Consider the following 53,930-nt stretch of genomic DNA (forward strand, 5'->3'; position numbering starts at 1 on the left):
CGACGAGGTTCGGATGACGCCAGCCGGCACGATTCTCGGCAACCCGAACGGCGATGTCACCGTGGTCGAGTTCTTCGACTACAACTGCGGCTATTGCCGGCACGCCCTGCCGGATATGGAGGCGCTGATCGTGTCCGATCCGAAGCTGCGTTTCGTCCTGAAGGAGATCCCCGTGCTCGGCGATCCGTCGGTCCGCGCCAGCCGGGTCAGCCTCGCCTTCCGGCACGTGAAGCCGGATCTCTACGGCAAGTTCCACGAGACGCTGCTCGGCCGGAAGGGCGTCGCGGACGAGGACAGCGCGCTCGCCGTCGCCGAAGACCTCGGCGTTTCGGAAGCCGAGATGCGGGCGGCGATGGCGCTGCCGGAGGTGCAAGGGGTCATCGACGACAACAACCGCCTGTCGGCGATGCTGAAGATCAACGGCACCCCCTCCTACGTCGTCGGCGACGAAGTGGTGCCGGGCGCGGTCGGGCGAGAGGCGCTGGCCGAGAAGATCGAGAACGTCAGGCGCTGCGCCAGGGCGAGTTGCTGACGCCTCCCCAATCCTAAGCTTTGCGAAAGACGGGCGCACGGTCTATAGGGCTGCGCAACGCCCGCCGTCCCTGCGCAATGCGCTTTGGTTTCGACGCGCCCGGCGACGCGATGTTCGGAAGGAACGGAATGTCCACGCAGGAAAACAGCTTCGATCGCGGTCTTGTCCGCGAGCTTGCCGATATTCTGAACGATACGGACCTTACCGAAATCGAAGTCGAACAAGGCGAACTGCGAATCCGGGTTTCCCGGAAGAAGGAGGCGCCGGCGATGATGGCCGCGCCCGCCTATCAGGTCGCGCCGCAAGCCGTCCCGATGCCCGTCGCTGCCGCCGCGCCGGCAGCTGCCGCCGTCCCTGCGCCCGCCTCCGGGCCCGAGCCGGGCAGCGTTCCCTCGCCGATGGTCGGTACCGTCTATCTCTCGCCGAGCCCGGACGCGAAACCCTTCATCGAACTCGGCCAGAGCGTTGCCGAAGGCGAGACGCTGCTGATCATCGAAGCCATGAAGACCATGAACCAGATTCCGGCGCCGCGTGCCGGCAAGATCGTGCGGATCTGCGTGAACAACGCGCAGCCCGTGGAATACGGCGAAGCGCTCGTCGTGATCGGCTGAGGTCGTCGCGATGTTTAAGAAGGTCCTCATCGCCAACCGGGGCGAGATCGCGCTGCGCGTACTTCGCGCCTGCAAGGAACTCGGCATTCCGACGGTGGCGATCCATTCCACCGCCGACAATTCCGCCATGCATGTGCGCCTCGCGGACGAGAGCGTCTGCATCGGTCCGCCGCCGTCGCGCGACAGCTATCTGAATATCCCGCAGATCCTCGCCGCCTGCGAGATCACCGGGGCCGACGCCGTGCATCCCGGCTACGGCTTCCTGTCGGAGAACGCCCGCTTCGCCGACATCCTCGACGCGCACAAGATCACTTTCATCGGCCCGACGGCCGAGCACATCCGCGTCATGGGCGACAAGATCGAGGCCAAGCGGACCGCCAGGAACCTCGGCATCCCGGTCGTGCCTGGCTCGGCCGGCGCGGTGACAGACGAGGCGGAAGCGGCGCATATCGCCGCCGAGATCGGTTACCCGGTGATCATCAAGGCATCCGCCGGCGGCGGCGGGCGTGGCATGAAGGTGGCGAAGAGCGCCGCCGAACTGGCCGTGGCGGTCGCGACCGCGCGCTCCGAAGCCGGCGCGGCCTTCGGCGACGATGCCGTCTATATCGAGAAATATCTCGAAAAGCCGCGGCACATCGAGGTGCAGGTGTTCGGCGATGGAGCCGGCAACGCGATCCATCTCGGCGAGCGCGACTGCTCGCTGCAGCGCCGGCACCAGAAGGTCTGGGAGGAGGCGCGCTCCCCCGCCCTCGACGACACGCAGCGCGCCCGGATCGGCGAGATCTGCGCGAAGGCCATGCAGGGCTTGCGCTACCGGGGCGCGGGCACGATCGAGTTTCTCTACGAGAACGGCGAGTTCTACTTCATCGAGATGAACACCCGGCTGCAGGTCGAGCATCCGGTGACGGAAGCGATCACCGGCATCGATCTCGTCAATGAGCAGCTTCGCGTCGCGGCCGGCCAAGGTCTGTCGGTCACGCAGGACGACGTGCGCTTCAACGGCCACGCCATCGAGTGCCGGATCAATGCCGAGGACCCGCAGACCTTCGCGCCCTCGCCCGGCAAGATCACCTACTATCATCCGCCCGGCGGGCTCGGCGTCCGGGTCGACAGCGGCATCTACCAGGGCTACTCGATCCCGCCTTTCTACGACAGCCTGATCGGCAAGCTCATCGTCCACGGCCGCACGCGGGCCGAATGCCTGATGCGGCTGCGCCGGGCGCTGGACGAGATCGTAGTGGACGGCATCAAGACCACCCTGCCGCTGTTCCAGGCGCTGGCGGAGACGCCGGATGTTGTCGCCGGGGAGTACGACATCCACTGGCTGGAGAAGTATCTCGGGATGGCGGCGAAGGCGGCCTGATGGCGAGACGGCGCGGCGAGAAGCTGGACATCACGCCGTCGATCCTGCTGAAGGCCTATGCCTGCGGCATCTTCCCCATGGCGGAGAACGCCGACGATCCGACGATTTTCTGGATCGACCCGACCGAGCGCGGCATCCTGCCGCTCGACGGCTTCCATCTCTCCAGAAGCCTCGCCAAGACGATCCGCCGCGAGCGCTTCGAGGTCCGCTTCGACACCGCCTTCCCGGCCGTGGTCGACGGCTGCGCCGAGCCGGCGCCGGGCCGGCAGCAGACCTGGATCAACGCCGACATCCGCGCGCTGTATCTCGCGCTGTACGAGCTCGGCCACGCGCATTCGGTGGAGACGTGGCGCGACGGGCAGCTCGTCGGCGGACTCTACGGCGTCAGCCTCGGCGCGGCCTTCTTCGGCGAAAGCATGTTCTCGCGGGAGACGGACGCCTCGAAGGTGGCGCTCGCCTTCCTGGTGGAGCGGCTGCGGCGCGGCGGCTATCGCCTCCTCGACACCCAGTTCATCACGTCGCATCTGCAAAACTTCGGCGCGGTGGAGATCAGCCGCGCCGAGTACCACGTGCTGCTTGACCGGGCGCTCGCCGAACCGGCGACGTTTCAGCCTTGCGGCGGCGGATCCGCCGCGTCCGTCTTGCAGCTCTTCAGCCAGACATCGTAGACCGGGTGCTCGACGGCGTTGAGGCCGGGCGAGTCCGAGAACATCCAGCCGTTGAAGATGCGCCTGATCTGCCGGTCGAGCGTGATCTCGTCGACCTCGACGAAGGCGTCGGTCTTCGCTGGCTCGTCGGGCGCACTTGTGTAGCAGACGCGCGGCGTCACCTGCAGCGCGCCGAACTGCACCGTCTCGTCCACCGTTGCGTCGAAGGTCGTGATCCGCCCGGTGATCTTGTCGAGCCCCGAGAACTCGGCGACCTTGTTGCGAATCCGCTCGGCCGATGACGGCCCGACCGAGCATAGAAGTGCCGCCGATACGGCGGCAATGACGACCGGTCTCATGATGGTGCTATTCGGCAAACCGTCGGATCACGGCTGCCAAGCGTCGTAGTCGCCGGTCACGCGCGGACGTTTCGTCTGGTTGAGCAGCGAGCCCTTCGGCCGGTAGGCGTTCGGCGTCCCGGTAAGGTTCTCGATATGCGGCTTCTGCCAGTCGCGCGCTTTATAGGTCTCCTGCGAGGGGGCGACGTCGACGCGATGGTGCATCCAGCCGTGCCAGCCGGGCGGGATCATCGAGGCTTCGGCGTAGCCGCTGTAGACGACCCAGCGGCGCTTGCCGTCCGCCGTCTGATAGTAGACGTTGCCGCGCTCGTCCTCGCCGACGCGCTGGCCGAAGCGCCAGGTCCAGAACCGCGTGCCGATCGTCTCCCTGTTCCACCAGGTGAAGACCAGAAGAAGCCATTTCATCATCGGACTGCTCGCATCGTGCGCGGTGGTTATGGCGTCGCGTCGCCGGATTGTCCACCGACGCTGACGCGGCGCTCGGCCAAGAGGCGCTCCATCCGCATCATTCGCGGCACGGTGGTTTCCGCTTCGAGCCCGAGCGCCGCGAAGCCGTGCTTCTCGTAGAACTCGACGGCCGGGCGGTTCGCGGCCTCGACGTCGAGGCGAACGCGGTCGACGGCGGGAAAGGCTTCGATCGCGGAAGCGAGAAGCGCCGTACCGACGCCGTGGCGTTGCTCGGCCGGCAGCACGTAGAGCTGGTGCAGGAACAGGACCCCCGGCTCCTCCTCCGCCGCGAATCCCATGCCGACGATGGCACCTTCGCGTTCGGCGACGGGAAAGTGGGCTTCCGGGCGCCGCAGCCGCTGTTCCATTGCCTCGATCGAATGCCAGCCGGCCGTCAGCCGCTCGACTTCCTCCGGCCCATAGAGCTCGTCGTAGGTCGCGTGCCACGTATCGCGCAGCAGCACGCGCAACACTTCCAGATCGTCGGCAGTCGCCCGGCGGATCGCGACGCTCATTCGAGGCCGAGCTTCCGCTTGACGAGGTCGTTGACCGCCTGCGGATTGGCCTTGCCGCCGGAGGCGCGCATCACCTGCCCGACGAACCAGCCGGCGAGCGTCGGCTTCGCCTTCGCCTGTTCGACCTTGTCCGGGTTCGCCGCGATGACCTCGTCGACGGTCTTCTCGATCGCGCCGGTATCCGTCACCTGCTTGAGACCGCGCGCCTCCACGATCTCGGCCGGGTCACCGCCCTCGTTCCAGACGATCTCGAACAGGTCCTTGGCGATCTTGCCGGAGATGGTCTCGGCGCGGATGAGGTCGAGGATGCCGCCGAGCTGCGCCGCCGAAACCGGCGTTTCCTCGATCGACCTGCCCGACTTGTTCAGCGCGCCGAGGAGATCGTTGATCACCCAGTTCGCCGCCTGCTTGGCCTCGCGACCCTTGGCGACAGCCTCGAAAAAGTCGGCGATCGCCTTCTCGGACACCAGAACCGACGCGTCGTAGACCGACAGTCCAGCCTCCGAGACGAGCCGGGCGCGCTTGTCGTCCGGCAGTTCCGGCAGGTCGCCGGCCAGCGCCTCGACGTAGGCCGCGTCGAATTCAAGCGGCAGCAGGTCGGGGTCCGGGAAGTAGCGGTAGTCGTGCGCGTCCTCCTTGGTGCGCATCGCCCGCGTCTCGCCCTTGTTCGGATCGAACAGCCGCGTTTCCTGCTCGATCGCACCGCCATCCTCCAGCACCTCGATCTGGCGGACCGCCTCGGCCTCTATCGCCTGCCCGACGAAGCGGATCGAGTTGACGTTCTTGATCTCGCAGCGCGTGCCGAACTCAGCCCCTGGCCGACGCACGGAGACGTTCACGTCGGCGCGCATGGAGCCCTCGTCCATGTTGCCGTCGCAGGTGCCAAGATAGCGCAGGATCGTCCGGAGCTTCGTCAGATAGGCTTTCGCCTCGTCCGCCGAGCGCATGTCCGGCTTCGAGACGATCTCCATCAGCGCGACGCCGGAACGGTTAAGGTCGACGAAGGACAGCGTCGGGCTCTGATCGTGCATCGACTTGCCGGCGTCCTGCTCGAGATGCAGACGCTCGATGCCGATCTCGACCTCGTCGAACTCGCCCTTGTTGTTCGGGCCGACCGAGACGAGCACCTTGCCCTCGCCGACGATCGGGTCCTTGAACTGCGAGATCTGGTAGCCCTGCGGCAGGTCCGGGTAGAAGTAGTTCTTCCGGTCGAAGACCGAGCGGTGGTTGATGGCCGCCTTCAGCCCGAGGCCGGTGCGGATGGCCTGGCGCACGCATTCCTCGTTGATCACCGGCAGCATGCCCGGCATCGCCGCGTCGACGAGGCTGACATTGTCGTTCGGCTCGGAACCGAAGGCCGTCGAAGCGCCGGAGAAGAGCTTCGCTTCCGACAGCACCTGCGCGTGGACTTCCATGCCGACGACGATTTCCCAATCGCCGGTGGCGCCGGCGATGAATTTCTTCGGATCGGGCGTGCGGGTGTCGAGAATGGCCATGGCGGTTCGCAGAGGGGTATGGCGAAAGCGCTAGAGGAAAGCTCGGACCCGTTCAAGGGAGCCGAGTGCCGCGCTCGCCATTCCGCCAAGCGGCAGCTATCCTGCCCGCAACTGGCGAAGGAGCGGCGCATGAACGTCCAGTCCCTTTCCCGGTCCTCGAAGACGCTGTCGATCGACGAGTTCTTCGACTGGATCGAAACCAAGGACGAGAAGTACGAACTGGTCGATGGGAAGCCCGTCTTGCAGCCTTGGGTGAAGCGGAATCACAACCGTATCGTGATCAACATCGTACAATCGCTCGGCCAAGCTCTCGATGGATCGCGCTTCGAAATCGCGACCGGCGATTTCGCGATATCGACGGGCCCCCGCAGTGTTCGGTACGCTGATGTGATGATCGAAGCCGCCGGCGGTTCGGGACAGGAGCGCACTACGGACACCGCAGCTCTGATCGTCGAAGTGCTTTCGCCGTCGACCGCGGACGTGGATTTCGGTCCGAAGCAACGGGAGTATCTTGGGCTATCGACGCTCGACACCTACCTGATCGTCGCGCAGGACAGCCGATGCATCTGGCAATGGACGCGTGATGAAGCCGGTAGTTGGCCGGATAAGGCACTCGTCGTGGAGGAAGGCGCCGTCGAACTGAAGGCGCTCGATGCCAGTCTGCCGCTCGACGAAATCTACCGCAACGTTTCCTGAACCCCAGTCAGGCGTTGCGCAGAGCCTCCGCGATCGCACGCCGCTCGGCGTCGAGGTCGCCGCTTTCCACCGGCCGGCCGGCGCGGCGGTACCAGTAGGCGGCGTTGCCGAGATCGCCTTCGACGCGATGCAGATGCGCATGAATCCAGGCGGCGTCGGCGGAAGGGTCGTCCTGCACGGCCGCGTGCGCGCCGTCCCAGTCGCCGTTCTCCAGCCGCTGGATCGCGGCGGAAAGATCGTTCGCCATCAGTACCCTCCGCCGCCGAGGCGGCCTTCCTCGGCTGCGATGGATGCATCCACGATCGACTGCCAGATGCGACCGTAGAGGTCCGGGTCGAGGCCGCGCGCCTCGGCCCGGTTCCGGGCATTGTTCACGACCTCCGTCACGCGCGACGGCACGTTGGCGGGGATGCCGTCGCGGGCCTTGATCTCCGCCGCGCGGTGGATACAGGCCATGCGCTCGGCGAAGAGGTCGAACAGTTCGTCGTCCACGGCGTCGATCAGGCGGCGCAGCGACGCCATGTCGTCGCAGTCGCGCGGCGAAGGGCGAGAGGTCATCCCCGCCTCACCACCACTTCTTCGGCTGGAAGCGGCCGGCGGCGCGCTCGATCACCGCCCCGGCCGCGAACAGGGTTTCCTCGTCGAATGGCCGGCCGATGAGTTGCAGGCCGAGCGGTGTCCCTTCGCCCGACAGTCCGGCCGGAACCGCGATGCCCGGCAGCCCGGCCATGTTCACGGTGACGGTGAAGATGTCGTTGAGGTACATCTTCACCGGATCGCTCGCGAGGTCTTCGTCGGCGATGCCGAAGGCGGCGGAAGGGGTGGCGGGCGTCAGCAGCGCGTCGATGCCGTCGGCGAACACCGTCTCGAAATCGCGCTTGATCAGCGTCCGCACCTTCTGCGCCCGGATGTAGTAGGCGTCGTAGTAGCCGGCCGACAGCACGTAGGTGCCGATCATGATGCGACGCTTCACCTCGCGCCCGAAACCCGCCGCACGGGTGTTCTCGTACATCTCGGCAACGTCTTTGCCCGGCACGCGGAGGCCGTAGCGCACGCCGTCGTAGCGCGCGAGGTTGGAAGAGGCCTCGGCCGGGGCGACGATGTAGTAGGCCGGCAGGGCGTATTTCGTGTGCGGCAGCGATACGTCGACGATCTCGGCGCCCGCGTCACGCATCCAGGCTATGCCGCGCTGCCAGACTTCCTCGATCTCGGCCGGCATGCCGTCGATCCGGTATTCCTTCGGAATGCCGATGCGCAGCCCCTTCAGCGAGCGTCCGACCGCCGCCTCGTAGTCCGGCACCTCGTGGTCGACCGAGGTCGTGTCCTTCGGATCGCTCGACGCCATGGAGCGGAGCAGGATCGCCGCATCGCGTACGTCGCGGGCGATCGGCCCGGCCTGGTCGAGCGAGGAAGCGAAGGCGACCGTGCCCCAGCGCGAGCAGCGGCCGTAGGTCGGCTTGATGCCGACGGTGCCGGTAAAGGCCGCCGGCTGGCGGATGGAACCGCCCGTGTCGGTCGCGGTCGCGCCGGCGCAGAGATGGGCCGCAGTCGCGGCCGCCGAGCCGCCGGACGAACCGCCCGGCACGAGGTCGAGGTTGGAATCCTTCCGCCGCCACGGATTGATCACCGGTCCGTAATGGCTGGTTTCGTTGGACGAGCCCATGGCGAACTCGTCCATGTTCAACTTGCCGAGCATCACCGCGCCATCGGTCCAGAGATTGGCGGTGACCGTCGATTCGTAGCGCGGTTCGAACTTGTCGAGGATGTGCGAGCAGGCCTGCGTGTGGACGCCCTCCGTCGCGAAGAGGTCCTTGATGCCGAGCGGGATGCCTTCGAGCGTGCCCGCTTCCCCCGCTGCGATCCGCGCGTCGGAGCCCCTCGCCATCGCGCGCGCCTTCTCCGGCGTGACGGCGACATAGGCGTTCAGCACCGGATTGGCCGCGTCGATCGCCGCGAGATAGCTGTCGGCGAGTTCGAGCGCGGAGAAGTCCTTCCGTGCCAGCGCTTCGCGCGCCTCCGCGATCGTCAGGGCGGTGAGTTCGCTCATGGGGTCAAGGTCTTCTCGTAGAAGCGGCTATAGCCGGAATCGGGATAATCGAGAACCGCACCGCAGACGGCGAAACCGGAGCGCTGGTAGAGCGCCCAGGCCGGCTCGAAGCCCGGCGTCGCGCCGGTTTCGAGCACCAGCCTGGCGAGGCCCAGCGCCCGTGCCTTCGCCTCGATCGCTTGCAGGACGAGCCAGCCGACACCCTTGCCCCGAACTTCAGGCGCCGCGTACATGCGTTTCACCTCGCCGGTCGAGGCATCGTGCGCCTTCAGCGCGCCCATGCCAACCGGACGGCTCGTCTCGTCGCGGACGATGAAGACGGTGGTGTCGCCGCCCGCCATCTGCTCGGCGGTCAATTGAAACTGGAACTCCGGCGGCGACAGCGGCCGCAGATGCGCGTTCAGCGCCGCGACCAGCGCCCGCACCTCGTCCTGCAACGGGGCTTCGACGGCGATCCGCATCGCGGCTATTCGACGACCTTCGGCACCACGAAGAAGTGCTCGTCGCGCGCCGGCGCGTTCGCGACGATGTCGTCGGCCTTGTTGCCGTCCGTCACGCGGTCCTCGCGTTTCTTCATCGCCATCGGCGTGACGGAGGTCATCGGCTCGACGCCCTCGACGTCGACTTCGCCAAGCTGCGCGACGAAGCCGAGGATGGCGTTCAACTCGCCGCGCATCGCTTCCGCGTCGTCGTCGGAAACGGCGATGCGCGCGAGCCGGGCGACCCGGCGGACGGTGGCGGTGTCGACGGACATGCGAAACGGCCTGAAAGCTGGGACGGCAGTGGTTCGCCGCCCGCTATACAAAGGCCGTCCCGCCGAGGCAACGCCGCGTTCAGACCTCGAAGGGCTCGCCGAACTTCGGCACGAGGATCTTGTCGGCCTCGCCTTCCATCGCCTCGCGGAACTTGTCCGGCGACTGGTCGAGCGGCGGCAGCGTGCCCCAGTGGATCGGCACGATCTTGTCGAAGTTAAAGTAGCGCCGGCAGGCCAGCGCCGCGACCGCGCCGCCCATCGTGAATCGGTCGCCGACCGGCACGAAGCCGATCTGCGGGTGATGCAACTCCTCGATGATCGCCATGTCCGAGAAGATGTCGGTGTCACCCATGTGGTAGACGGTCGGGCCATCGCGGAAGTGCAGCATCAGCCCGTTCGGCATGCCGAGATAGGTGACGGCACCCTGGTCGTCGATCCAAGACGACGAATGGAATGCCTGTGTCAGCGTGACGGAGAAGTCGTCGAACTTCACCGTCCCGCCGGTGCCCATCGGCTCGATCGCCTCGACGCCCTGCTTGCCGATGAAGTTCGCCAGCTCGAAGTTGGCGATGACCTTCGCCTTCGTCGCCAGTGCGATGTCCACCGTGTCGCCGACATGGTCGGCATGACCGTGGCTGAGAAGGATGTGCGTCGCGCCCTTCGTCGCCTCCGCGACTTCGCCCGAGAAGTGCGGGTTGCCCGACAGGAACGGGTCGATGATCACGACCGAGGAACCGGCGTCGATCCGGAAGGCCGAGTGGCCGAAATAGGTGATCTTCATGCCAGCGCGGCCATGCCTTCGTTGCGTCGATCGGGTTAAGTGACCTGCCGCGCCGCGTGGTCAAGCGCTGCCCGCTCAAGGAGGACCCATCCATGCCGACCGTCGACATCGCGGCGCTGCATCAACTGGCAGGAATGGGTACCACGCTGGCCGGACTGGATCTCGGAACGAAGACGATCGGTGTCGCGGTGTCCGACCTCTCGTGGTCCTTCGCCCAGCCGCGGACCGTGATTCGACGGACGAAGTTCACGGCCGATGCCACCGAGCTTGCGGCTTTCCTCGCCTCGGCGGGTGTCGGCGGCATCGTGATCGGCCTGCCGCTGAACATGGACGGTTCGGAAGGCCCGCGCGTGCAGTCGACCCGCGCCTTCGTGCGAAACTACGCGCGGCTGGACGAGCGGCCGATCGCCTTCTGGGACGAGCGCCTGTCGACCGTCGCCGCGACCCGCGCGATGATTTCCATGGACGTATCGCGTGCCAAACGCGCCGAGCGGATCGATGCGGCGGCGGCGGCCTTCATCCTCCAAGGGGCGCTCGATCGCCTTGCAGCCATCCACGATGCCGGAGATGCGCGAGAAAGCGACGGATGACGAGCGCGATCGCCTTCCGGCGCCGGAAGGCCAGAACCGTGAGCACCAGCAGCGAATCGGTTGCGAAGGCATGCGCGAACAGGCCGGGAATTTCGGACGGCTCGACGTTCAGGAGCGCGCCGTAGATGCGAAACACCTCGTCGTGGAAAGCGCGCGGGAAGACGACGTCGTGAAGCGACAGGAGGTGCCAGCTCCAGAACAGCGTGCCGGGGGCGAGCCAAAGGACGAGAAACAGACGCATCGCAGGCCCTACCGGTTCGGATCGCGAGGGGCGCGTTGCGCCGCATCGCGCGCCATCTCCTGTCCGATCAGGGACAGGGCCGCCCGGAAGCCTTCGTCGTCGGCTTCGTCCTCGTCCAGTTCGATCAGGCGGTCGAACAGCACCGCCAGCGCCGAGAGGCCGAGAGTCACGAGGAGCGACGACAGCGACCCTGCGGCGGCGAAGACCGGCGATCCCAGAAGATGCGCGGAGGCGATCGTCACGGCGACAGCCGCCAGACCGCCCAGTGCGATCCGCTCGCCGAAGCGGCGCTCCTCGCCGTCGGCCCGCAGGACGATCCAGAGAGCGAGCGCCAGCGTCGACCCGATCATCGCGACGACGAGCGATGCGAGCGTCGCGGCGAGGAGCTGGACGTTCCCCTCCGCCAGTATGGTGCGCGACAGGACCTCGACCGGATCGGCGAGGATCGCCGGGATCGGAAAGCCGATGTCGGCGGCGTGCAGCACCGCCAGCGCAAGCGTCGCCGCCGCGACGGCCAGGAAGCCGATCCACCCGCTCAAGAAGATTGCCGTGGTCGCGCGACGCATCCGTTTTCTCCCACACGAATGTCTTCCGCGCTCGGATGCGCCGCCGCAAGCGGTAACCTTTCGTTAACCCTAACGGCACACGGATGGATTCTTGCCGCGGCCGCCGCTTTTGCCTATAGCCCCGGCCGCCATGAACCCATCCGAGACGGTCTTGCGATTCGGTCAGCGCCACCTGCTCGGGATGGCCAAGCTGCAGCCGTTCGAGATCGAGAACCTGCTCGATCTGGCCGAACGCGAGATCGCCACCAGCCGCCGCGACGACAAGAAGAAGTCGGTGCTGAAGGGGCGGACGCAGATCAACCTGTTCTTCGAGGCTTCGACCCGGACGCAGGCCTCCTTCGAACTCGCCGGCAAGCGCCTCGGCGCGGACGTCATGAACATGTCGGTCGGCAACTCGTCCGTGAAGAAGGGCGAGACGCTGATCGACACCGCGATGACCCTGAACGCCATGCACCCCGACATCCTCGTGGTGCGGCACCATGCCGCCGGAGCGGTCGCCCTCCTCGCCCAGAAGGTCGGCTGCTCTGTCGTCAATGCGGGCGACGGCGCGCACGAGCACCCGACTCAGGCGCTGCTCGACGCCCTCACCATCCGCCGCCGCAAGGGACGTATCGCCGGGCTGACGGTGGCGATCTGCGGTGACGTGTTGCACAGCCGCGTCGCGCGCTCCAACATCATCGCCCTCAACGCGCTCGGCGCGCGGGTGCGCGTCGTCGGGCCTTCCACCCTCCTGCCGGCCGGCATCGAGGACATGAGCGTCGAGGTGTTCCGGCGCATGGATGAAGGTATCGCCGATGCCGACGTGGTGATGATGCTGCGCCTGCAGCGGGAGCGCATGGCGGGCGCCTTCGTGCCCTCGGTACGCGAGTATTTCCGCTACTTTGGGCTGGACGAGGCGAAGCTGAAGCGCGCCAAGCCGGACGCCCTCGTCATGCATCCGGGCCCGATGAATCGGGGCGTCGAGATCGCCTCCGACGTGGCGGACGGTCCGCAGAGCGTCATCGAGGAACAGGTCGAGATGGGCGTTGCCGTCCGCATGGCCGTGATGCAGGCCCTCCTGCCCTCGCAGGAGCTCGCGGCGTGAGCGCCCTGCCGACGCCGCGCCCGCTCGTCGTCGAGAACGTCCGCATCCTCGACCCGTCGCGGGGGCTGGACGAGATCGGCACGCTCGTCGTCGAAGGCGGCGTCGTGCGTGCGGCCGGCGCCGGTGCCGCGAATCAAGGCGCGCCGGATGGCGCGGAGGTGATCGACGGATCGCGGCTCGCCGCCGTGCCCGGCCTGATCGATGCCCGCGTCTTCATCGGCGAGCCGGGCGGCGAGCATCGCGAGACGATCCGCTCCGCCAGCCTAGCCGCGGCGGCCGGAGGCGTCACCTCGATCCTGACCATGCCGGACACCGATCCGGTGATCGACGACATCGCCCTTGCCGAGTTCGTGGTCCGCACCGCACGCGAGACGGCGGTGGTCAACGTCCATCCGGCCGCCGCGCTGACCAAGGGCCTCGCGGGTCGGGAGATGAGCGAGATCGGACTGCTGACGGACGCGGGCGTCCGCGCCTTCACCGAAGGCCGCCGCACCATCACGAATTCCGGGCTGCTGCGCCGGATCATGACCTATGCGCGCGACTTCGACGCGCTCGTCATGCACGAGACGCAGGACGCCGACCTGACCGGCGCCGGCGTGATGAACGAGGGGCTGCTTGCCTCCTGGCTCGGCCTTCCCGGCATCCCCCGCGAGGCGGAGATCATTCCGCTGGAACGCGACCTCCGCCTGGCCGCCCTCACCCGCTGCCGCTACCACGCGGCCAAGATCTCCGTGGCCGCGTCCGCCGAGGCGGTGCGGGCCGCCAAGGACCGCGGCGCGCCGGTGACGGCAGGGATCTCAGTCAACAACCTCGCCCTCAACGAGAACGACGTCGGCGAGTACCGCACCTTCTTCCGCCTCTCCCCGCCCCTGCGCGGCGAGGACGACCGGCAGGCGATGATCCAAGCGCTCGGTGACGGCACGATCGACATCATCGTCTCCTCGCACGATCCACAGGATGCCGACGGCAAGCGCCATCCGTTCGCCGAAGCCGAGACAGGCGCGATCGGCCTCGAAACCTTGCTGCCCTCGGTGCTGCGGCTGCACCATTCCGACGGCGTGCCGCTGCTGCGCGTCCTGGAGGCGGTCACGCTCGCGCCGGCGCGGCTCCTGAAGCTCGATCGCGGCACGCTCGCGCCCGGCGCGACGGCGGATTTCGCGCTGGTCGATCTCGACGCGCCGTTCGTCTATTCGAAGGACCGCATCCGCTCGAAGTCCAACAACACCGCCTTCGAGAACGCCCGCCTCCAGGGCGAGGTGCTGCGCACGGTCGTCGGGGGACGGACCGTGTTCAAGGCGGCGCGGCACGAGGACGAAGGGGGCTCTCGACCATGACCGCAGCCGATTTCCTGCCGTTGCTGGCGCTCTTCGTCGTCGGCTACCTGTGCGGCACCATACCCTTCGGGCTGCTGCTGGCCCGGATCGGCGGCCACGGCGACATCCGTAAGATCGGGTCCGGCAATATCGGCGCGACCAACGTCCTGCGCACCGGCAACAAAAGCCTCGCCGCCGCGACCCTCCTCGGCGATCTCCTGAAGGGAACCGTCCCCGTCCTCGTCGGCCACCATTTCGCCGGCGACGCCGGAGCGATGGCGGGCGGAGCGGGCGCGTTTCTCGGCCACCTCTTTCCCGTCTGGCTCGGTTTCAAGGGCGGCAAGGGCGTCGCGACCTATATCGGCGTGCTGCTCGGCCTCGCGCCGGTCGGCGTGCTGGTCTTCGCCGTCGCCTGGCTGCTCGTCGCCTACCTCACGCGCTACTCTTCGGCGGCCGCGCTGACCGCGACCGTCGCCGTGCCCGTCGCCTACGCCCTGCTCGGTTTCTCGCACTTCGCGATCTTCGTCTCCGTCCTCTCGGCGATCGTCTGGATCAAGCATGAGGCGAACATCCGCCGGCTGCTGTCGGGAAGCGAGAGCCGCATCGGGGCGAAGGGTTGAAGCCGTCGGCGGCTTCCGCGCAGCCGCCCCGTCTGGACGAAACGCAGCGCCTCGCCTGGCTCCGCCTGATCAGGAGCGAGAACGTCGGTCCGGCGAGTTTCCGCGCCCTGATCAACCGGTTCGGGGGCGCGGAAGCCGCCTTGGCCGCGCTGCCTGACCTCGCGGCGCGCGGCGGCTCGAAGCGCCGGATCGTCGTCGCGGGGGAAGATGTCGTCGCGGCCGAGTTGGCGCGAGCGTCGAAGCTCGGCGCGCGCTTCCTGTTCCGCGGCGAGCCGGACTATCCGCCGATGCTGGTTGTGACGGAAGCGGCGCCGCCGGTCGTGGCCGTCATGGGTGCCGCCGACATCTTTCTCCGGCCTGCCGTCGCGATCGTCGGCGCCCGCAACGCATCGCTGTCGGGGATCAAGCTCACGCGCCAACTGGCCGCGGAGCTAGGGGGCGCTGGTTTCGCTACCGTGTCCGGCCTCGCGCGCGGTATCGATGCCGCCGCGCATGAGGCATCGCTGGCGAGCGGCACGATCGGCATCTTCGCCGGCGGGCTCGACAAGCCCTACCCGAAGGAGAACGGGCCGCTGATGCGCCGGATCGTCGACGGCGGCGGCTGCCTCCTGTCCGAGATGCCGTTCGGCTGGGAGCCGCGCGCGGTGGACTTTCCGCGTCGCAACCGCATCGTCGCCGCGCTCGGGCTCGGGCTGCTGGTGGTCGAGGCCGCGCTTCGCTCCGGCTCGCTGATCAGCGCGCGCCTCGCGGGCGAACTCGGCCGCCACGTCTTCGCCGTGCCCGGCTCGCCGCTGGACCCACGCGCCGGCGGTACGAACAAGCTCCTGAAGGACGGCGCGATCCTCGTCACCGAGGTGTCCGACATCGTCGATGCCTTGCGGCCCTTGGGCTCGGTTCCGGTCGTACTCCGGAGCCACGTCGCCGAAGACGCCGAAACGGCTTCCGGCGACCCGACCGAGAGCGACCGAAGCCGGGTACTGCGAGCGCTAAGCCCGGTGCCCGCCGCGCTGGACGACATCCTCGCGCATGCCGACATCCATCCGGGCGCGCTTCAACTCATCCTGCTCGAACTCGATCTGGCCGGACGGCTCGAGCGTCATTCGGGCGGACGCGTGTCGCTGCTGTCCGGGTCGACATGAAGCACGAGATCGCTCGCCTCGAGACGAGCCATGTCGATAAGGTAAGGCAAGACCGGACCAGCGTCGTTCGGAACGATGGTGAGCAGTTGTTCAAGCATATCGCGTACGTAGAGTAGGTTCTGGTTCGGCTCGCCTTGCAGCTTGCCCATGGCACGCTTCTCTCGATACGGAAGACGTCGGCCATCAACATAGGGTGCGCGTTAAGATTGTAAATCGATTATATAACACCTGTTAGTAGAAATGTGACGCGTCTCGCGCCGGGCACGACAGGACTTGACCGCTCTCGGCGGGCTGTCCATCTGTTCGACCGGCGAGCGGCGTCGCTTTCCTTGTTTCGGCCGCTCTTGCGCCGACCTCCATCTCAGGACGTTCGAATGGATCTCGTCATCGTCGAATCGCCGGCGAAAGCGAAGACGATCAACAAGTATCTCGGCTCGAACTACAAGGTTCTGGCCTCCTACGGGCATGTCCGCGACCTGCCGGCGAAGGACGGCTCGGTGCTGCCGGATGCCGATTTCGCCATGAGCTGGGAAGTCGGCAAGCCGTCGCAGAAGCGCCTGTCGGAGATCGCCGACGCGGCGAAGAAGGCAGACGCCGTGGTCCTCGCGACCGACCCGGACCGCGAAGGCGAAGCGATCTCCTGGCACGTCCTCGAAGTGCTGCGGCAGAAGCGGGCGATCGGCAAGAAGCCGGTGCGCCGCGTCGTCTTCAACGCGATCACAAAGTCCGCGGTGCTCGACGCTATGGCCAAGCCGCGCGAGATCGACGAGCCGCTGGTGGACGCCTATCTGGCGCGGCGGGCGCTCGACTACCTCGTCGGCTTCACCCTGTCGCCCGTGCTCTGGCGCAAGCTGCCGGGGGCGCGGTCGGCGGGCCGCGTCCAGTCGGTGGCGCTGCGCCTCGTCTGCGACCGCGAGTCCGAGATCGAGCGCTTCAAGCCGCAGGAATACTGGCAGATCGGCGCCCGCCTCGCGACGCCGCGCGGCGACGAATTCTTCGCCCGGCTGTCGGAATACGACGGCAAACGCCTGCAACGGCTTTCGGTCGGCAACGGCGAGACGGCGTCCGCCATCAAGACGATGCTGGAGGGCGCGCGCTACGGCGTCGCCTCGGTCGAGGCCAAGCCCACCAAGCGCAATCCGGGACCGCCCTTCACCACCTCGTCGCTGCAACAGGCGGCGTCCGCCAAGCTCGGCTTCTCGGCCTCGCGCACCATGCAGGTGGCGCAGAAGCTCTACGAAGGTCTCGATATCGGCGGCGAGACCGTCGGCCTGATCACCTACATGCGGACCGACGGCGTGCAGATGGCGCCGGAAGCGATCTCGGACGCCCGCAAGGCCATCGGCGGCAGCTTCGGCGACCGCTACGTGCCGGACAAGCCGCGCTACTACTCGACCAAGGCGAAGAACGCGCAGGAAGCCCACGAGGCCATCCGCCCGACCGCGTTCACCCGGCACCCGAAGGACGTCGAGCGCTTCCTCGACCGCGATCAGGCGCGGCTCTACGACCTGATCTGGAAACGCGCCACCGCCAGCCAGATGGCCTCCGCCGATATCGAGCGGACGGTGGCCGAGATCGAGGCGCGGAACGGCGACAAACTGGCGAAGCTGCGCGCGACCGGACAGGTGGTCCGCTTCGACGGCTTCCTCGCCGCCTATGTCGATCACCGCGACGACAGCGCTCAGCCTGATGCCTCCGCCGAGGAGGACGACGACGCCCGCCTGCCACGCATCGAGGCGAAGGAGCTCGTCGACAAGCGCCTGGTCGAGTCGTCGCAGCACTTCACCGAGCCGCCGCCGCGCTATTCCGAAGCCTCGCTGATCAAGAAGCTGGAAGAGCTCGGCATCGGCCGGCCGTCGACCTATGCGGCGACACTGCAGACGCTCGAGGATCGCGAATACGTAGTCAACGAGAAGCGCAAGCTGCTGCCGGAAGCCAAGGGGCGTCTCGTCACGGCTTTCCTCGAAAACTTCTTCGAGCGCTACGTGGAGTACGACTTCACCGCCGATCTCGAAGGCAAGCTCGACCGCATCTCGTCCGGCGAGCTGTCCTGGAAGGACGTGCTCCGCGAATTCTGGCGCGAGTTCTCGGCCCATGTCGAGGGCACGAAGGAGCTGCGCGTCTCGGACGTGCTGGACGCCCTGAACGACGATCTCGGGCCGCTCGTCTTCCCGGCGAAGGAGGACGGCACCGATCCGCGCCTCTGCCCGCGCTGCAATGCCGGTCAGCTCTCGTTGAAGCTCGGCAAGTTCGGTGCGTTCGTCGGCTGCTCGAACTACCCGGAATGCAACTACACCCGCCAGCTCGGCACGAGCTTCGCGGCAGATGCGCCGGACAGTGCATCGGCCGACGAGAACCGCGACCTCGGAAAGGATCCCGCGACGAGCGAGCCGGTGACGCTGCGCGCGGGACGCTTCGGCCCGTATGTGCAGCGCGGCGACGGCAAGGAGGCCAAGCGCTCGTCGCTGCCGAAGGGCTGGAACGCCGCCGAGATCGATCTCGAGAAGGCGCTGCAGCTCCTCTCGCTGCCGCGCGAGGTCGGCAACCATCCCGAAAGCGGCAAGCCGATCCTCGCCGGGCTCGGCCGCTACGGCCCGTTCCTCCAGCACGACGGCGCCTATGCCAATCTGGAGACGATCGAGGACGTGCTGACGATCGGCCTCAATCGGGCCGTGACGGTGATCGCGGAGAAGAAGGAGCGCGGCGCGCGCGGACGCGGGACGCCCGCCGCCATCGCCACCCTCGGCGAGCATCCGGCCCTCGGCGGCCCGATCACCGTGCGCGACGGACGGTTCGGCCCCTACGTCAATGTCGGCAAGGTCAATGCCACGCTGCCGCGCGGCAAGGATCCGGCAGGCGTGACGCTGGAAGAGGCGATCGCGCTGCTGACCGAGCGGGCCGAGAAGACCGGCGCGGCCGGTGCGAAGTCGGGCGGCCCGAAATCCTCGTCGAGAGCCAAGCCGAAGGCGAAAGCGGGCGCGAAGCCGAAGGCCAAGGCCTCGCCCGCGCGGCGGGCGCAAAAGCCGGCGGCCGAATAGCCCGGATGGCGCGCTCGAAATCATCCTCGCACGAAGCGCCGGTCCTCTCGCGCGAGACGGTGCTGCGCTTCGTCGCCGAGAATCCCGATCAGGCGAGCAAGCGCCAGATCGCGAAGGCCTTCGGCGTCAAGGGCGACGCGCGCAACGACCTGAAGGACATCCTGGCCGATCTCCAGGCGGAGGGTGCCCTCGCCGGCGGTCGCCGCGCCTATTCCCGGCCGGATGCCCTGCCCCCGGTGATGGTGCTCGCCGTTCGCCGCCGCGACGACGACGGCGGCCTTCTCGCCGAACCGGCGGAATGGGACGAGGATCGGAGCGGCGAGAAGCCGGTCTTCGCGGTGCGGCAGAACGAGCGGGCCGGCGCGGCGGGTGTCGGCGACCGCATCCTCGCCAAGCTCGACCCGGACGCGGACGACGGGCCGACGGCGGCGGTGATCCGCGTGCTCGAACAGAAGCGCAGCTTGGCGCTCGGCGTGTTCCGGACCATGCATGGCGGCGGTGGGCGCGTCGAGCCGGTGGAACGGCGCGGCCTCGAATATGCGATCGGGCCGGCCGATACGGGCGGGGCCGTCGCCGGCGATCTGGTGGAGGTGGAACCCTACGGACGGGGACGCGACAGCGGCCTGCCGCGCGGACGCGTGGCGGGCGTCGTCGGGTCGCTCGGCAGCGAGCGGGCGATCTCGACCATCGCGCTCCACGCCCATTCGATCCCGCACGTCTTTCCGCGCGGCGTGGTCGAGGAAGCGGATGCGGCTGGCGAGCGCGGCATCGAGGCCGAGCACGAGAACTGGCGCGACCTGCCGCTGGTGACGATCGACCCCGCCGACGCGAAGGACCACGACGACGCCGTGCACGCGCGGCCGGACGACGATCCGGCCAATCCCGGCGGCATGGTGCTGACGATCGCGATCGCGGACGTCTCCTGGTACGTCCGGCCCGGTTCGCGGCTGGATGCCGAAGCGCTCCTTCGCGGCAACTCCGTCTATTTCCCCGACCGGGTCGTGCCGATGCTGCCGGAGCGCATCTCCAACGATCTCTGCTCGCTGCGGCCGGATGTCGATCGCCCTGCCCTCGCCGTGCGCGTCAAGTTGGCAGGAGACGGCCGGAAGCTCCTGCATTCATTCCACCGCGTCGTGATGCGCAGCCATGCCAAGCTCGCCTACGGACAAGCGCAGGCGGCGATCGACGGCGATGCGGATGCCGCACCGCGCGCCATCGTGGACGGCGTGCTGCGGCCGCTCTGGGACGCCTACGCCCTCCTGAAGCGGGCGCGGTCCGACCGGCAGCCGCTCGATCTGGACCTGCCCGAGAAGAAGGTCGTGCTGGACGCCGATGGGCGTGTCGAACGCGTGGTCGTCCCCGACCGGCTGGACGCGCACCGGCTGATCGAGGAGTTCATGATCCTCGCCAACGTCGCGGCGGCGGAGGCGCTGGAGGCGAAGCGGCAGGCGCTGATCTACCGCGTCCACGACGCGCCGTCGCTCGCCAAGCTCGAAGCGCTCCGCGACTTCCTGCGCACGCTCGACATATCGCTGGCGAAAGCCGGCAGCCTGCGGCCGTCGCACTTCAACGGTATCCTCGCGCAGGTGCGCGCCAGCGAGCACGAGCACCTCGTCAACGAGATCGTGCTGCGGACGCAGAGCCAGGCCGTCTACTCGCCCGATAATCTCGGCCATTTCGGCCTGAACCTCATGCGCTATGCGCATTTCACCTCGCCGATCCGCCGTTACGCCGATCTCGTCGTGCATCGCGCGCTCGTCGCGGCGCTCGGCCTCGGAGAAGGCGGCCTCACGAAAGACGAGGAAGCAGGGCTTGCCGGGACGGCGGAATCCATCTCGCGCGCCGAGCGCCGTGCGATGGCGGCGGAACGCGAGACGATCGATCGCCTGATCGCGCATCATCTGGCGGGGCGCATCGGCGAAACCTTCGAGGCGCGGATCAGCGGCGTCACAAAATCCGGCCTGTTCGTTTCGCTGCCCACCTTCGGTGCGGACGGCTTCATCCCCATATCGACGCTTGGAGCCGAATACTTCGTCTTCGACGAGATCGCGCATTCGCTGGTCGGAAGCCGCAGCGGCGCCGGCTATCAGTTGGGCGACGCCGTGGATGTCCGCCTCGTCGAGGCGATCCCGCTGGCGGGGGCGATGCGGTTCGAGATGGTCAGCGAGCCGCGCGCCTTCGCCCGGTCGACGACTTCGTTCCACAAGGCGAAGTCGCGGCCGTCCGGGCGACCGCGCGGCAAGCCGCCGAAGAACGTCGCGCAGAAACTGAGGAAGAGACGATGACGCTCGAAGCTTCCGAACGGACACGGACTCGCGAAGCCGCGACGCAGACCGCGGCGGAGCGCCCCCTCCTGCGTTCAATGCTGCGCGGTCTCGTCTGCCGCTGCCCGCGCTGCGGCGAGGGCAAGCTCTTCGCCGGCTACCTGCGCGCCGTGCCGCATTGCTCGACCTGCGGTGAGGCCTTCGACGGCGTGCACCGGGCCGACGACTTGCCGCCCTACCTCACGGTCTTCGTCATCGGCCACCTCGTGGTCGCGCTGTTCATGGCGCTGGACGAGGCCGTGGTGCTTTCGCTAGGCGCGAACCTCGCGATTTTCATCCCGCTGACGCTGGTTCTTTGCCTGGCGATGCTGCGGCCGATGAAGGGCCTTACGATCGGCTTGCAATGGGCGATGCGCATGCACGGCTTCGGCGAAGGCGACGCGCGCCACGACCATTGAGCGTCGGCATCTCCGCCGATCCTTGACTTTACGGCGGGCTCGGATAAAGGTCCGCACAACTCGCGCCGGACGGCAGTTCGGCGCGTTTCGATTTCATCGCCAAGGCATGCGGACAACCGACCCGCGACCCGCCGTGGCAGCATTTCGCAAGGCGGATCGTCATGGCCAAGGCAACCACCATCAAGATCAAGCTGCTCTCGTCGGCGGATACGGGATTCTTCTACGTGACGCAGAAGAACAGCCGCACCATGACCGACAAGATGGTGAAGACCAAGTACGACCCGATCGCGCGCAAGCACGTCGAGTTCCGCGAGACGAAGATCAAGTAAGCTTCTTCGACATGCGCTTTCCGAACGCCGCTTCGCCAACCGCGAGGCGGCGTTTTTCGTTGCGCTGTCGACGGTGGTGATCCAAGCCGCTCAAGCGGCGAGCTGGGCCACGCGATTGCGGCCGCCGTGCTTGGCGGCGTAAAGGCTGCGGTCCGCCCGCTTCAGCAACGATGCCACATCGTCCGTACGATGATCGAACACCGCGAGCCCGACGCTCACCGTGACGGCGACCGCCGAGGCGGCGCACTCGAACGACGTCTCCGCCACCAGCCGGCGCATCCGCTCGGCGATCTGCGCTGCGTCGGCGCCTTCGGTATCCGGCATTACCACCACGAATTCCTCGCCACCGAGCCGGCAGCACAGGTCGCTCGCACGCGATCCATCCCGGATGCGACGGGCGAACTCCCGCAGCACCTCGTCGCCGACATCGTGCCCGTTCCGGTCGTTGATCTGTTTGAAATGGTCGATATCCGCGATCAGGATCGATAGCGGCCGCCCTTCGGCCCGAGCGCGCTCGATGACGCCCGGCAAGTGCGATTCGAGAAAACGGCGGTTCTGCAGGCCGGTCAGCGGATCGGTGACCGCGAGTTCCACAGTGCTGCGGAGCGACTGGCGCAGACCCTCGTCGTAGCGCCGCCGCTTGATCTGGGTGCGAGCGCGCGCCAGCAGTTCGTTGCGGTCGATCGGACGCAGGAGATAGTCGTTGACGCCGATCTCCAACGCCTTCGCGATGCGCGCCTCGTCCTGCGGCGCAGCTAGGAGCAGGATCGGCACCCGGCGCGTCGCCTCGCCGGAACGAAGCTGCGAAGCGAAGCGCAGCGCATCGAAGGTCGAAGTCGCCAGATCGACCACGACGAGGTCGGCTTCGGCGCTCGCCGCGAATGCCGCTTCGACGCCCACAGTACGGCAGTCGTGCTCGGTGCCGAGAATGCGGGCCGAATGCCCGGCAAAACCCTCCGCTCCGTCGTCGACCACGACGACGCGGCCGTCGAGCCCGCCCAGTCCGATCTCGGCCAGGAAGTCGGCGCCGCCGAGGATGTTGGCGGTCGTATCGGCGCGGATGCGCAATTCGTCCGACAGGATCTTCAGCCGCAGCAGGCTCTTCACCCGCGACATGAGCTGCAGTTCGCGCACCGGCTTCGTCAGGAAGTCGTCCGCGCCGGCTTCGAGCCCGCGAACGCGGTCGCTCGGCTGGTCGAGGGCGGTCACGAGGATCACCGGCAGATGGCGCGTATGGGGCGCGGCCTTTAGCCTCCGGCAGACCTCGTAGCCGTCCATGTCCGGCATCATGACGTCGAGCAGCACGAGGTCGACGCTTTCGCTCGCGCAAATCTCCAGCGCCTCCGGCCCGCGCGAGGCGGTCAGCACTTCCAGATATTCGGCATGAAGCTTGGCTTCGAGCAGCTTCCGGTTGATGTCGACGTCGTCGACGATCAGGATGCGGCCGGTCATCGGCGGAACTCTCAGGCGTCGAGGAACGACTTGATCGTCTCGATGAACTTCGTGACCGAGATCGGCTTGGAGATGTAGGCTTCGCAACCGCCCTGGCGCATGCGCTCCTCGTCGCCCTTCATCGCGAAGGCGGTGACGGCGATCACCGGGATGCGATGCAGTTCCGGATCGGCTTTCAGGTCGCGCGTGACGTCCAGCCCGGAGATTTCCGGGAGCTGGATGTCCATCAGGATCAGATCGGGACGGTGCTGGCGGGCGAGGTCGACCGCCGTCAAGCCGTTCCGGGTCTGAATCGTCGCGTATCCATGCGCCTCGATGAGGTCGCGGAAGAGCTTCATGTTGAGCTCGTTGTCTTCGACGATCATCACGGTTTTCGGCATCCGCCGGCTCCAGATGCGCTGCGGGAGCCGGCGGAGCAAAACGCCTCGTCCGGCCTGTAGAGGACTACAGCAATTTGTTTTAAGAATTGAGGAATCCAAAAAATGCCGATGGTGCACCCGCTTTCATGCTGAAGAATTCCCGAACGCGTTCGCCGCCCGTCGACGAAAACGTAGCCCTTTCGATCGGCATCAAGGCTCTGGAGTTCCTCGCCGCCGAACCCGAGCTTCTCAGTCGCTTTCTGAGCTTTTCGGGCTTGAGCGTGGAGCAATTGAGGCAGGAGGCGAACCGGCCGGCGTTTTTCACCGGCCTGCTCGACTTCATCCTCGCGCACGAACCGACGCTCGAAGCCTTCGCGGCGAAGATGGAGCTGAGGGCGGAGGACGTCGCCACCGCCCAGCGCGTCCTCGCGGGCCCCGAACCGCGCGACGTCGAGTGAGTGCCGATCCGGTTTCCGCCGGCCCCTTGCCGGCGGACGTTGCGCGCAAACACGACGCCCTGCTCCTGCTCGATGTCGACGAGGTGATCCTGCACTTCATCGCTCCTTTCCGCGAGCTTCTGGCTGAGTACGGTGCGCGGCTTTCGCCGGAGAGCTTCCGCCTCACCGGCAACGTCCATTCCATCGCAACCGGAACGGCGGTCAGTGGCCACGAACTCGATCGGGTCACCGACCGCCTCTATCGGGAGCAGGAAAGCCGCCAGACGCCGGTCGAAGGGGTCGGCGCCGCCCTGCGCGATCTCGCCGGCATGGCCGACATCGTCTTCCTGACGGCGATGACGCCCGCGCATTACGCCGCACGGCGCAACCTTCTCGACGCGGCCGGCCTGCGTTACCCCCTGATCGCCACCCAGCGCTCGAAAGGCGCGGTGGCAGCGGAACTGGCGGCGTGCCGTCCCGGCCCCGTCGTCTTCGTGGACGATCTGCCGCCGAATCTGGTTTCCGTCGCGCGAAGTGTGCCCCGGGCAAAGCTTCTCCATCTCATGGCGAACGAGGTTTTCCGTCCGCACCTGCCGCCGCTGCCCGCCGGGGCGGCGCGCGCGGACGACTGGCCGGATGCCGTTCCGAAGATTCGTGCGTTGCTCACCCCGAATTAAGGGCCGACGCCGCTCGCCTACCATCGCATTCCAAGCGATGACTGCGCCGGGCGGCTTCGGTCGCCCCCTTCGGATCTCAGGCGAGTTCCACGTCTACGACACCCGGCACGGCGCGGATCGCGCCCGCCATCTGCGGCGAGACGCGGTACTTGCCGGGTAGAGCGATCTCCACCTCGCGCTCGCCGCCCTCGCCGATCAGGATCAGCGAGATCTCGGAGTCGCCGCCGCTCTGGAGCTGCGAGCGGAAACGCTCCAGCGGCTTCGCCTCGTTCAGGAAGATGCGCAGCGACTTCTGCATCCGGACCGCCTCGTCCTCCAGCGACTGGACACTGCCGGCCCGCAGCGAGATGCCTTCCGGCCGCTCCTCGGCCTGGACGATCATGATCACCGCCGCGCCCGGTTCCAGCATGTCGCGGAACTGCATGAGCGTTTCGGAAAAGAGCACGACCTCGTACTGGCCGCTCGGATCCGACAGGTTGACGATGCCGATCTTGCCGCCGGTCCGCGTCCGCCGCTCCTGCCGCGAGATCACCGTGCCGGCGATGCGCCCCGCGCTCGCGCCACGCCGGACGGCTGCGACGACGTCGGCATAGGTCTGCACGTGCAGGCGCTTGAGCGTCGCGGAGTATTCGTCGAGCGGATGGGCGGAGAGGTAGAAGCCGATCGCGCCGAACTCCCGCATCAGCTTCTCGGCCGAAGTCCATCGATCCGTGTCGGCGAGATGCAGCTTCTCCAACTCGTCGGTCGAACCGCCGAACATGTCGTTCTGCCCGGACTGCCGCCCCTCGCTGCGCCAGGCCGCGTAGCCGCTGAGCCGGTCGACGTTCGCCGTCAGCGTCGCGCGATCGTAACCGAAACAGTCCAGCGCCCCGGCCGCGATCAGGTGCTCGAAGGTGCGCTTGTTGACGATCTTCGGATCGATCTTGGCGCAGAAGTCCTCGAGCGAGCGGAACGTGCCCTTCCCCCGCAACTCGACGATATGCTCGACGGCCTGCTCGCCGACGCCCTTGATCGCCGCCAGCGAATAGAAGATGCGGTTCGGCTCGACTTCGAAGGCCTTGTGCGAGGTCTGGACCGACGGCGCGACGATCTCGATGCCGAGCCGCACCGCGTCGCGGCGGAATTCGTTCAGCTTGTCGGTGTTGCCGATGTCGAGCGTCATCGACGCCGCCAGGAACTCGGTCGGGTAGTTCGCCTTCAGGTACGCCGTCTGGTAGGTGACGAGCGCGTAGGCGGCGGCGTGGCTCTTGTTGAAGCCGTAGTCGGCGAACTTCGCGAGAAGATCGAAGATCGTGTTCGCCTGCGCCTTCGCGAGGCCGTTCTTCACCGCGCCATCGACGAAGCGGACGCGCTGCGTGTCCATCTCCGCGCGAATCTTCTTGCCCATCGCGCGGCGCAGGAGGTCGGCTTCGCCGAGCGAATAGCCGGACAGCACCTGCGCGATCTGCATCACCTGTTCCTGATAGATGATGACGCCCTGCGTCTCCTTCAGGATGTGCTCGATCTTGGGGTGGAGGAAGTCCGCCTCTTCCTCCTTGTGCTTGCGGGCATTGTAGGTCGGGATGTTCTCCATCGGGCCGGGACGATAGAGCGCCACGAGCGCGATGATGTCCTCCAACTGGTCGGGCCGCATGCCGATCAGCGCCTTGCGCATGCCGGCCGATTCCACCTGGAACACGCCGACCGTCTCGCCGCGCGTCAACATGTCGAAGGTCGGCTTGTCGTCGAGCGGCAGCTTGCCGAGGTCGATCTCGATCTTGCGCCGGGCGATCAGCGCCATGGCGGTCTGCAGCGTCGTCAGCGTCTTCAGGCCGAGGAAGTCGAACTTCACCAGCCCGGCCTGCTCGACCCATTTCATGTTGAACTGCGTCACCGGCATGTCGGAGCGCGGATCGCGATACATCGGCACCAGCTTCGACAGCGGCCGGTCGCCGATCACGATGCCGGCGGCGTGGGTCGAGGCGTGCCGGTAGAGGCCCTCCAGCTTCAGGGCGATGTCGAGAAGCCTTCCGACGATCTCTTCCTTCTCGCGTGCCTCCTGCAGCCGCGGTTCGCCTTCGATAGCTTGCGCCAAGGTCACCGGGTTCGCCGGGTTCGCCGGCACCATCTTGCAGAGCTTGTCGACCTGCCCGTAGCTCATCTCCAGGACGCGGCCGACGTCGCGCAGGCACGCCCGCGCCTGCAGCGTTCCGAACGTGATGATCTGCCCGACCTGCTGCCGGCCGTACTTCTCCTGCACGTAGCGGATGACCTCGCCGCGCCGCTCCTGGCAAAAGTCGATGTCGAAGTCCGGCATCGACACGCGGTCGGGATTCAGGAAGCGCTCGAACAGGAGCGAAAAGCGCAAGGGGTCGAGATCGGTGATCGTCAGCGACCAGGCGACGAGCGAGCCCGCGCCGGAGCCGCGGCCCGGCCCGACGGGAATCCCTTGCGCCTTGGCCCACTTGATGAAGTCCGCGACGATCAGGAAGTAGCCCGGAAACTTCATCCGCTCGATGATGCCGAGCTCGTACTCCAGCCGTTCGCGATAGACCGCTTCCGTTTGGCCGGGCGCCATGCCGTGCACCGCAAGACGCGCATTCAGCCCTTCCACCGCTTGCCGACGCATCTCGGCGGCCTCCGCCCGTTCCGCTTCGGCCGGGTCGGCGTTCGCCCCGGCGAAGCGCGGCAGGATCGGTTTCCGGGTGCGCACGCGGTAGGAGCACCGCCGCGCGATCTCGATCGTGCTGGAGAGTGCTTCCGGAAGGTCGGCGAAGAGCATCGCCATCTCGTCCTGCGTCTTCAGGCAGTGATCGGTGGTCAGCCGCCGCCGGTCCTCCTGGCTGACGAGCTTGTTGCTCGCCACCGCGATCAGCGCGTCATGCGCGTCGAAATCGTCCTTGCAGATGAAGTACGGCTCGTTGGTCGCGACCAGCGGCAGGCCGAGTTCGTAGGCAAGATCGACGGTCTCGGCCTCAATGCGCCGGTTGTAGCCGCGCTGCCGCTGCAGTTCGACATAGAGCCGGTCGCCGTAGATGGCTGACAGGACTTCGAGGCGGCCCCGCGCGATCGCGGCGCGACCCGCCTGCAGCGCCGTACCGATCGGGCCGAGCGGGCCGCCTGTCAGCGCGACAATCCCCTCGCCGCGGGATTTCAGCCAGTCGAGCAGCACATGCGGACGGCTGTTGCCGTCGTGCGCGAGGTAGGCGAGCGAGACGATTTCGACGAGGTTCTCGTAGCCTTTCTCGTCGGCCGCGATGAAAACCATCGGCGCGAAGCCGGTCAGCGCGGCACGGTCGCGCCCGCTCTCGTTGTCGCCGTCGCCGAAATCGACTTCGAGCTGGCATCCTATGATCGGCTGGATGCCCGACTTCGCCGCCTTCTCGGAGAATTCCAACGCGCCGAACAGATTGTTCGTATCGGCGATGCCGATGGCGGGCGAACCATCGCCCTTTGCGTGCTTGACGATCTGATCGATGCGAAGGGCGCCCTCCAGCAGCGAGAAGGCGCTGTGGCATCGCAGGTGGATGAAGCGAAGCTCCCGGCCGGCCGCGCCCGTTCCCTGCGTTTCCGCCATATCGTCCCCGTCCGCATCGAAACTCGCGAGGTTCCTATCTTCCTCGTCCGGTTCGAAGCTGTCGAGCGGAGCTTCCGAGGTTTCAACAGGAGCCGCGCGGCTCATACCACGCCAAGCACCAACGCAAAGCTCATCAGGAACATCGAGATCGCGAAGAGCGAGGCCACATCCTTCAACACGTCGGTCATGTCTGTTCCCTCTTTGTTCTAATTTGAATTAGCGTCTCGACCGCGCCGGAGTCAAGCGATCGATAGGAACAAAGATAGAACGGTTAACGAGGTGCCGAAGCAGAACGCAGATCCCGCGGTCACGCCGGTGAAAAGCCTACACTAAAATGCCCGCTTCCAAACAAGGAAGCGGGCACAGGATATGACTGTTCGTCGACCGTCTTAGTCGTCGAACTCTGGCGCGTTCTGCAACTGCTCGCGCGTGAAGTTGACCATGATGTGGTCGAGGCGGCTACCGTCATCGCTGGCGGCGGCGGTCGCGCTCGTGCCGGACATCGCACCGCCCGCGGCGGAGTTGTCGGCGTTGGTACTGCCGGTCGTCGTCGGGTCGCTCGCCGGCGCGGTGGTGCCGGCGGCGGGTGCGGCAGTGCCCGCCGGAGCCATGGTGCTGTTGTTCGCCATGTTGCCGCTGGTAGTCGCCGCGACCGGCACGTACTTCAGCCCGTCCGCCGGAATGGCGACCGTCTTGGCGCCGATACCGAGGAAGCCGCCGACATCGACCGTCACGGCGGCCAGCCTTCCGTCTTCACCGATGATCATGTCGCTGACCGTGCCGATGGACTCGTTTTGCGGACCCATCACGTTCGCGCCGCGAATGTTCGACGCGAGGAACTGATTCGCCTCGCGCTTCGTGACGAAGTCGCCGGGAGTCGCTGCCATGGCGGGCGCGGCGGTGCTCGCCGTGTCGTTGGCGGCGGGCGCCGCTGGTGCGGGAGCCGCGGGGCTCGCGTCGCTCGTTTGCGCCAGCGCCGGCACCGTTACCAGTGCGGACGACCCAATAAGCATGGCGAGAACGATGTTCTTCATGGAAGTTCTCCTGGAAGCAGCGCTTCATCCCGGGTGCGCCGAGCGCGTCGAAGTATCCGCCGCGCCGGGTTCCGGTCGTTCGAAAGGCTAATTCTTTTCAGCCGGAGTAGTTCCCTCGTCTTTCACCATCGAAACGCGCATGGAGCGGGAGCGACCGTCACAACAACTGCGGCGGCGAGGAAGGTTGGCCCAACGCGTTCGCGCCGCCACTAACGCCCCGTCGCAGTTCGGCTATCCGGTCGGAAAACGAACGCCCCGCTCCCGCAGCAGGCGGTCGAAAAGCTCCGTTTCGCCGGTTTGCGGAACCACGGCGCGCGGGTAGCGCGGCGCGCTGCGATCCGGGATCAACGTCGTCTCAAAACCTTGTGTATCGGCGACGAAACGCCGAAGCCCAGCTTCGCCATGAACCGCGAGAAAGCCCTGCATGACCGCGTCGAGATAGGATTGCAGGATCGACGAGTGCCTTTCCGCCGCCGTTTCGTCGGGCCGGATCGCCTCATAGATGTAGACCGGCAGGTCGAAGGGCGGCGGAGCCTCGACGGAAAGCGTCTGCGGGAGAACGGTTCGCCGCCGGTAGCCGGCCTCCCGCTCGTCGACGGCCGCGAGGTTGTCGGCGAGGTCGTAGACGACCACCCCGTCGATCGCGGCATCCGGCTCGGCGCGAACGGAAAGGAGGGCGATGCCGACTTCCAGACGAGGCAGCCAGAAGCGCTGCCAACCCGCAACGCTCGCCCGGCGAATGGCCAGGAAGCGCGTGCGCAGCGTGTCGCGGTTCACCAGCGACCCGTAGCCGAAATAGGCGACGACCCGTCCCTCCTCCGCCAGACGACGGAAATCCGGATCGTCCGGGTGGATCGGAGCGCGCCCGGCCTCGCTCACCCTTCCAGACGCTCGCCGTTCCGGATCCGCCAGCTCGGCTCGTACATCGTCACGAGCTCTTCCGCCGCGGTCGGGTGAACCGCCATGGTCCGATCGAAATCCTCCTTCGTCAGCCGCGCCTTCACGGCGACGCCGAGGAGCTGTCCCATTTCGCCGGCATCGGGACCCAGCACGTGCGCGCCGACGACGCGTCGTGTCGAAGCGTTCACCACGAGTTTCATGATCGTCGGCTCGACGCGTGCCGTCAGCACCTGCCGCATCGGCCGGAACTTCGCGCGATAGACGTCGACGTCGCGGATATCGCGCGCCGCCTTCTCCTCCGTCATGCCGACCGAGCCGATCTCCGGCTGCGAGAACACGGCGGTGGCGATGGCCTCGAAGTCCGGCTCGGTCGGGTTGTCGCGGAACCGCGTTTCGACGAAGCACATCGCCTCGTGGATCGCGACCGGCGTCAACTGCACGCGGTGCGTCACGTCGCCGACGGCGAAGATGTGCGGGACGTTGGTTCGGGAATAGCCGTCGACCTTCACGCCGCCGCGCTCGTCGAGTTCGATTCCCGCCTTCTCGCAGCCGAGGTTCTCCGTGTTCGCCTGTCGCCCGATGGCGAGCATCACCTGATCGGCGGTGATCGCCTCGCCGCCGGAAAGCTGCGCGCAGAGCCTGCCGTTCTCGCGCTGCTCGACCGATTCCAGCATCTCGTGGCAGAGGATGCGGATGCCCTTCTCGGCCATCGCACGGTGGAGTTCCGCCCGAAGCTCGTCGTCGAAGCCGTTCAGGATCTCCTTGCCGCGATAGACCAGCGTCACCTCGGACCCGAGGCCGTGGAAGATGTTGGCGAATTCGACCGCGATATAGCCGCCGCCGAGGATCACGATCGATCGCGGCAGCGCTTCCAGATGGAACGCCTCGTCCGAGGTGATGCAGTGCTCCGCGCCAGGCAGATGCGGATGCCGCGCCGGGCGACCGCCGGTCGCGACGAGGATCGTGTCGGCGGTGACGCGCCGGTCGCCGTCCGACAGGCGCAACTCGTGCGGGCCATCCAGCACCGCACGGCAGCGGAGCGTCTCGACCCCTGCCTTGTCGAGGTTGGCTCTATAGATGCCCTCGAGCCGGGCGATCTCCTTGTCCTTGTTCGCGATGAGCGTTGGCCAGTCGAAGCTCGTCTCGCCGACCGTCCAGCCGAAGGACGGCGCGTCTTCGAAGGCTTCCGAGAACTGCGAGGCGTAGACGAGCAGCTTCTTCGGCACGCAGCCGCGGATGACGCAGGTGCCGCCGTAGCGATATTCCTCGGCGATCGCGACGCGTTTGCCGAGCATGGCGGCGCGACGGGCCGCGCGCACTCCGCCCGAGCCGCCGCCGATGACGAACAGATCGTAGTCGTAGCTGTGGCTCACGCGTGCGGACCTTTCACGAACTGCTCGAAACGATTGGTCGAAACGCGAAGGGCGGCCCGTTCGGCCGCCCTTCGCGATCGCTGTTCCGGTCTGTGCCTTTACTGCGAGGAGGACGTCGCGCCGCCGTCCACCGCGCCGGTCGTCGGCAGGGCCGGCGCGCCCGCGCCGCCGCCGTTCTGGGAGAGAAGCTGCGTCATGCCTTCGGCCGAGCTGCGGCGAAGATCGCGCATGATGCCGTTCGACCAGACATCGGCCGCGGCCAGCATCTCGCGGGACGCGACGGGTCCCTGCTTGAGCAGCTTCTTGCCGGCGTCGGAATTGTAGAAGTCGGCGATCGACTGCAATTCGGCCTCGGTGAAGAGCTTGGCGTAGATGCGCGAAACCTCGGTTTCGAGGTCGGCGCGCCGCGGCGCGAGCGCCAGCGCCTTCTCGTCCACCATGTCGGAAATCTGCGGCTGGATGTCGGGGTTGCTGCCGATCAGGTCGGATTTGATCTGCGTCGCCGCGTTCATCAGGATGTTGTCGAACTGCTCCGTGGAATCGATCGCGTCGACCGCCGCCCGAGCCGCCGCGAGATGGGACGGGGCCACCTCCTGCGCGACGGCCGGCGTGCACGCCGCCGCGACGGCGATGACCGCCGCCGACAGGACGCCGCGCCGGATCGTTTCAAAAGGAACCATGACAGTCCTGTCTCCATTGGCCGGGCGGCTCGCGCCCTGAAAATCCCTGATCGCGCGTTCCTAGCCAATCGGCCGGCGCGGCCGCAAGTCCCGTGCGACCCTCCGCGACGCAGATCGGCATGGATCGCTCCATCGCGCGGCGTCAGGCTTGGCCGAGGATCTCGACGCCGTCATCGCCCGCGATCACCGCCGCGCCGGCGAGCCCCAGGAACAGGCCGTGTTCGACGACGCCTGGAACGCCGTGCAGCGCTTCCGAAAGCGCTTCTGCGTTCGGAATGCGGCCAAAAGATGCGTCGAGAATCAGATGGCCGTTGTCGGTGATGAAGGCCTCGCCGCCCCTCTGCCGCAGCCGGACTTCGCCCGCGAGCCCCAGCCGTTCCGCCGCCCGGCGGATGCCGAGATAGGTGGCCGTCAGCCCGAAGCCGTTCACCTCGATCGGCAGCGGAAAGGCGCCGAGCACGTCGACGCGCTTCGTCGCGTCCGCGATGACGATGAAGCGCGAGGCGGCCGCCGCGACGATCTTTTCGCGCAGAAGCGCGCCGCCGCCGCCCTTGATCAGCCGAAGCTCCGGGTCGACCTCGTCGGCCCCGTCGATCGCGAGATCGAGTTCCGGCATCTCGTCGAGGCTGGCGGTCGGGATGCGCAACTCCTCACAAAGCCGCGCGGTCCGCTCCGATGTCGCGACGCCGACGATGCTGAGGCCGCCGGCAACCCGCTCGCCGAGCGCGCGGACGAAGCACTCGGCCGTGGACCCGGTGCCGATGCCGAGCCGCATGCCGTCCGAGACGTATTCGAGCGCCGCCCTGCCCGCCTTGTCCTTCAGCGACGCCGCGTCGGTCATCGAAGCTATCCTCCCTCGCCGATACTGTTGGTTCGGCTCGCTCGGTTTAGCCGATGACGGCCGGCCTGTGAAATGCCGCCGGACGTCCTGTTGAAGCTACGCCGCGCCGGCGAGCGCCTCGCGATAGGCCCGCACCGCTCCGGCCATGCCGAGTTCGAGTGCGTCGGCCGTCAGGGCATGCCCGATCGACGCTTCGGCGACGTAGGGCATGCGGGCGACGAGCGCCGGCAGGTTCTCCAATGTCAGGTCGTGGCCGACATTGACGCCGAGGCCGAGCTCGACGGCGCGGTCGCCGCCCTTGCCGAGCGTGTCGAGTTCCCGCTCGCGGGCCGCAGGATCGGAATGGGTGGCGCCGTAGGGTCCCGTGTAGAACTCGACGCGGTCCGCGCCGGTGCGCGCGGCGATGTCGAGCGCCACGGGGCTCGGATCGGCGAAGAGCGAAACGCGGATACCCGCCGCCTTCAGGCGGGCGGCGGTACGGGTCAGGAAGACTTCGTGGCGCGCGAAGTCCCAACCATGATCGGAGGTGGACTGCGCCGGATCGTCCGGAACGAGCGTCGCCTGATGCGGCAGGTTGGCAAGCGCGAGTTCGAGGAAGTCCTCGGACGGATAACCCTCGATATTGAACTCCGCCCCCTGCCCGTGCTCGGCGACGAGCCGTGCCAGGACCGGCAGGTCCGAGAAGCGAACGTGCCGCTGGTCGGGACGCGGATGCACGGTGATGCCGGCCGCGCCGGCCTCCAGCGCGATGCGCGCGAATCGCGCGACGTCCGGCCACGGCAGGTCGCGCCGGTTTCGCAGCATCGCGATCGCGTTGACGTTCACCGATAGGGTTGGCGCATGTCCGGTCATGGGCGGCTCCTGCTCGATCCGGAAACTAGCCGGGTCGCCGCGTCGCGCAACCCTTCGCTCAGGCGGCCGCTAGCCGCCCACCATCAGCTTCACGACCTCGTCGTGCGTCGTCTCGGAGATTCGCCGCGCACCGGCCTGGACACCGCGGCGCAGCACGACGATGCGGTCGGAGACGGCGAAAATGTCCTGGAGGTTGTGCGAGATGAAGATGACGCCCCGCCCCTGGCTTTTAAGCTGGCGGATCAGCGACAGGACCTTGCGCTGCTCGGGCACGCCGAGCGCGGCGGTCGGTTCGTCCATGATCAGGATCTGCGCGTTCCAGTAGACGGCGCGGCCGATCGCGACGGCCTGGCGCTGGCCGCCGGAGAAGTTCGAGACCGGCGCATCCATGCGGGAGACGTGGAAGTCGAGGAGCGCCATCGTCTCGCGCGCCGCCGTCGCCATCTTCCTGCGGTCCAGCACCGGCAGGAAGCCGAAACGCTTCGTCATCGGCTCGCGGCCAAGGAAGATGTTCGCGCCGATCGTCAGGTTGTCGGCAAGGGCGAGGTCCTGATAGATCGTCTCGATCCCCTTCTCGCGCGCGTCCTGCGGCGTCGAGAAATGCACCGGCTCGCCCTTCAGCCGGATTTCGCCGGCGGTCGGCTTGTAGACGCCCGAGATCGCCTTGATCAGCGTCGTCTTGCCGGCGCCGTTGTCGCCGGCCAGGGCCACGACCTCGCCCGGCCCGATCGACATCGAGAAGTCGTCGAGCGCGCGCACCGCGCCGAAATGCTTCGACAGGTTGCGGACTTCAAGGAGAGCCTCGCCCTTCGCTGTCTCACTCATCGACGCGCCCTCCGCTGAAGCGGCGTTGCGCCTGATCGATCAGCACCGAGATGATGATCACGACGCCGACCGAGATGAACTGCCAGAACGGCTCGACGTTGACGAAGACGAGGCCGTATTGGATCACCGCGATCACTAGCGCCCCCGCCACGGTGCCGAGGATCGTGCCGGAGCCGCCGAAGAGGCTCGCGCCGCCGATTACCACCGCCGCGACGCAGTCGAGCAGCAGCGGCTCGCCCGCCTGCGCCGCGCCGGCCGAGAAGCGCGCCGTATAGAGCACGCCCGCCACCCCGGCGCACATCGCCGACAGGACATAGAGGCGAAGCAGGTGCCACTTGATGTCGATGCCCGATCGGCGCGCGGCCTGCACGTTCGCGCCGATCGCGTAGTTGTGCTGGCCGAAGCGCGTCTGGCTCAGCAGGTAGTGCATGATGAGGACGAAAACCGCCGTGACGATCACGATCCAGGGGATGCCGTGGAAGCGCCCGTTGCCGAGCGTCGCAAGAAAGGAGTTGCGCACCGGCACCGTGGTGCCGCCGGCAAGAAGGAAGGCGACGCCGCGCGCGACGCCGAACATGCCGAGCGTGCCGATGAAGGGCGGCACGCGCAGGCGCGATACGAGGAGACCGTTCACGAAGCCGGGGATGCACGCGACCGCCACCGCGGCGACCGCCCCGACCAGCACCGCCGCCGGCAACGGCAGCGCCGCGCCGGCCGCGTTCGCGACATGTGCCACGACGACGGCCGCCAGCCCCATGATGAAGCCCATCGAAAGGTCGATGCCGCCGGAGATGATGACGAATGTCTGGCCGATGGCGAGAAGCAGCGGGGCGACCGCGAAGATCGCGATCGACTGGACGTTGTAGGAGCTGAAGACGAACGTCCCGCCGAAATCCGCCCGCGCCCACAGCTCGAAGCCGATCAGCAGCGCCAGCAGGAACAGCCAGGCGCGAAGGTCGGCGATCCGTTGCACCAGCGTGCGCGCGGGATCGGCATGGTCGGCCTGGGGCGCGGCGTAGGTCTCGGCCTCGGCCGGCGGTTCGGAAGCGGTCATGGATCATCCGTCGGCAGGGTCGCGCGGCGGCGACGATCGGATACGGCAGCGGGCGGCGAGATCGTCCGCCGCCCGCCCCGCGCTGGTGGGCGGATCAGTCCGAGTAGACGTACTTCGCGACGTTCGGGTCGGAGACGTTCTGCTTGTTGATGATGGTGAAGCCGGTGCCGATGGCTGTCGGAATCGACTGGCCGGTGAGATGGGCGTAGGCCGACATGACGCCGAAATAGCCGATCTCGGCCGGGTGTTGCGCGATGGCCGCGTCCACGAGGCCGGAATTGATGTTGTCGACGATCGAGGTCGGGGCGTCGAAGGCGATCACCTTGACGTTGCCGGTCTGGCCCGCCTGCTGCACGCCGTTGCCGGCGCCGATGGCGGAGAAGAGGTTCGCGCCGAACACGCCCTTCAGGTCCGAGTTGCGGGCATAGACCGCCTGGAGCTGCGAGGCGGCGCGGTTCGCGTCGTTCTCGTTGAACTGGGTTTCGAGCACGGTGATGTTCGGATGGTTCTCCTTCATCTCCGCCTTGAAGCCCTCTTCGCGCTGGTCAGTGGTGGAGATGCCGGGCTTGACGTTCGACACGTAGACCTTGCCGCCGCCCTCGCCGATCGCGTCGGCCAAGGCACGGGCCGCCATGCGGCCGCCCATGACGTTGTCGGAGGCGATGTAGGAGAGCGGGAAGTCGGCGTCGCCTGAACCCGTCTGGTATTTGCCGGTGCCGATGAACGTGTCGACGGTGATCACCGGGATGCCGGCGTCCTGCGCCTTCTTCAGCGGCTCGACGAGCTGCGTCACGTCGGTCGGGGCGATGAGGATCGCGTCGGGCTTGCGAGCGATGATCGCGTCCAGCACCGGCACCTGCGTCGTCGGGCTGAACTCCGGGCCGCCCTGGAACACGAGGTCGACGCCGAGCGCGTCGGCGGCCGCCTTCGCGCCCTTGTTCATGGTGATGTAGAAGGCGTCGGTGGTCAGCCCGGGAATGAGGGCGATCGTGTACTTTTTGCCCTGCGCATGCGCCGCCGAGCCGATGCCGACCGACAGTGCCAAGGCCAGCCCGACGCCGGCCTTCAGAATCGAACGACGCTCCATGATTCCCTCCCCGCGAGCGATTCCTCCGCATGCGCTCCCACACATGCTTCCCGAGGCCCGAACCGGGTTGCTTCGCGTTCCGGCATGATTCATTCGGCGAATGCCGAACGTCAAGTGCAAATCGTTTCTGCAAACAATTTCAGTCGGACTTCCTGGCTTCGGCTCTCGCGAGCACCGCCTCGGCCGTGCGGGCGTCGGTGGCAAGCGCCGAAATCAACCGCGCGCGTGCCGCGCCGAGGATCGCGATGGCCTTGTTCTCACCGGCGGCGACGCCGATGACGAGCGGAACCCGGCGGAGCTGCGTCGCGGACATCGCGATCATCCGCCGCTCGCCTTCCCATTCGATCAGCCGGCCAGCTGCATCGAAATAGTGGCGAATCACGTCACCGGCGGCATCGCCGAGCGCCTGCTCGTCGGGCGTCGCCGCGCTGGCGTCGGGCGCGTTCTTCGAATGCGGCAGGCCGATGCCGACGAGCGCGGCGTCGACATGATCCCAGAGGCCGACGCCTTCGGCGATGGCGGGATCGGCGAGGAACGCTTCGCGGGTCGCGGCAGACGGCAGGTAGGGCGCGTGGACGAAATGCGGCGCGCCCCCGAAACGTTCTGCCGCGAACCGGACGAACTCGTTCACCTGGAAATGTGGTGCGTGCTGCTGCATTCCGCCGGTCGCCGGCACGACCCGCACGCCGGCGAAGCTTGGCAGCTTCGCTTCCACGACGGCACGGACCGCCCGGCCCCAGCCGATGGCGACCGTCGATCCGGGCTTCAAAGCCGCTTGGCCGAGCAGTTCTCCGACCGGCTCGGCCAGCCTGTCGAGCATCGGGGCGCCGGGCGTTTCGACGACTGCAGCGGCTTTCAAGCCGAGCTTACTCGTCAGATCGCGGACCAGCTCGTCCGGGGCCGCGAGATCGCGCACCTCGATCCGCACGATCCCTTCCGCCCGCGCCCGCTGCAGCAGGCGCGAGATGGTGGCGGCGGAGACGCCGAGCCGCTTGGCGATGTCCACCTGACTGAGTTCGGCCTCGTAGTGAAGCTTCGCGACCATGTGCAACGTGGATCGCGAAGCGTTCTGATCGGGCGGAAGCGAGACGGGCAGCTTGCAATTCCTTTCAGCAATATGTTACATCCTACCGCAAGGCGACCACCCGCGCAATCGCATGCGCCTATCGTGGAACGCGTTCGCGGTTCCGCGACAATACGGGAAGAGGACCCATGCCTTCACGCATGACCACGGCCGAACTGCGGGGCTACCATCAGATCTGCGGGCCGGACGGTGCGATGATGGTGATCGCCTGCGATCAGCGCGGCGGCATGCGCACCCTTCTGGCGAGCGACCCGGAGGCGCAGGCGCGGATCGGCAACGACGTGCTCGGCCATACGAAGGCGGACATCACGCGCTATCTGGCGAGCCAGGCGTCTTGCGTGCTCGTCGATCCCGTCTGCGCCGTGCCGCACCTCGTGGACGACGCGGTGCTGGCGCGCGATACGGCGCTGCTGATCGGGCTCGATGCGTCCGGCTGGGACACCTCGCCGGAAGGCTACCGCCTTTCCAAGCTGGTCGAGGGCGTCGACGCGCGCCGGGTCCGCGCGCTCGGCGGCACGGGTGGCAAGATCATGGTGTATCTCCGCTCCGACACGCCGGCGGCGAACACCCACAACATCGCGATCCTCGAACAGACGATCGCGGACTTCGCGCGGGAGGACCTGCTGCTGGTGGTCGAGTTCCTCACCTACGCGCTCGAAGGCGAGAGCGCCGAGGAATACAAGGCGAAGATTCCGGAGCTGATCCAGGGCGGCTCCCGCATCTGCCTGGAACTCGGATCGAAGGTGCTGAAGATCCCCTACCCCGGCTCGGCGGAATCCTGCGCGGCGGTGACGGCACTCGCCGGCGACGTTCCGTGGGCGGTGCTGTCGGCCGGCGTCGACCACGAGACCTTCCTCGGTCAGGTCGAGACCGCCATGCGGAACGGTGCGTCCGGCGTCATTGCCGGCCGCTCGCTGTGGAAGGACTGCATCTCGCTCGACCGTGCCGAAACGCGGATGCGGCTGGAGACGGTCGCCGTCCCGCGGCTTCGCCAAATCCAGGCGGCGATCGCCCGGCATCGCGAGCCGGCCGCCAAGGTGGCATGACGCCGAGGACGGCGATCGGCATCGACATCGGCGGCACGCATCTGCGCGCGGCGCGGGTTTCGCGCGATGGCGCGATTCAGCAGCATGCGAAGGCACCGAGCGCTGCCGATGCCGCGTCGGTACTCGACCGCATCGCACGCCTGATCGAACAGGTCGACGACGCCTCGGTTGCCGGGATCGGCATCGGCATCCCCGGAAGGGTGGACTTCGCGAGCCGTCGCGTCCTGTCCGGCGGCTACGTCGATCTCTCGAAAGTGAACCTCGCGGACGAGATCGAGCAGCGCTTCCGCCGTCCCGTCACGGTCGACAACGATTGCTCGATGGCGCTCGTCGCCGAATGCGCCGTCGGAGCCGCGGCGGGCGCGCGGAACGTCGTGATGCTGACGATCGGAACCGGCATCGGCGGGGCGATCATGGAAGGCGGCCACATCGTCCGCGCCCGCGGTACGGCCGGCCAGCTTGGACACGTGCCGGTCGACCCGCGCGGGCTGCCCTGCGTCTGCGGCCGGCGCGGCTGCGTCGAGACCGTGTCGTCCGGCACGGCGCTCGGCCGGCACATCGCTGACGGCGGCTTCCCGATCGGCACGACCGCGGCGGAACTCCTGTCGCTGCGCGAGCGGTGCGACGACGCGGCGCGCCGCGTGCTCCATGCCTGGGCCGCGCCGCTGCGCGTGGCGATCGACGGCCTCGTCGCAGCGCTCGACCCCGAGGTCGTGGTGCTCGGTGGCGGGCTCGGTCGGGCGGCGTTCGAGGCGTTGGCCGGTGTCGAGACGGCGCCCTCCTGGTACGAAAGCCGAGTCGTCCCCGCCGCGCTCGGCGACGAAGCGGGTGCCATCGGCGCGGCGCTCGCCAGCCTCCCCGGTCCGGCTCGCATCAAACGGCTGGTCATCGTCAACGGCGTCCCGGCGAGCGGCAAGAGCGGCGTCGCGCATGCGCTGTCGCGTGAGACCGGCTGGCCGGTCCTGTCGCTGGACACGGTGAAGAACCCCTTCCTCGAAGAGATCGAGGGCGTCGACCGACCGTTCAATCGCAAGCTCGGCCGCGCCAGCATGCGAGCGATGTTCGCGCTCGTGAAAGAAGCGCCGGCCGGAACCACCGCGATCATGGACGCTTGGTTCGGCTTCCAGCCGCGGGACTGGATCGAGGCCCTGATCGCGGATGCCGGCGTCGATGCGCTCACGGAAATCTGGTGCTCGGCCCCGCCGGAGGTCATCGGCCGGCGCTACGGCGAGCGCGCGGCGCTCCGACTGCCGGGGCATCCGGGCGCGGACTATGTGCCGGAATTGGTCGAGCTGGCCGACCGCGCGCGACCGCTCGGCTTCGGTCGATATTTCGAGATCGACACCACCCGTTCTCTCGAAGTCGCCGACTTGCGCGGGCGGCTAGAGGCGGCCTTCCGGAGCGCGAGCTAGGGCTTGTAGATTCCGCCGCCGCGCAACTCGCGGTCGGAAAGATCCGATTTCGCCATCGGCGGCATGACGTCGGCCGAATCGCCCTTGCCGAACGGCAGCGCCTGCCATCGCACCTCGCCGTCGATCACCGCGAGCAGCCATGTCCGGCCGGTCTGATGGTCGAGGAGGATCGTCACCGGCGGCGTCGAGTTCGGGGCGGTCGCCGGCAGGCCCGACAGCGTGCCGGGCCGGATCTCGTAGCGCGGTCCGCCCTCATCGGCGCGGGCGGCACTCGCGAACAGTCCCGCCAACACGATAGCCAGCGTCCAGCGCATCCGCCGCCCTCCGATCGTCGCAAGCGGCAAGTGTCGGCGCATCGACCGATGGAAGCAAGGGCGCGGCGATGGCCGCCCGCCGACATGGTTTCCGAAACCCTGCCGGATGCGATCTCCGAAGGTGGACGAAGCACCGGTGCCCGGGATGCGACCGTCGCTTTGCTAGGAGATGCCGCCGAGACAGACGTATTTGATCTCGGTGAACTCCTCGATGCCGTAGCGCGAGCCTTCGCGGCCGAGGCCGGAGGACTTCATGCCGCCGAACGGCGCTTCGGCGGTCGAGATCAGGCCGGTGTTGACGCCGACCATGCCGTATTCCAGCGCCTCGGCGACGCGGAACACACGCGCGAGGTCCTTGGCGTAGAAGTACGAGGCGAGGCCGAACTCGGTATCGTTGGCCTGCCGGATCACATCGGCCTCGTCGCGGAAGCGGAAGAGCGGCGCGACGGGCCCAAAGGTTTCCTCCCGCGCCATCGCCATCTCGGCCGTGACGTCGGCGATCACCGTCGCCTCGAAGAACGTGCCGCCGAGCGCGTGGCGCTTGCCTCCCTCGACCACCCGCGCGCCCTTGCCCGTCGCGTCGGCGACGTGCTCCTCGACCTTGGCGAGCGCCGCCGCGTCGATCAGCGGCCCAAGCGTCACGCCTTCCTGGAAGCCGTTGCCGGTCTTCAGCTTCGCTACCGCGCCGGCGAGCTTCTCGGCGAAGGCCTCGTAGACGCCCTCCTGCACGTAGAGGCGGTTGGCGCAGACGCAGGTCTGCCCGTTGTTGCGGAACTTCGCGATGATCGCCCCTTCCACCGCCGCGTCGAGATCGGCATCGTCGAAGACGATGAAGGGCGCGTTGCCGCCGAGCTCCAGTCCGAGCTTCTTGATTGTCGGCGCCGACTGCCGGTAGAGCTCGGCCCCGACCTCGGTCGAGCCGGTGAAGGTCAGCTTGCGCACCACCGGGTTCGCCGTCATCTCCGCGCCGATCTCGCGGGCCGAGCCCGTGACGACGCTGAACAAACCCTTCGGCAGGCCGGCACGTTCGGCGAGAACGGCGAGCGCGATGGCCGAGAACGGCGTCTGCGCGGCGGGTTTCAGCACCATGGCGCAGCCGCTCGCCAGCGCCGGTCCGGCTTTCCGGGTGATCATCGCGTTCGGAAAGTTCCACGGCGTGATCGCCGCGACGACGCCGATCGGCTGCTTCATCACCAGGATGCGCTTGTCCGGCTGGTGGCCGGGCACGATGTCGCCGTAGACGCGGCGGCCCTCTTCGGCGAACCATTCGATGAAGCTCGCGCCATAGGCGATCTCGCCCTTGGCCTCGGCCAGCGGCTTGCCCTGTTCGAGCGTCAGGATACGGCCGAGATCGTCCTGGTTGGCCATCATCAGTTCGTACCAGCGGCGCAGGATCGCACCGCGCTCCTTGGCGGTGCGCGCGGCCCAACCTTTCTGGGCGACTTCGGCCGCCGCGATGGCGGCCCGCGTTTCCGCCGCACCGAGTTTGGGCACGTGTCCGATCACCCCGCCCGTCGCCGGATCGGTGACGGCGATGCCTTCGCCGCGGGCTTCATGCCATTCGCCACCGATCAGCGCGGCCTGGCGGAAAAGCGTCGGATCCTTGAGCTGCATGGTCGAACCTCGGTTGTTACGGACGCAGGAAGAAGACGCGGCGTGGAGCGACGTCAAGCAATTGCGCATCGACGGGTCGTGCCACGGGGAAAGTGAAGCATAATCATCGGCTCGGTCGTGAGACGCCGTGACGTTCTAAAAATCGAGCCAGCCGATTTGCTGGCAACACAAGCGACAGTCGCCCAACGCTGAAAACCGGTCGTTTCGACCGGGGTTATCCAGTTTCCGCTCGCATCGCGGCTTGCGGTGCGCGTCGACGCGCACCGGCCGCTAATTCGAGGATCATCGGTGTCGAACAGTTGAATGGTGGGCGCGACAGGGATCGAACCTGTGACCCCCTCGGTGTGAACGAGGTGCTCTCCCGCTGAGCTACGCGCCCGGCGCGCGGTACGAACCGCCGCGGTCCGGGCGATATAATCCGCCGCGGGGCGCAGCGTCAATCGCGGCCGTGCCGTTCGATCAGGCGATCGCACAGGTCGGCGTCGAGATCGTCGTAGGTCTCGATCACGGCGTCGGCGGTGCGGCGCGCCCGCTCGTCGGGAGCGTAGCCGAAGTCGACGAGGATCGAGGGGACGCGAGCCGCGACGGCCGCATCCGTATCGGTCGCGGTGTCGCCTATCATGATCGCCTCCTCGCGCGCGGCCCCTGCCCGCTCGATGGTGCCGAGCAGATGCACCGGGTCCGGTTTCCGGCGCGCGAAGGTGTCTGCTCCGCAGATCGCGGCGAAACGGTCCGACAGACCAAGCGTATCGAGCAGCAGGCGCGACAGCCGTTCCGTCTTGTTGGTGCAGACGGCCAGCCGGTAGCCGGCGCTGCGCAGCCGCTCCATCGCCTCCACGACGCCTGGGAAAGGCGCCGAAGCATCGGCGATATGCGCTTCGTAATAGGCGAGGAAACGCGCGAGCTGCCCATCGGCTTCCTGCTCGGACAGGGGATGGCCGGCATGCGTATAGGCATGCTGCAGCATCACCTTCGCACCGTGCCCGGCATGCGGGCGGACGAGTTCCAGCGTCGTCGGCGGCAGCCCGACCTCGACGAGGCAATGGTTCAGGCTGGCCCAGAGATCGGGCGCGGTATCGACGAGCGTACCATCGAGATCGAAGACGGCGACAGGCACGGAACGGCTGTTCTCCCTTTGGTGGCTCCTTGTCGGGACCGCCGGCCGGGACGTCAAGCTTTGCGGCCGGCTAACAAGCCGCACCCCCGTCTTCCGGAACATCGGCTCGCTTGGGCGGGTTTCGACTGCTTTCACCGCCAATAAGGAACGAACCATGGCCGATCGGCTGACCATGCAGGATCCCCGCAAGCAGTACCCGCAGCCGCCCTTCCCGCGCCAACCGCAGCCCGTGCCCGGCGAGGCGGCGAAGATGGACCCGAAGCCGGATCATGGCGAGGAAAGCTACAAGGGTTCGGGCAAGCTCACCGATCGCAAGGCGCTGATCACCGGCGGCGATTCGGGCATCGGGCGTGCCGCCGCGATCGCCTATGCCCGCGAGGGCGCGGATGTCGCGATCGTCTATCTGCCGGACGAGGAGGCCGACGCGAGGGAGGTCATCGCGCTGATCGAGGCCGAAGGGCGCAAGGCCGTGGCACTGCCGACCGACATCACGGTCGAGGCGAACGCCCGCAAGCTTGTCGCCGACGCGGTGGCGCAACTCGGCGGGCTCGACATCCTCGTCATCAATGCCGGCCGGCAGCAGAACCGCGAGGACATCTCGAAGGTCTCATCGGAGGACTTCGACAAGACGATGAAGACCAACCTCTACGCGATGCACTGGATCGCGCAGGAGGCGGTTCCGCATCTGCCGCCCGGGGCGTCGGTGATCACGACAGCGTCGGTGCAGGCCTACGAGCCATCGGCGATCCTCCTCGACTACGCGACCACGAAGGCCGGCATCGTCGCCTACACGAAGGCGCTGGCGAAGCAGCTTATGGAGAAGGGCATCCGCGCCAACGTCGTCGCCCCCGGTCCGTTCTGGACGGCATTGCAGTCGAGCGGCGGCCAGCCGCCGGAGAAGGTGATGAAGTTCGGGGCGGAGAGCGCGTACGGCCGCCCGGGCCAGCCGGTTGAGATCGCGCCGGTCTACGTGCTGCTCGCGAGCCAGGAAGGCAGCTACATCTCCGGCGAGGTCTACGGCGTGACGGGCGGCGCCGGCGTCGCCTGAGCGCGGCCGACCCTCCGCATTCTCGTACCGAGCGGCAGCATGCCGACGAACGGAAGCAGTCTTGCGGCGGTCCTCCCCGCCGTCGAGGCCGGCCACTTCGTCGCGCTGCTGACGCTCTGCGGCAGCCGCTTCGCGCGGCAAATCCACCTGTCCGATACCGACACGATCCTGACGGCCTGGGAGCGCGCCGGTCGCGCTAGCGAGCGAGATCCGGAAGCGCGGCGCGCAGTTCGCCGATCCAGGCGTCGGCGACGCTGTCGGACGGCGCGCGCCAGTCGCCGCGCGGGCTGAGGGCGCCGCCGGCGGTGATCTTCGGGCCGTTCGGGATAGCGCTGCGCTTGAATTGGCTCGTCTGGAAGAACCGGAAGAGGAACGCTTCCAGCCAGCGCGCGATCGTCGGCAGGTCGTAGGCGTTGCGGCCTTCGGCTGGGAAGCCGGCCGGCCATGATCCCCGCTCAACGTCGCCCCATGCATGCGAGGCCAGGAACGCCGTCTTCGACGGCGGCAGTCCGTAGCGAAGCGTATGGAACAGGAAGAAGTCGTGCAGTTCGTAGGGCCCGATCTTCGCTTCCGTGCTCTGGATCGCGCCGGTCTCGTCGGCCGGCACGAGTTCGGGCGAAATTTCCGTCGAGAGAATCGCGCGGAGCACCTCGCAGGTTTCCTCCCCGAACTGCCTGGACGAGATCGACCAACGGATGAGATACTGGATCAGCGTCTTCGCCAAGCCGGCATTGACGGCGTAGTGGCTCATGTGGTCGCCGACGCCGTAGGTGCACCAGCCGAGCGCGAGCTCGGACAGGTCGCCGGTGCCGACGACAAAGCCGCGCCGCTGGTTGGCGATGCGGAAGAGGTAATCGGTCCTGAGGCCTGCCTGCACGTTCTCGAAGGCGATGTCGTAGACTGGCTTCCCTTCCGAAAAGGGGTGCCGCATGTCGGCGAGCATCTGGCGGGCGGCGGGGCGGATGTCGATCTCCGCCGCCTCGATACCGAGCGCGCGCATCAGCTTCCAGGCGTTGCCCTTCGTCTCGTCGCCGGTCGCGAAACCGGGCATCGTGTAGCCGAGGATCGTCGTGCGCGGCAGTTCGAGCAGGTCGCAGACCTTCGCCGCGACGATCAGCGCCTGCGTCGAATCGAGCCCGCCGGAAACGCCGATCACCATGCGCTCGGCACCGGTCGCCTCGAAACGGCGGACGAGGCCGTGAACCTGGATATTGAAGCTCTCGTAGCAGTCCTGGTCGAGGCGGGCCGGCGCGTCCGGCACGTAGGGGAAGCGCCGAGGACGCCGCTCCAGTCCGACATCGGCCGTCGTCGGCTCGTGCTTGAAGCGCACCGTGCGGAAGGTCGTCTCGGGATGGCCGTTGAACAGCGCGGCGTCGTTGAACGTACCGCAGCGCATCCGCTCAAGCCGGATCCGCTGCACGTCGACATCGGCGACGATGATCTGCGCGTTCCGCGAGAAACGCTCTGACTGCGCCAGCAGCTCGCCCATCTCGTGGATCGATCCCTGCCCGTCCCACGCGAGATCGGTCGTGCTTTCGCCGGATCCTGCGGCCGAATAAGCGTAGGCCGCCATGCAGCGCACCGACTGCGAGGCGGACAGCAGCGAGCGGTCGTCCGCCTTGCCGACGGTGACGGGCGAGGCCGACAGGTTGCAGAGGATCAGCGCGCCAGCAAGCGCCCCGCCGACCGAGGGCGGCAACGGCGCCCAGTAGTCTTCGCAGATCTCGACGTGGAACGTGAAGTCTGCGAGGTCTTCCGCAGCGAAGACCAGATCGAAGCCGAAGGGCACGGTCTGTCCCGTGAGGTCGATCGAAAGCCCGCGCAGCCCCGCGCCGGAGGCGAACTGCCGCTTCTCGTAGTATTCGCGGTAGTTCGGCAGATAGACCTTCGGCACCACGCCGAGAATGCGGCCGCGCCCGATCGCGACGGCGCAGTTGTAGATGCGCCCGTTGCGCCGCACCGGCGCGCCGACAAGGAGCACGGGCGAGAAGTCGCGTGACTCACGAATGATCCGCGCGATCGCCTCCTCCACGGCGGCGAGCAGCGCATCCTGCATTAGGAGGTCGTCGATCGCGTAGCCGGAAAGGTTCAATTCCGGGAAGATCAGGAGATCGACCGAGCGGCCGGACGCTTCCCGCGCCGCTTCGAGCGCAGCCTCGGCGTTGCGGCGCGGATCGGCCAAGAAGACCAGCGGCGTCGCCACGCCGACGCGCACGAAGCCGTGGCTGTGGATCGACGCGAATGGCTTATGCTCGGACGACATGCCCTTATCCGTGTTCCTGCGCTCCGGCAGGTGACCGGGCCCACCCGCGAAATTGGGATTAAGACCGCCGTTGTCGACCGCGCAAGAGGCGGGCCACGGCCATCGCCGGCCGCCGCGGAAAGCTGGGGACCGCGCGGGAACGTCTTGTGTTCGTTTCGTTTTGCGCCAATTCTCCCGGTGAGGACATTTGCTGGTTCGGTCAGGGAAAAGGCTTTCGTCTTGACGACCTTGCGGGAATTCGAAGACGCGCTGCGCGAGCACGGGCTGACATCGGCGCTTTCGGTGCTGGAGGTGCTGCGCGAGCGGGACCGGGCGAAGCGCTCGGTTCGCCCGGCGCGGCGCATCACGGGCAAGAAGATGACGCCCGATCTCGCGCGCCGCATCCTCGAGATGCACGAGAAGACCGGCATGACGCAGCAGGAGATCGCCTTCGAGGTCGGTGTCAACCAGGGCCGCGTCAACGAGGTCATCAAGCGAGGCAAGTGGCTGAGCGGCAATCCCGACGCACCGGAAGCCGTGGCGCGGGACAAGGCGAAGGCTCGGATGGACCGGCAGAAGGCGGCCATCGGCAGCCGCGCCGGCCGCACGCCGACCAAGCCTGCGCCGAAGAATGCGCCGAAGAAGAAGACTGGACCGGCCCAGTTGATGTTCGGCGACTTCTAAGGGCGCCCGCTACTCTTCCGGCGCCGTCAGACCGGCGAGCGGCGCATCGACCGTGAACACCAGACCCGTCGGCCGGTAGTCGATCGAAGTCGTTCCCCCGATCTCCGATGCCAGCGCCCGTTCGATCAGGCGGGAGCCGAAGCCGACCTGACGCGGCTTCTCGACCGGCGGCCCGCCGGATTCCTCCCAGCGGATGTGCAGCATCGGCTCGTCCTTCGCCGGGCCGACCGTCCAGCGGAAACGCACCGTGCCCGTCTCGTTGGACAAGGCTCCATACTTCACGGCGTTCGTCGCCAGTTCGTGCACCGCCATCGAGATGGCGAGCGCGGTGCGCGGCTTCAGCCGGACGGCATCGCCGCCGATGTCGAAGCGATCGTTGCCCGCATCCGTGAACGGCTTCAGCGCCTGCGCGACGAGATCGCCCATCGACGCGCCGCTCCAGCTTTCCTCCGTCAGGACGTCGTGGGCCATCGAGAGGGCGCGGATGCGCGAATCCGCCACCTCCCCCGCTTCCGCGACGGTTCGCGATGAGCGAAGCGACTGCCGGACGATCGACTGGACCGTCGCCAGCGTATTCTTGACCCGGTGGTTCAGCTCGCGCACCAGCAGCAACCGGTGTTCCTCGGCGCGCTTGCGCTGCGTCACGTCCAGCGCGACGCCGGCCAGCGCTACCGCCCTGCCGTCCGGTCCCGAGCTCGGCTGCCCGCGGACCTCCACCCACCGGACCTCGTCGCCTGGCAGCTCGACGCGAAATTCGATGTCGAAATCCCCGCCATCGGCGACGGCCGCATCGACGGCGTCGTGCCAGCGCGACCGATCCTCGCTCTGGATCGCGCCGATGAGATCCTCGTAGGCGAAACCGTCGCTGGCGGCCCGGCCGAAGATTTCCTTGCAAAGGTTCGACGCGACGAGGCGTTGGTCCGCTAGCTCGAGCGTCCATGAGCCGAGTCGGCCGGCGCGGAGCGTGAAGTTCAGCCGCTCCTCGCTCTGCGTCAGGTCGAAGACGCGCTGCCTGATCTCATCTTCGAGCGTTGCCTGATCGAGCTGCATGCGCTGCATGCTCTCCCGCTCGGGCGTCACGTCGTACTGCGAGGCGAAGAAGTAGGTCAGTTCCCCGTCATCGAAGACGGGGGAGATCAGAAGGCGATTCCAGAAACTCTCGCCGTTCTTCTTGTAGTTCAGGAGATCGATCTCGATCGGCGTGCGCGTTTCGACCGCCTCGCGGACCTTCGCGACATCCTCGGCATTCGTGCCGGTCCCCTGCAGGAAGCGACAGTTCCGCCCCAGCACCTCCTCCCGCGAGAAGCCCGACAGTTGCAGGAACGATCCGTTGCAGAAGACGATCGGATTATCGTCCTGCCGGGGATCGGTGATGATCATCGGCATCCGCGTCGTGCGGACGGCGGAGGCGAAGGGATCGGAGCTGCCGCCGGTGCCGTGGAGTTCCGAAAGGATGCGCCGCTGTTCCTGGTCGTCCGGCATTCGCTCTCCTTCCGATCGCCCACCGCGCCGGCCGGCACAGCGCAGCGCGCGGTCGATCTCGCCCCTCCTATGTGTCGTGATCGCGCCGGCCGTCGAGTTGCGAATTCGGCAACCGTCCACGTTTGTCGCCGGCCGGGCTTGGCGAAGGTGCATCGGACGCGCTACCGGCAAGGGACGAACGCGGGAGTGGAATGATGGTGAAGCGGCCTTGGATCGGCACGAACTGGAAGATGAACAAGACCTTCGCGGAGGCCGACGAGTTCTGCCGCGTCCTCGGCGGTTCCGAATTCGCCGACTGCGAGAAGGCGCAGCTTTTCGCCATCCCGACCGCGCTCGCCGTTTCCCGCGTGAGCGAAGCCCTGAAGGGGACGAACGTCCTCGTCGGCACGCAGAACATCCATTGGGAGGACGCCGGCCAGTTCACCGGTGAAATCTCCGCGCCCCAGGCGAAGGACGCAGGCGCGAAGATGGCGCTGATCGGGCACTCCGAGCGCCGCGAGATGTTCGGGGAAACGGACGAGACCGTGTCGTTGAAGGCAGCTGCCGCCGTGCGGCAGGGGCTGGTTGCGCTCGTCTGCATCGGCGACACGATCGACGAGTTCAACGACGGCCGGACGGCCGAGGTGCTGCGACGCCAGACCGAAATCGCCCTGTCCAAGATCGACTGGACGGGGGCCGAGACGCCGCAGGTGCTCGTCGCCTACGAGCCGGTCTGGTCGATCGGGGTGCGGGGTGTCCCGGCCGAGCCGGACTTCGTCGAGGAGCGCCACGCCGAGATCAAGCAGCTCTTCCGGTCGGCAGTCGGGCGAGACCTGCCGTTGCTCTACGGCGGCAGCGTCAACCCGCAGAACGCCGTCGACCTCGCCACCCGCGAGCCGGTGGACGGCCTCTTCATCGGCCGCTCCGCCTGGAACGCATCCGGCCTCGTCGGCATCGTCCGGGACGTCACGAACGCCCTCGCCTGATCGGGTCGAGGAAACGCCATGCAGCCCGACGCCGATAGCCGGCTCCTTGCCGTCGTCGCCGAAGCGACGAAACTGCGCGAAGGGCCGGAGGGCGTCGCCGCCTTGCTGCGCACCGTCCTCCGTTCCGGCCCGATGCCGTTGAACGAGCTGGCGAGGGCGGTGCGCCTGCCCCTCCCCGTCGCGACGGCGGTGCGCCGCGAACTCGAATCGGCAGGGTTGCTGGAACGAGGCGGTGGCGTTCGCCTGAGCGGAGCGGGGCGCCGCTTCTGCGAAACGGAACTCGCTCTCGCCTCTGGCATCGCTTCACCGGCCGCGACCGCTCATGCCGATGGATCCGCCGTCCCGCCAGCGCTGCATGCGGCCCTCGCCGCGATGGAGCGCCATCTCGCCAACGCGCCGCCGCCCATCGACGTGACGCTCGATCAGGCGCCCTGCACGGCCGAGACGGCCGTTCGCCGCGCCGAGGCGATGTTCGCGGCCGGCGCGGTCGAAGGCAGGCGCATCGCGCTGATCGGCGACGACGATTCGATGTCCGTTGCGATCCCCGCCGTTGCCGGCGCTTTCGGGGGGCCGCCGCGCGAAATCGTCGTGTTCGAGATCGATGCGGCGCGCTGCGAACAACTGGCCGCCGCCGCCGGGCACACCGGAGCGCCGGTGCGCGTGGTGCGCCACGACCTTCGCGAGCCGCTGCCCGAAGCCTGCCGCGGACGGTTCGACCTGTTCGTGACCGACCCGCCCTACACACTCGAGGGCATGGAGCTCTTCGTTTCGCGTGGGCTGGAAGCGATGCGAGAGGAAGTCGGCCTGCCGGCTTTCCTGTCCTATGGCGATCTTGCGGCTCCGGACCAGCTTGCGCTGCTGCGATGCGTAACGGCGCTCGGGCTCGCCCCGACGCGCATACGCCCGTCCTTCAATCGCTATGCCGGAGCCTCGATCCTCGGTTCGGTCGGCCAATTCATCGAGTTGCGGCTCGGCGAACTGCGAACGCCCGGCGAGCCGCGGCGGCACGAGGGGCCGATCTATACCGGCGAGGTACGGCCGCGCCGCCGACGCTATCGCTGTCGAGCTTGCGGCGTCGTCACCGTAGTCGGCACGGGCGAAACGCACGCGACCGTCGAAGCGTTGAAGCGGGACGGATGCCCGCGCTGCGGCGAGCACACGTTCCGGCGCGAAGGCCTCGTCGCCGGCTGATCAGCGCGCCTTCAGCGCTTCGTCCACGACCTCCACCAGCCCGGCGACGCTCGCCGCCTTCTCGATCGCGCCCATCGACAGGGCGATGCCGAAGGCCTTGTCGATCGCGAGCACGATGCGGACGTGGCCGAAACTGTCCCAGCCTTCGACATCGGCAGCGACCGTATCCAGACCGATCGTGTCCTTCGCCACGCCGAGGACATCCGCGACGACCGCGATGATCTTCGTCGCGACCGGATCGCCGGCCACGGTGCATTGCCCGGCGGTGCGGTCGGTGCCGGCGATCAGATCATCGTTCTGGCCCATCGGAGCGTCGTCCCTTCGATTGCAGCCATCTTCGCATCGAGCCGGATCGTCCAGGACGATCCATTCGCCTCGTCGAGATATTGCGAAAAGTACGCTCGCGCCGGTTCGTTGCGCGGAAGATGCTCGATCGTGCCGGAAATTTCCGTGCAGCCCGCCTCGTGCGCCAATCTGCCGAGGGCCTGCAGCATCGCCGCCTCGGCACCGCGCCCGAGCGCGCGGCAGCTGAGGAAAAACGCCTCCATCCGCGCCGTACGGCCTTCCACCGAAGCCAGAACCAGCCCGACCAGGCCGTGCGCGCCGAAGGCATCGTCCAGCCGAACCATGAAGTCGAGCGGCGAAGCGCGGTGCGCGAGTTCGGCGCCGTTCGGCCGCCAGCCGTTGAGCGCGAACTGGTTGACGCGGGACGCGAGTTCGGCGGCGCGCGGCAGCAGCGACGGCTTCAGCGGCTCCACTGTCAGAGCGCTCCGCAGCCGGCGCAGGAAGTCCGATACGTCGGCCGTTTCGCTCCGTAGCCGCTCGACGGCCTCCCGGCGGCGATACTGCTCCACGCGGTCGCCCGAAGCCGTCCCGCCCTGCCGCAACAGCGGATCGTCGTGCAGTGTGCGCGCGAACGCCTCGCGGTCGCCTGCGATCAGCCGGACGTCGGCATCCGGGAAGCGTGTCGCGACCTTGGCGCAGTTGACCGGATCGTCGTCCACGAACACCAGATGCTCGGCGGAAAGACCGAGCTCACCGAGCACGGTCGCCACCAGCGCGTCCTTCTCCGCCCAGCTGGCTTCCACCTCGGCGAAACCTTGCAGCGTGAGCGGCCAATCGGGATTGTCCGCGAACACCCGCTCCACATCCCGGCGGTCGTTGCGGCTGGCGACCGCCAGCAGAAGCCCATCCGCCGCCAGCGCTTTCAACGTTGCCGCGAAGGATGTGTCGAGCGCGATCCCCGCCTTGCCGTCCTCGGCGAGAGTGCCTGACCACAGCGTCCCGTCCAAATCGGTCACGAGCAGCTTGGCGGCCGTACCGAGGATACGAGTGGCGCGCGCCGCGGCAAGGTCGGCGATGCGATCGGCGGCTTCGGGTGTCGGGATCGCGCCGAAGGTGCTGCCGAACCGGTCGTCGATAACCGGGCCGCCCAGCCCCAGTCCCACGGCTTCGACCCCCGGCAGCTCCAAGCTACGATCGCCATCACCGGATACCACGAGGATCGGCACGGAACATCGCCCCGCCAGAGCCGTCGCCAACTCGGCGACCGACGCGGCGTCCGCTCCGAGCAGCGGCAGGAGCGCCATGTCGATGCAGGCAAGATCGGGCGCTTCCTCGGTGCGCAGAATGCCGGCAAGCGCCGCGAACCCGTCGACGGCGCGAAGCTCGACCGCGATGCCGGCGATGGCGAAGGCAAGACGCAGCGCATCCTCGATAGCGCGCGGCTGAAACGGCGCGGCGACGAGCAGCGTCAGTGGGCGGCCGAATCGCACACCTTTCAGGAGCGCAGCCGCCCGGTGCGCGCCGAGTTCGGCCCGCGCCTCGCGGAGAAGCCGCGACAGCGGCCCCCTCCCGACAACCGCGGCCGCTTCTACGGCCCCCCGGTCCAGCGGAGGCCGATCCGGCAGGAACCGCCAGAACGGCGGCGTTCCCGTCACGCCGGCAGCGGCTCGATATACCGCGTCACGAAGGAGCGCTCCACCACGCCGTTCGGACAGAGGCGCCGCGCGATCTCGTCGATCGCCCGGTCCTCGTCCATCTCCGGATTGCAGAGCAGGATATCGGCCAGCACCATCCGGTATTCCGGCCACGTCGTCAGCATGATGTGGCTTTCGGCGAGGAACAGGATCAGCGTGATGCCGTGCGGCACGTAGCGCTGCGCGTGCTCGCCGATGATCGTCGCGCCGACCGACTTCGCCGCCGCGATCGCCGCCTCCAGGAGTCGTACCTCGTCCTCGATCACGGCGTCGCAATTGCGCATGTCGGCGAGGACTTGGCGGATTCTCATCGGGCTCCGATCGTATGCGTGAACCGGCGGGGCGAGCCTTTCGCCGAGCGCGATCTTCGCCGCTGGCCTATATGCGTCCGGACGATGGGCGGCAAGCCGCGGCGATGGAAGTGGAATTCAGCGAATGGCGGATGGTGCCGGACGAAGCGGCGGGACGGCGGACGATCTGGTGGTCCGCCCGCTGGAGCAGGGAGATATCGAGGCGGTCGCGGCGTTCGAGGCGGAGATCGCCATCCGATCCTTCGCCGACGAGGCGGTGACGGACCTCGACCATTACCGGAAGAAGCTCGGCAAGCTCGTCCGCTACGGCGACGACTGGACCCGCGTCGCCGTGCGGCACGACACGGTCTGCGGTTGGGCGTGGGTGGCGTCGCGGCGCAACTTCATCACCAACGACCTCTATGCCGACTTCCGCTCCTTCTAC

The 53,930-nt window shown here is 67.6% G+C and carries 57 protein-coding genes and 1 tRNA gene (2 of these 58 running past the window's edge); 23 read left to right on the plus strand and 35 right to left on the minus strand.

Going from position 1 to position 53,930, the window contains the following annotated elements; genetic code table 11:
* From F6X38_RS03075 to aat, 4 genes are all read left to right on the plus strand, one after another.
* Positions 1–532, plus strand: partial view of a DsbA family protein gene (locus tag F6X38_RS03075; RefSeq protein WP_150968083.1) — the 3' portion only. It extends 230 nt beyond the left edge of the window; the window shows 532 of its 762 coding nt (coding positions 231–762); its start codon lies beyond the left edge, outside the window; it ends in the stop codon at positions 530–532.
* 128 nt (positions 533–660) lie between these two features.
* Complete coding sequence (gene accB / locus F6X38_RS03080) at positions 661–1,143, plus strand: acetyl-CoA carboxylase biotin carboxyl carrier protein (protein ID WP_150968351.1); 483 nt, start codon at positions 661–663, stop codon at positions 1,141–1,143.
* Between the two features lie 10 nt (positions 1,144–1,153).
* Entirely contained in the window at positions 1,154–2,506 is a 1,353-nt protein-coding gene (accC, locus tag F6X38_RS03085; RefSeq protein WP_150968084.1) for an acetyl-CoA carboxylase biotin carboxylase subunit, read from the plus strand.
* The gene (aat, locus tag F6X38_RS03090) at positions 2,506–3,174 is read left to right on the plus strand and encodes a leucyl/phenylalanyl-tRNA--protein transferase (protein ID WP_150968085.1); all 669 of its coding nucleotides are present in this window, start codon (positions 2,506–2,508) and stop codon (positions 3,172–3,174) included. Before accC ends, aat begins: the two co-directional genes overlap by 1 nt.
* Here aat and F6X38_RS03095 read toward each other — a convergent pair.
* From F6X38_RS03095 to gatB, 4 genes are read right to left on the minus strand one after another with little or no spacing between them, the layout of a single operon-like run.
* A complete protein-coding gene (locus F6X38_RS03095; RefSeq protein WP_150968086.1) occupies positions 3,114–3,512 on the minus strand; it encodes a DUF2155 domain-containing protein in 399 nt (132 codons plus the stop codon). The genes aat and F6X38_RS03095 overlap by 61 nt on opposite strands.
* A 27-nt stretch (positions 3,513–3,539) precedes the next feature.
* Positions 3,540–3,917: an NADH:ubiquinone oxidoreductase subunit NDUFA12 gene (locus tag F6X38_RS03100; RefSeq protein ID WP_150968087.1), complete on the minus strand. Its 378-nt coding sequence runs from the start codon at positions 3,915–3,917 to the stop codon at positions 3,540–3,542.
* 29 nt (positions 3,918–3,946) lie between these two features.
* Entirely contained in the window at positions 3,947–4,474 is a 528-nt protein-coding gene (locus F6X38_RS03105) for a GNAT family N-acetyltransferase (protein ID WP_150968088.1), read from the minus strand.
* Complete coding sequence (gene gatB / locus F6X38_RS03110; RefSeq protein WP_150968089.1) at positions 4,471–5,970, minus strand: Asp-tRNA(Asn)/Glu-tRNA(Gln) amidotransferase subunit GatB; 1,500 nt, start codon at positions 5,968–5,970, stop codon at positions 4,471–4,473. Before gatB ends, F6X38_RS03105 begins: the two co-directional genes overlap by 4 nt.
* 129 nt (positions 5,971–6,099) lie before the next feature.
* On the opposite strand from gatB, the gene F6X38_RS03115 reads away from it, so the two are divergent.
* Complete coding sequence (locus F6X38_RS03115) at positions 6,100–6,666, plus strand: Uma2 family endonuclease (RefSeq protein ID WP_161992597.1); 567 nt, start codon at positions 6,100–6,102, stop codon at positions 6,664–6,666.
* Between the two features lie 7 nt (positions 6,667–6,673).
* Here the strand turns inward: F6X38_RS03115 and F6X38_RS03120 are convergent, their stop codons facing one another.
* From F6X38_RS03120 to F6X38_RS03145, 6 genes are all read right to left on the minus strand, one after another.
* Positions 6,674–6,913 (minus strand): hypothetical protein, encoded by a 240-nt coding sequence (locus tag F6X38_RS03120; RefSeq protein ID WP_150968091.1) that lies wholly within the window; start codon positions 6,911–6,913, stop codon positions 6,674–6,676.
* Complete coding sequence (locus tag F6X38_RS03125; RefSeq protein WP_161992598.1) at positions 6,913–7,224, minus strand: chorismate mutase; 312 nt, start codon at positions 7,222–7,224, stop codon at positions 6,913–6,915. Before F6X38_RS03125 ends, F6X38_RS03120 begins: the two co-directional genes overlap by 1 nt.
* 7 nt (positions 7,225–7,231) lie before the next feature.
* Positions 7,232–8,713, minus strand: coding sequence for an Asp-tRNA(Asn)/Glu-tRNA(Gln) amidotransferase subunit GatA (gatA, locus tag F6X38_RS03130; protein ID WP_150968092.1), 1,482 nt, complete (start codon positions 8,711–8,713; stop codon positions 7,232–7,234).
* Positions 8,710–9,174: a GNAT family N-acetyltransferase gene (locus F6X38_RS03135; protein ID WP_150968093.1), complete on the minus strand. Its 465-nt coding sequence runs from the start codon at positions 9,172–9,174 to the stop codon at positions 8,710–8,712. The genes gatA and F6X38_RS03135 overlap by 4 nt, the downstream gene beginning before the upstream one ends.
* Positions 9,175–9,179: 5 nt before the next feature.
* Complete coding sequence (gatC, locus tag F6X38_RS03140; RefSeq protein ID WP_150968094.1) at positions 9,180–9,467, minus strand: Asp-tRNA(Asn)/Glu-tRNA(Gln) amidotransferase subunit GatC; 288 nt, start codon at positions 9,465–9,467, stop codon at positions 9,180–9,182.
* A 79-nt stretch (positions 9,468–9,546) separates the two neighbouring features.
* A complete protein-coding gene (locus F6X38_RS03145; RefSeq protein WP_150968095.1) occupies positions 9,547–10,248 on the minus strand; it encodes a metal-dependent hydrolase in 702 nt (233 codons plus the stop codon).
* Positions 10,249–10,340: 92 nt separating this feature from the next.
* On the opposite strand from F6X38_RS03145, the gene ruvX reads away from it, so the two are divergent.
* The gene (ruvX, locus tag F6X38_RS03150) at positions 10,341–10,838 is read left to right on the plus strand and encodes a Holliday junction resolvase RuvX (protein WP_150968096.1); all 498 of its coding nucleotides are present in this window, start codon (positions 10,341–10,343) and stop codon (positions 10,836–10,838) included.
* On the opposite strand, the gene F6X38_RS03155 is transcribed toward ruvX, so the two are convergent.
* Positions 10,765–11,079, minus strand: coding sequence for a DUF6105 family protein (locus F6X38_RS03155; RefSeq protein WP_150968097.1), 315 nt, complete (start codon positions 11,077–11,079; stop codon positions 10,765–10,767). The genes ruvX and F6X38_RS03155 overlap by 74 nt on opposite strands.
* An 8-nt stretch (positions 11,080–11,087) precedes the next feature.
* Positions 11,088–11,618, minus strand: coding sequence for a hypothetical protein (locus tag F6X38_RS03160; RefSeq protein ID WP_161992599.1), 531 nt, complete (start codon positions 11,616–11,618; stop codon positions 11,088–11,090).
* 157 nt (positions 11,619–11,775) lie between these two features.
* Here F6X38_RS03160 and F6X38_RS03165 point away from each other — a divergent pair, with 157 nt between their 5' ends.
* The 4 genes from F6X38_RS03165 to dprA are packed head-to-tail and all read left to right on the plus strand — an operon-like array spanning position 11,776 to position 15,801.
* Complete coding sequence (locus tag F6X38_RS03165) at positions 11,776–12,729, plus strand: aspartate carbamoyltransferase catalytic subunit (RefSeq protein WP_150968099.1); 954 nt, start codon at positions 11,776–11,778, stop codon at positions 12,727–12,729.
* A gap of 5 nt (positions 12,730–12,734) precedes the next feature.
* Complete coding sequence (locus tag F6X38_RS03170; protein WP_150968353.1) at positions 12,735–14,063, plus strand: dihydroorotase; 1,329 nt, start codon at positions 12,735–12,737, stop codon at positions 14,061–14,063.
* The gene (gene plsY / locus F6X38_RS03175) at positions 14,060–14,662 is read left to right on the plus strand and encodes a glycerol-3-phosphate 1-O-acyltransferase PlsY (RefSeq protein ID WP_150968100.1); all 603 of its coding nucleotides are present in this window, start codon (positions 14,060–14,062) and stop codon (positions 14,660–14,662) included. Before F6X38_RS03170 ends, plsY begins: the two co-directional genes overlap by 4 nt.
* Positions 14,659–15,801: a DNA-processing protein DprA gene (gene dprA / locus F6X38_RS03180; protein WP_150968101.1), complete on the plus strand. Its 1,143-nt coding sequence runs from the start codon at positions 14,659–14,661 to the stop codon at positions 15,799–15,801. Before plsY ends, dprA begins: the two co-directional genes overlap by 4 nt.
* Here the strand turns inward: dprA and F6X38_RS03185 are convergent.
* Positions 15,759–15,950: a hypothetical protein gene (locus F6X38_RS03185; RefSeq protein ID WP_150968102.1), complete on the minus strand. Its 192-nt coding sequence runs from the start codon at positions 15,948–15,950 to the stop codon at positions 15,759–15,761. The genes dprA and F6X38_RS03185 overlap by 43 nt on opposite strands.
* Positions 15,951–16,175: 225 nt before the next feature.
* Between F6X38_RS03185 and topA the strand changes: the two genes are divergently transcribed.
* The 4 genes from topA (at position 16,176) to rpmG (ending at position 21,890) form a co-directional block, all read left to right on the plus strand.
* Positions 16,176–18,839, plus strand: a complete 2,664-nt coding sequence (topA, locus tag F6X38_RS03190; RefSeq protein WP_150968103.1) for a type I DNA topoisomerase — start codon at positions 16,176–16,178, stop codon at positions 18,837–18,839.
* 5 nt (positions 18,840–18,844) lie between these two features.
* A complete protein-coding gene (gene rnr / locus F6X38_RS03195) occupies positions 18,845–21,124 on the plus strand; it encodes a ribonuclease R (protein ID WP_150968104.1) in 2,280 nt (759 codons plus the stop codon).
* The gene (locus F6X38_RS03200) at positions 21,121–21,561 is read left to right on the plus strand and encodes a DUF983 domain-containing protein (RefSeq protein WP_246191169.1); all 441 of its coding nucleotides are present in this window, start codon (positions 21,121–21,123) and stop codon (positions 21,559–21,561) included. Before rnr ends, F6X38_RS03200 begins: the two co-directional genes overlap by 4 nt.
* A gap of 161 nt (positions 21,562–21,722) precedes the next feature.
* Positions 21,723–21,890 (plus strand): 50S ribosomal protein L33, encoded by a 168-nt coding sequence (gene rpmG / locus F6X38_RS03205; protein ID WP_150968105.1) that lies wholly within the window; start codon positions 21,723–21,725, stop codon positions 21,888–21,890.
* 90 nt (positions 21,891–21,980) lie between these two features.
* Here rpmG and F6X38_RS03210 read toward each other — a convergent pair whose 3' ends face one another.
* Positions 21,981–23,342, minus strand: a complete 1,362-nt coding sequence (locus F6X38_RS03210) for a PleD family two-component system response regulator (RefSeq protein ID WP_150968106.1) — start codon at positions 23,340–23,342, stop codon at positions 21,981–21,983.
* Positions 23,343–23,353: 11 nt separating this feature from the next.
* Positions 23,354–23,722 (minus strand): response regulator, encoded by a 369-nt coding sequence (locus tag F6X38_RS03215; RefSeq protein ID WP_150968107.1) that lies wholly within the window; start codon positions 23,720–23,722, stop codon positions 23,354–23,356.
* 125 nt (positions 23,723–23,847) lie between these two features.
* Between F6X38_RS03215 and F6X38_RS03220 the strand changes: the two genes are divergently transcribed.
* Together F6X38_RS03220 and F6X38_RS03225 are read left to right on the plus strand one after the other, a co-directional pair.
* The gene (locus F6X38_RS03220) at positions 23,848–24,159 is read left to right on the plus strand and encodes a DUF3572 domain-containing protein (protein WP_150968108.1); all 312 of its coding nucleotides are present in this window, start codon (positions 23,848–23,850) and stop codon (positions 24,157–24,159) included.
* On the plus strand, positions 24,156–24,815 hold the full coding sequence (locus tag F6X38_RS03225) for a hypothetical protein (RefSeq protein WP_150968109.1): 660 nt from the start codon (positions 24,156–24,158) through the stop codon (positions 24,813–24,815). Before F6X38_RS03220 ends, F6X38_RS03225 begins: the two co-directional genes overlap by 4 nt.
* A gap of 76 nt (positions 24,816–24,891) precedes the next feature.
* Here the strand turns inward: F6X38_RS03225 and dnaE are convergent, their stop codons facing one another.
* The 11 genes from dnaE to F6X38_RS03280 form a co-directional block, all read right to left on the minus strand.
* Positions 24,892–28,371 carry a DNA polymerase III subunit alpha gene (dnaE, locus tag F6X38_RS03230; RefSeq protein ID WP_150968110.1) on the minus strand — a complete coding sequence of 1,160 codons (3,480 nt, stop codon included), beginning with the start codon at positions 28,369–28,371 and terminating at the stop codon, positions 24,892–24,894.
* Positions 28,372–28,760: 389 nt separating this feature from the next.
* Positions 28,761–29,405 carry a PRC-barrel domain-containing protein gene (locus F6X38_RS03235; protein WP_150968111.1) on the minus strand — a complete coding sequence of 215 codons (645 nt, stop codon included), beginning with the start codon at positions 29,403–29,405 and terminating at the stop codon, positions 28,761–28,763.
* Positions 29,406–29,636: 231 nt separating this feature from the next.
* Positions 29,637–30,284, minus strand: a complete 648-nt coding sequence (locus F6X38_RS03240) for a gamma-glutamylcyclotransferase family protein (protein ID WP_202617920.1) — start codon at positions 30,282–30,284, stop codon at positions 29,637–29,639.
* Positions 30,281–31,678 carry a glutathione-disulfide reductase gene (gene gor, locus F6X38_RS03245; RefSeq protein ID WP_150968112.1) on the minus strand — a complete coding sequence of 466 codons (1,398 nt, stop codon included), beginning with the start codon at positions 31,676–31,678 and terminating at the stop codon, positions 30,281–30,283. Before gor ends, F6X38_RS03240 begins: the two co-directional genes overlap by 4 nt.
* Before the next feature lie 98 nt (positions 31,679–31,776).
* A complete protein-coding gene (locus tag F6X38_RS03250; RefSeq protein WP_150968113.1) occupies positions 31,777–32,358 on the minus strand; it encodes a DUF2059 domain-containing protein in 582 nt (193 codons plus the stop codon).
* Between the two features lie 142 nt (positions 32,359–32,500).
* Positions 32,501–33,199 (minus strand): ribose-5-phosphate isomerase RpiA, encoded by a 699-nt coding sequence (gene rpiA, locus F6X38_RS03255; RefSeq protein ID WP_150968114.1) that lies wholly within the window; start codon positions 33,197–33,199, stop codon positions 32,501–32,503.
* 96 nt (positions 33,200–33,295) lie between these two features.
* A complete protein-coding gene (locus F6X38_RS03260) occupies positions 33,296–34,051 on the minus strand; it encodes a pyridoxine 5'-phosphate synthase (protein WP_150968115.1) in 756 nt (251 codons plus the stop codon).
* A 69-nt stretch (positions 34,052–34,120) separates the two neighbouring features.
* Positions 34,121–34,876 (minus strand): ATP-binding cassette domain-containing protein, encoded by a 756-nt coding sequence (locus F6X38_RS03265; RefSeq protein WP_150968116.1) that lies wholly within the window; start codon positions 34,874–34,876, stop codon positions 34,121–34,123.
* Positions 34,869–35,930 (minus strand): ABC transporter permease subunit, encoded by a 1,062-nt coding sequence (locus tag F6X38_RS03270; protein ID WP_150968117.1) that lies wholly within the window; start codon positions 35,928–35,930, stop codon positions 34,869–34,871. Before F6X38_RS03270 ends, F6X38_RS03265 begins: the two co-directional genes overlap by 8 nt.
* A 94-nt stretch (positions 35,931–36,024) precedes the next feature.
* Complete coding sequence (locus tag F6X38_RS03275; protein WP_150968118.1) at positions 36,025–37,017, minus strand: ABC transporter substrate-binding protein; 993 nt, start codon at positions 37,015–37,017, stop codon at positions 36,025–36,027.
* 139 nt (positions 37,018–37,156) lie between these two features.
* Positions 37,157–38,062, minus strand: a complete 906-nt coding sequence (locus tag F6X38_RS03280) for a sugar-binding transcriptional regulator (protein ID WP_150968119.1) — start codon at positions 38,060–38,062, stop codon at positions 37,157–37,159.
* Between the two features lie 167 nt (positions 38,063–38,229).
* Between F6X38_RS03280 and F6X38_RS03285 the strand changes: the two genes are divergently transcribed.
* Positions 38,230–39,147, plus strand: a complete 918-nt coding sequence (locus F6X38_RS03285; protein WP_246191170.1) for a tagatose-bisphosphate aldolase — start codon at positions 38,230–38,232, stop codon at positions 39,145–39,147.
* Entirely contained in the window at positions 39,144–40,559 is a 1,416-nt protein-coding gene (locus F6X38_RS03290) for an ROK family protein (protein ID WP_150968120.1), read from the plus strand. Before F6X38_RS03285 ends, F6X38_RS03290 begins: the two co-directional genes overlap by 4 nt.
* On the opposite strand, the gene F6X38_RS03295 is transcribed toward F6X38_RS03290, so the two are convergent.
* The 4 genes from F6X38_RS03295 to gph all read right to left on the minus strand — a co-directional run bounded on the left by F6X38_RS03295 (position 40,556) and on the right by gph (position 43,604).
* The gene (locus tag F6X38_RS03295; protein ID WP_150968121.1) at positions 40,556–40,873 is read right to left on the minus strand and encodes a hypothetical protein; all 318 of its coding nucleotides are present in this window, start codon (positions 40,871–40,873) and stop codon (positions 40,556–40,558) included. The two genes, F6X38_RS03290 and F6X38_RS03295, sit on opposite strands and share 4 nt — an antisense overlap.
* A 162-nt stretch (positions 40,874–41,035) precedes the next feature.
* A complete protein-coding gene (gabD, locus tag F6X38_RS03300) occupies positions 41,036–42,487 on the minus strand; it encodes an NADP-dependent succinate-semialdehyde dehydrogenase (protein WP_150968122.1) in 1,452 nt (483 codons plus the stop codon).
* A 304-nt stretch (positions 42,488–42,791) separates the two neighbouring features.
* A tRNA-Val gene (locus F6X38_RS03305) sits at positions 42,792–42,866 on the minus strand.
* A gap of 57 nt (positions 42,867–42,923) precedes the next feature.
* A complete protein-coding gene (gene gph / locus F6X38_RS03310) occupies positions 42,924–43,604 on the minus strand; it encodes a phosphoglycolate phosphatase (protein ID WP_246191171.1) in 681 nt (226 codons plus the stop codon).
* 154 nt (positions 43,605–43,758) lie between these two features.
* Here gph and F6X38_RS03315 point away from each other — a divergent pair, with 154 nt between their 5' ends.
* On the plus strand, positions 43,759–44,652 hold the full coding sequence (locus tag F6X38_RS03315; RefSeq protein WP_150968124.1) for an SDR family oxidoreductase: 894 nt from the start codon (positions 43,759–43,761) through the stop codon (positions 44,650–44,652).
* A gap of 196 nt (positions 44,653–44,848) precedes the next feature.
* Here F6X38_RS03315 and F6X38_RS03320 read toward each other — a convergent pair whose 3' ends face one another.
* Entirely contained in the window at positions 44,849–46,915 is a 2,067-nt protein-coding gene (locus F6X38_RS03320; RefSeq protein WP_150968125.1) for an NAD(+) synthase, read from the minus strand.
* 219 nt (positions 46,916–47,134) lie between these two features.
* Here F6X38_RS03320 and F6X38_RS03325 point away from each other — a divergent pair, with 219 nt between their 5' ends.
* A complete protein-coding gene (locus tag F6X38_RS03325; RefSeq protein ID WP_150968126.1) occupies positions 47,135–47,578 on the plus strand; it encodes an RNA polymerase sigma factor sigma-70 region 4 domain-containing protein in 444 nt (147 codons plus the stop codon).
* A gap of 9 nt (positions 47,579–47,587) precedes the next feature.
* Here F6X38_RS03325 and F6X38_RS03330 read toward each other — a convergent pair whose 3' ends face one another.
* Entirely contained in the window at positions 47,588–49,060 is a 1,473-nt protein-coding gene (locus F6X38_RS03330; RefSeq protein ID WP_150968127.1) for an HWE histidine kinase domain-containing protein, read from the minus strand.
* Between the two features lie 194 nt (positions 49,061–49,254).
* Here F6X38_RS03330 and F6X38_RS03335 point away from each other — a divergent pair, with 194 nt between their 5' ends.
* Entirely contained in the window at positions 49,255–50,025 is a 771-nt protein-coding gene (locus tag F6X38_RS03335; RefSeq protein WP_161992600.1) for a triose-phosphate isomerase, read from the plus strand.
* A gap of 18 nt (positions 50,026–50,043) precedes the next feature.
* Positions 50,044–51,216, plus strand: a complete 1,173-nt coding sequence (locus F6X38_RS03340; protein WP_150968129.1) for a bis-aminopropyl spermidine synthase family protein — start codon at positions 50,044–50,046, stop codon at positions 51,214–51,216.
* Here the strand turns inward: F6X38_RS03340 and F6X38_RS03345 are convergent, their stop codons facing one another.
* From F6X38_RS03345 to F6X38_RS03355, 3 genes are all read right to left on the minus strand, one after another.
* Positions 51,217–51,522 (minus strand): acyl carrier protein, encoded by a 306-nt coding sequence (locus F6X38_RS03345; RefSeq protein ID WP_150968130.1) that lies wholly within the window; start codon positions 51,520–51,522, stop codon positions 51,217–51,219.
* Complete coding sequence (locus tag F6X38_RS03350; RefSeq protein ID WP_150968131.1) at positions 51,501–52,805, minus strand: HAD-IIIC family phosphatase; 1,305 nt, start codon at positions 52,803–52,805, stop codon at positions 51,501–51,503. Before F6X38_RS03350 ends, F6X38_RS03345 begins: the two co-directional genes overlap by 22 nt.
* Before the next feature lie 347 nt (positions 52,806–53,152).
* Positions 53,153–53,506: an S-adenosylmethionine decarboxylase family protein gene (locus tag F6X38_RS03355; protein WP_150968132.1), complete on the minus strand. Its 354-nt coding sequence runs from the start codon at positions 53,504–53,506 to the stop codon at positions 53,153–53,155.
* 124 nt (positions 53,507–53,630) lie between these two features.
* Here F6X38_RS03355 and F6X38_RS03360 point away from each other — a divergent pair, with 124 nt between their 5' ends.
* On the plus strand, positions 53,631–53,930 hold the 5' portion of the coding sequence (locus tag F6X38_RS03360; RefSeq protein WP_150968133.1) for a GNAT family N-acetyltransferase. 207 nt of this gene lie beyond the right edge of the window; only the first 300 of its 507 coding nucleotides appear in the window; it begins with the start codon at positions 53,631–53,633; the stop codon falls past the right edge of the window.

Source organism: Plantimonas leprariae (genome assembly GCF_008802405.1).
GTDB lineage: Bacteria > Pseudomonadota > Alphaproteobacteria > Rhizobiales > Rhizobiaceae > Plantimonas > Plantimonas leprariae.

Excerpts from the sequence above, each read along its gene's own strand:
- accB (WP_150968351.1), top strand. The coding sequence starts at position 661 with ATGTCCACGCAGGAAAACAGCTTCGATCGCGGTCTTGTCCGCGAGCTT.
- accC (WP_150968084.1), top strand. The coding sequence starts at position 1,154 with ATGTTTAAGAAGGTCCTCATCGCCAACCGGGGCGAGATCGCGCTGCGC.
- aat (WP_150968085.1), top strand. The coding sequence starts at position 2,506 with ATGGCGAGACGGCGCGGCGAGAAGCTGGACATCACGCCGTCGATCCTG.
- F6X38_RS03095 (WP_150968086.1), bottom strand. The coding sequence starts at position 3,512 with ATGAGACCGGTCGTCATTGCCGCCGTATCGGCGGCACTTCTATGCTCG.
- F6X38_RS03100 (WP_150968087.1), bottom strand. The coding sequence starts at position 3,917 with ATGAAATGGCTTCTTCTGGTCTTCACCTGGTGGAACAGGGAGACGATC.
- F6X38_RS03105 (WP_150968088.1), bottom strand. The coding sequence starts at position 4,474 with ATGAGCGTCGCGATCCGCCGGGCGACTGCCGACGATCTGGAAGTGTTG.
- gatB (WP_150968089.1), bottom strand. The coding sequence starts at position 5,970 with ATGGCCATTCTCGACACCCGCACGCCCGATCCGAAGAAATTCATCGCC.
- F6X38_RS03115 (WP_161992597.1), top strand. The coding sequence starts at position 6,100 with ATGAACGTCCAGTCCCTTTCCCGGTCCTCGAAGACGCTGTCGATCGAC.
- F6X38_RS03120 (WP_150968091.1), bottom strand. The coding sequence starts at position 6,913 with ATGGCGAACGATCTTTCCGCCGCGATCCAGCGGCTGGAGAACGGCGAC.
- F6X38_RS03125 (WP_161992598.1), bottom strand. The coding sequence starts at position 7,224 with ATGACCTCTCGCCCTTCGCCGCGCGACTGCGACGACATGGCGTCGCTG.
- gatA (WP_150968092.1), bottom strand. The coding sequence starts at position 8,713 with ATGAGCGAACTCACCGCCCTGACGATCGCGGAGGCGCGCGAAGCGCTG.
- F6X38_RS03135 (WP_150968093.1), bottom strand. The coding sequence starts at position 9,174 with ATGCGGATCGCCGTCGAAGCCCCGTTGCAGGACGAGGTGCGGGCGCTG.
- gatC (WP_150968094.1), bottom strand. The coding sequence starts at position 9,467 with ATGTCCGTCGACACCGCCACCGTCCGCCGGGTCGCCCGGCTCGCGCGC.
- F6X38_RS03145 (WP_150968095.1), bottom strand. The coding sequence starts at position 10,248 with ATGAAGATCACCTATTTCGGCCACTCGGCCTTCCGGATCGACGCCGGT.
- ruvX (WP_150968096.1), top strand. The coding sequence starts at position 10,341 with ATGCCGACCGTCGACATCGCGGCGCTGCATCAACTGGCAGGAATGGGT.
- F6X38_RS03155 (WP_150968097.1), bottom strand. The coding sequence starts at position 11,079 with ATGCGTCTGTTTCTCGTCCTTTGGCTCGCCCCCGGCACGCTGTTCTGG.
- F6X38_RS03165 (WP_150968099.1), top strand. The coding sequence starts at position 11,776 with ATGAACCCATCCGAGACGGTCTTGCGATTCGGTCAGCGCCACCTGCTC.
- plsY (WP_150968100.1), top strand. The coding sequence starts at position 14,060 with ATGACCGCAGCCGATTTCCTGCCGTTGCTGGCGCTCTTCGTCGTCGGC.
- F6X38_RS03185 (WP_150968102.1), bottom strand. The coding sequence starts at position 15,950 with ATGGGCAAGCTGCAAGGCGAGCCGAACCAGAACCTACTCTACGTACGC.
- topA (WP_150968103.1), top strand. The coding sequence starts at position 16,176 with ATGGATCTCGTCATCGTCGAATCGCCGGCGAAAGCGAAGACGATCAAC.
- rnr (WP_150968104.1), top strand. The coding sequence starts at position 18,845 with ATGGCGCGCTCGAAATCATCCTCGCACGAAGCGCCGGTCCTCTCGCGC.
- F6X38_RS03200 (WP_246191169.1), top strand. The coding sequence starts at position 21,121 with ATGACGCTCGAAGCTTCCGAACGGACACGGACTCGCGAAGCCGCGACG.
- rpmG (WP_150968105.1), top strand. The coding sequence starts at position 21,723 with ATGGCCAAGGCAACCACCATCAAGATCAAGCTGCTCTCGTCGGCGGAT.
- F6X38_RS03210 (WP_150968106.1), bottom strand. The coding sequence starts at position 23,342 with ATGACCGGCCGCATCCTGATCGTCGACGACGTCGACATCAACCGGAAG.
- F6X38_RS03215 (WP_150968107.1), bottom strand. The coding sequence starts at position 23,722 with ATGCCGAAAACCGTGATGATCGTCGAAGACAACGAGCTCAACATGAAG.
- F6X38_RS03220 (WP_150968108.1), top strand. The coding sequence starts at position 23,848 with ATGCTGAAGAATTCCCGAACGCGTTCGCCGCCCGTCGACGAAAACGTA.
- dnaE (WP_150968110.1), bottom strand. The coding sequence starts at position 28,371 with ATGGCGGAAACGCAGGGAACGGGCGCGGCCGGCCGGGAGCTTCGCTTC.
- F6X38_RS03235 (WP_150968111.1), bottom strand. The coding sequence starts at position 29,405 with ATGAAGAACATCGTTCTCGCCATGCTTATTGGGTCGTCCGCACTGGTA.
- F6X38_RS03250 (WP_150968113.1), bottom strand. The coding sequence starts at position 32,358 with ATGGTTCCTTTTGAAACGATCCGGCGCGGCGTCCTGTCGGCGGCGGTC.
- rpiA (WP_150968114.1), bottom strand. The coding sequence starts at position 33,199 with ATGACCGACGCGGCGTCGCTGAAGGACAAGGCGGGCAGGGCGGCGCTC.
- F6X38_RS03260 (WP_150968115.1), bottom strand. The coding sequence starts at position 34,051 with ATGACCGGACATGCGCCAACCCTATCGGTGAACGTCAACGCGATCGCG.
- F6X38_RS03265 (WP_150968116.1), bottom strand. The coding sequence starts at position 34,876 with ATGAGTGAGACAGCGAAGGGCGAGGCTCTCCTTGAAGTCCGCAACCTG.
- F6X38_RS03270 (WP_150968117.1), bottom strand. The coding sequence starts at position 35,930 with ATGACCGCTTCCGAACCGCCGGCCGAGGCCGAGACCTACGCCGCGCCC.
- F6X38_RS03275 (WP_150968118.1), bottom strand. The coding sequence starts at position 37,017 with ATGGAGCGTCGTTCGATTCTGAAGGCCGGCGTCGGGCTGGCCTTGGCA.
- F6X38_RS03280 (WP_150968119.1), bottom strand. The coding sequence starts at position 38,062 with ATGGTCGCGAAGCTTCACTACGAGGCCGAACTCAGTCAGGTGGACATC.
- F6X38_RS03285 (WP_246191170.1), top strand. The coding sequence starts at position 38,230 with ATGCCTTCACGCATGACCACGGCCGAACTGCGGGGCTACCATCAGATC.
- F6X38_RS03290 (WP_150968120.1), top strand. The coding sequence starts at position 39,144 with ATGACGCCGAGGACGGCGATCGGCATCGACATCGGCGGCACGCATCTG.
- F6X38_RS03295 (WP_150968121.1), bottom strand. The coding sequence starts at position 40,873 with ATGCGCTGGACGCTGGCTATCGTGTTGGCGGGACTGTTCGCGAGTGCC.
- gabD (WP_150968122.1), bottom strand. The coding sequence starts at position 42,487 with ATGCAGCTCAAGGATCCGACGCTTTTCCGCCAGGCCGCGCTGATCGGT.
- F6X38_RS03315 (WP_150968124.1), top strand. The coding sequence starts at position 43,759 with ATGGCCGATCGGCTGACCATGCAGGATCCCCGCAAGCAGTACCCGCAG.
- F6X38_RS03320 (WP_150968125.1), bottom strand. The coding sequence starts at position 46,915 with ATGTCGTCCGAGCATAAGCCATTCGCGTCGATCCACAGCCACGGCTTC.
- F6X38_RS03330 (WP_150968127.1), bottom strand. The coding sequence starts at position 49,060 with ATGCCGGACGACCAGGAACAGCGGCGCATCCTTTCGGAACTCCACGGC.
- F6X38_RS03335 (WP_161992600.1), top strand. The coding sequence starts at position 49,255 with ATGGTGAAGCGGCCTTGGATCGGCACGAACTGGAAGATGAACAAGACC.
- F6X38_RS03340 (WP_150968129.1), top strand. The coding sequence starts at position 50,044 with ATGCAGCCCGACGCCGATAGCCGGCTCCTTGCCGTCGTCGCCGAAGCG.
- F6X38_RS03345 (WP_150968130.1), bottom strand. The coding sequence starts at position 51,522 with ATGGGCCAGAACGATGATCTGATCGCCGGCACCGACCGCACCGCCGGG.
- F6X38_RS03350 (WP_150968131.1), bottom strand. The coding sequence starts at position 52,805 with ATGGCGCTCCTGCCGCTGCTCGGAGCGGACGCCGCGTCGGTCGCCGAG.
- F6X38_RS03355 (WP_150968132.1), bottom strand. The coding sequence starts at position 53,506 with ATGAGAATCCGCCAAGTCCTCGCCGACATGCGCAATTGCGACGCCGTG.